This window comes from Mycobacterium sp. TKK-01-0059 (assembly GCF_000709305.1).
In the GTDB taxonomy this organism is placed as follows: Bacteria; Actinomycetota; Actinomycetes; order Mycobacteriales; family Mycobacteriaceae; genus Mycobacterium; species Mycobacterium intracellulare.
The window spans coordinates 57672-115342 of sequence record NZ_KL446995.1 but is presented as its reverse complement, the minus strand read 5'-3'; the positions used below and the strand labels follow the sequence as shown (position 1 = coordinate 115342).

The 57671-nt window shown below is 68.4% G+C and carries 52 protein-coding genes and 1 tRNA gene (2 of these 53 cut by a window edge); 27 read left to right on the top strand and 26 right to left on the bottom strand.

What is annotated here, in order from left to right:
* Nucleotides 1-732, top strand: partial view of a type III polyketide synthase gene (locus K883_RS22700; protein WP_008257608.1) — the 3' portion only. It extends 330 nt beyond the left edge of the window; only the last 732 of its 1062 coding nucleotides appear in the window; its start codon lies beyond the left edge, outside the window; the stop codon is at nucleotides 730-732.
* Nucleotides 733-788: 56 nt separating this feature from the next.
* The gene (locus tag K883_RS22695; protein ID WP_014385089.1) at nucleotides 789-2081 is read left to right on the top strand and encodes an HNH endonuclease signature motif containing protein; all 1293 of its coding nucleotides are present in this window, start codon (nucleotides 789-791) and stop codon (nucleotides 2079-2081) included.
* A gap of 104 nt (nucleotides 2082-2185) precedes the next feature.
* On the opposite strand, the gene K883_RS22690 is transcribed toward K883_RS22695, so the two are convergent.
* The 8 genes from K883_RS22690 to K883_RS22655 all read right to left on the bottom strand — a co-directional run bounded on the left by K883_RS22690 (nucleotide 2186) and on the right by K883_RS22655 (nucleotide 11717).
* The gene (locus K883_RS22690) at nucleotides 2186-4003 is read right to left on the bottom strand and encodes an ABC-F family ATP-binding cassette domain-containing protein (protein ID WP_036455967.1); all 1818 of its coding nucleotides are present in this window, start codon (nucleotides 4001-4003) and stop codon (nucleotides 2186-2188) included.
* Between the two features lie 23 nt (nucleotides 4004-4026).
* A complete protein-coding gene (locus tag K883_RS22685) occupies nucleotides 4027-4713 on the bottom strand; it encodes a PAS and ANTAR domain-containing protein (protein ID WP_008257606.1) in 687 nt (228 codons plus the stop codon).
* 91 nt (nucleotides 4714-4804) lie between these two features.
* Nucleotides 4805-5923, bottom strand: a complete 1119-nt coding sequence (locus K883_RS22680; protein ID WP_051070688.1) for an enolase C-terminal domain-like protein — start codon at nucleotides 5921-5923, stop codon at nucleotides 4805-4807.
* Nucleotides 5920-6936 (bottom strand): SDR family oxidoreductase, encoded by a 1017-nt coding sequence (locus K883_RS22675; protein WP_036428958.1) that lies wholly within the window; start codon nucleotides 6934-6936, stop codon nucleotides 5920-5922. The genes K883_RS22680 and K883_RS22675 overlap by 4 nt, the downstream gene beginning before the upstream one ends.
* Nucleotides 6937-6969: 33 nt before the next feature.
* On the bottom strand, nucleotides 6970-8760 hold the full coding sequence (locus K883_RS22670; protein ID WP_008257603.1) for a glycoside hydrolase family 15 protein: 1791 nt from the start codon (nucleotides 8758-8760) through the stop codon (nucleotides 6970-6972).
* Nucleotides 8753-10450, bottom strand: coding sequence for a GMC family oxidoreductase (locus K883_RS22665; RefSeq protein ID WP_036456148.1), 1698 nt, complete (start codon nucleotides 10448-10450; stop codon nucleotides 8753-8755). The genes K883_RS22670 and K883_RS22665 overlap by 8 nt, the downstream gene beginning before the upstream one ends.
* Complete coding sequence (locus K883_RS22660) at nucleotides 10450-11193, bottom strand: gluconate 2-dehydrogenase subunit 3 family protein (protein ID WP_014711871.1); 744 nt, start codon at nucleotides 11191-11193, stop codon at nucleotides 10450-10452. The genes K883_RS22665 and K883_RS22660 overlap by 1 nt, the downstream gene beginning before the upstream one ends.
* Nucleotides 11194-11210: 17 nt before the next feature.
* Nucleotides 11211-11717 (bottom strand): hypothetical protein, encoded by a 507-nt coding sequence (locus tag K883_RS22655; RefSeq protein ID WP_036455966.1) that lies wholly within the window; start codon nucleotides 11715-11717, stop codon nucleotides 11211-11213.
* A gap of 507 nt (nucleotides 11718-12224) precedes the next feature.
* Here K883_RS22655 and K883_RS22650 point away from each other — a divergent pair.
* Nucleotides 12225-15230, top strand: a complete 3006-nt coding sequence (locus K883_RS22650; protein WP_020822765.1) for an acyl-CoA synthetase — start codon at nucleotides 12225-12227, stop codon at nucleotides 15228-15230.
* Complete coding sequence (locus K883_RS22645) at nucleotides 15227-15442, top strand: Trm112 family protein (protein WP_008257597.1); 216 nt, start codon at nucleotides 15227-15229, stop codon at nucleotides 15440-15442. Before K883_RS22650 ends, K883_RS22645 begins: the two co-directional genes overlap by 4 nt.
* On the opposite strand, the gene K883_RS22640 is transcribed toward K883_RS22645, so the two are convergent.
* The 4 genes from K883_RS22640 to K883_RS22625 form a co-directional block, all read right to left on the bottom strand.
* The gene (locus tag K883_RS22640) at nucleotides 15408-16031 is read right to left on the bottom strand and encodes a TetR/AcrR family transcriptional regulator (protein WP_008257596.1); all 624 of its coding nucleotides are present in this window, start codon (nucleotides 16029-16031) and stop codon (nucleotides 15408-15410) included. The two genes, K883_RS22645 and K883_RS22640, sit on opposite strands and share 35 nt — an antisense overlap.
* Nucleotides 16031-16849 carry an ABC transporter permease gene (locus K883_RS22635; protein WP_081614492.1) on the bottom strand — a complete coding sequence of 273 codons (819 nt, stop codon included), beginning with the start codon at nucleotides 16847-16849 and terminating at the stop codon, nucleotides 16031-16033. The genes K883_RS22640 and K883_RS22635 overlap by 1 nt, the downstream gene beginning before the upstream one ends.
* Entirely contained in the window at nucleotides 16783-17547 is a 765-nt protein-coding gene (locus K883_RS22630; RefSeq protein ID WP_008257594.1) for an ABC transporter ATP-binding protein, read from the bottom strand. The genes K883_RS22635 and K883_RS22630 overlap by 67 nt, the downstream gene beginning before the upstream one ends.
* 75 nt (nucleotides 17548-17622) lie before the next feature.
* A complete protein-coding gene (locus K883_RS22625; RefSeq protein ID WP_008257593.1) occupies nucleotides 17623-18903 on the bottom strand; it encodes an ammonium transporter in 1281 nt (426 codons plus the stop codon).
* A gap of 96 nt (nucleotides 18904-18999) precedes the next feature.
* Between K883_RS22625 and K883_RS22620 the strand changes: the two genes are divergently transcribed.
* From K883_RS22620 to xerD, 14 genes are all read left to right on the top strand, one after another.
* The gene (locus K883_RS22620; RefSeq protein WP_036455965.1) at nucleotides 19000-19644 is read left to right on the top strand and encodes a DNA-3-methyladenine glycosylase; all 645 of its coding nucleotides are present in this window, start codon (nucleotides 19000-19002) and stop codon (nucleotides 19642-19644) included.
* A 93-nt stretch (nucleotides 19645-19737) separates the two neighbouring features.
* Complete coding sequence (gene tyrS / locus K883_RS22615; RefSeq protein WP_008257591.1) at nucleotides 19738-21009, top strand: tyrosine--tRNA ligase; 1272 nt, start codon at nucleotides 19738-19740, stop codon at nucleotides 21007-21009.
* 99 nt (nucleotides 21010-21108) lie between these two features.
* A complete protein-coding gene (locus tag K883_RS22610; RefSeq protein ID WP_036455964.1) occupies nucleotides 21109-21471 on the top strand; it encodes a DUF732 domain-containing protein in 363 nt (120 codons plus the stop codon).
* Nucleotides 21472-21499: 28 nt separating this feature from the next.
* Nucleotides 21500-22300, top strand: a complete 801-nt coding sequence (locus tag K883_RS22605) for a tetratricopeptide repeat protein (RefSeq protein WP_008257589.1) — start codon at nucleotides 21500-21502, stop codon at nucleotides 22298-22300.
* A gap of 18 nt (nucleotides 22301-22318) precedes the next feature.
* Nucleotides 22319-23326: an HAD-IIA family hydrolase gene (locus K883_RS22600; RefSeq protein WP_008257587.1), complete on the top strand. Its 1008-nt coding sequence runs from the start codon at nucleotides 22319-22321 to the stop codon at nucleotides 23324-23326.
* A 12-nt stretch (nucleotides 23327-23338) separates the two neighbouring features.
* On the top strand, nucleotides 23339-23524 hold the full coding sequence (locus tag K883_RS22595) for a hypothetical protein (protein WP_008257585.1): 186 nt from the start codon (nucleotides 23339-23341) through the stop codon (nucleotides 23522-23524).
* Between the two features lie 8 nt (nucleotides 23525-23532).
* Nucleotides 23533-24342 carry a TlyA family RNA methyltransferase gene (locus K883_RS22590; protein ID WP_008257578.1) on the top strand — a complete coding sequence of 270 codons (810 nt, stop codon included), beginning with the start codon at nucleotides 23533-23535 and terminating at the stop codon, nucleotides 24340-24342.
* Complete coding sequence (locus K883_RS22585) at nucleotides 24339-25265, top strand: NAD kinase (protein WP_014711859.1); 927 nt, start codon at nucleotides 24339-24341, stop codon at nucleotides 25263-25265. Before K883_RS22590 ends, K883_RS22585 begins: the two co-directional genes overlap by 4 nt.
* Nucleotides 25266-25290: 25 nt before the next feature.
* Nucleotides 25291-27057 (top strand): DNA repair protein RecN, encoded by a 1767-nt coding sequence (recN, locus tag K883_RS22580; RefSeq protein ID WP_036455960.1) that lies wholly within the window; start codon nucleotides 25291-25293, stop codon nucleotides 27055-27057.
* A 246-nt stretch (nucleotides 27058-27303) separates the two neighbouring features.
* Complete coding sequence (steA, locus tag K883_RS22575) at nucleotides 27304-28485, top strand: putative cytokinetic ring protein SteA (RefSeq protein WP_009955069.1); 1182 nt, start codon at nucleotides 27304-27306, stop codon at nucleotides 28483-28485.
* Entirely contained in the window at nucleotides 28486-29430 is a 945-nt protein-coding gene (locus K883_RS22570) for a copper transporter (protein ID WP_014385080.1), read from the top strand.
* A gap of 135 nt (nucleotides 29431-29565) precedes the next feature.
* A complete protein-coding gene (locus tag K883_RS22565; protein ID WP_008257563.1) occupies nucleotides 29566-31317 on the top strand; it encodes a CTP synthase in 1752 nt (583 codons plus the stop codon).
* Nucleotides 31310-31933, top strand: coding sequence for an NUDIX domain-containing protein (locus K883_RS22560; RefSeq protein WP_014711857.1), 624 nt, complete (start codon nucleotides 31310-31312; stop codon nucleotides 31931-31933). Before K883_RS22565 ends, K883_RS22560 begins: the two co-directional genes overlap by 8 nt.
* Nucleotides 31930-32871, top strand: a complete 942-nt coding sequence (gene xerD / locus K883_RS22555) for a site-specific tyrosine recombinase XerD (protein WP_014380299.1) — start codon at nucleotides 31930-31932, stop codon at nucleotides 32869-32871. Before K883_RS22560 ends, xerD begins: the two co-directional genes overlap by 4 nt.
* A 69-nt stretch (nucleotides 32872-32940) precedes the next feature.
* Here the strand turns inward: xerD and K883_RS22550 are convergent, their stop codons facing one another.
* Entirely contained in the window at nucleotides 32941-33690 is a 750-nt protein-coding gene (locus K883_RS22550; RefSeq protein ID WP_036455957.1) for an O-methyltransferase, read from the bottom strand.
* A 234-nt stretch (nucleotides 33691-33924) separates the two neighbouring features.
* Here K883_RS22550 and K883_RS22545 point away from each other — a divergent pair, with 234 nt between their 5' ends.
* From K883_RS22545 to K883_RS22515, 7 genes are all read left to right on the top strand, one after another.
* Nucleotides 33925-34788 (top strand): ParA family protein, encoded by an 864-nt coding sequence (locus tag K883_RS22545; RefSeq protein WP_008257550.1) that lies wholly within the window; start codon nucleotides 33925-33927, stop codon nucleotides 34786-34788.
* Nucleotides 34785-35603 carry a segregation/condensation protein A gene (locus tag K883_RS22540; protein ID WP_014942273.1) on the top strand — a complete coding sequence of 273 codons (819 nt, stop codon included), beginning with the start codon at nucleotides 34785-34787 and terminating at the stop codon, nucleotides 35601-35603. Before K883_RS22545 ends, K883_RS22540 begins: the two co-directional genes overlap by 4 nt.
* Before the next feature lie 275 nt (nucleotides 35604-35878).
* A complete protein-coding gene (gene scpB, locus K883_RS22535; protein WP_036456146.1) occupies nucleotides 35879-36559 on the top strand; it encodes an SMC-Scp complex subunit ScpB in 681 nt (226 codons plus the stop codon).
* Nucleotides 36559-37302, top strand: a complete 744-nt coding sequence (locus K883_RS22530; protein ID WP_020822750.1) for a pseudouridine synthase — start codon at nucleotides 36559-36561, stop codon at nucleotides 37300-37302. Before scpB ends, K883_RS22530 begins: the two co-directional genes overlap by 1 nt.
* A 56-nt stretch (nucleotides 37303-37358) precedes the next feature.
* Nucleotides 37359-38045, top strand: a complete 687-nt coding sequence (gene cmk, locus K883_RS22525; protein ID WP_036455955.1) for a (d)CMP kinase — start codon at nucleotides 37359-37361, stop codon at nucleotides 38043-38045.
* The gene (gene der, locus K883_RS22520) at nucleotides 38042-39442 is read left to right on the top strand and encodes a ribosome biogenesis GTPase Der (protein ID WP_036455953.1); all 1401 of its coding nucleotides are present in this window, start codon (nucleotides 38042-38044) and stop codon (nucleotides 39440-39442) included. The genes cmk and der overlap by 4 nt, the downstream gene beginning before the upstream one ends.
* A gap of 149 nt (nucleotides 39443-39591) precedes the next feature.
* Nucleotides 39592-39668, top strand: a tRNA-Pro gene (locus K883_RS22515).
* Nucleotides 39669-39705: 37 nt separating this feature from the next.
* Here K883_RS22515 and K883_RS22510 read toward each other — a convergent pair.
* The 11 genes from K883_RS22510 to K883_RS22465 all read right to left on the bottom strand — a co-directional run bounded on the left by K883_RS22510 (nucleotide 39706) and on the right by K883_RS22465 (nucleotide 53341).
* Nucleotides 39706-40911, bottom strand: a complete 1206-nt coding sequence (locus tag K883_RS22510) for a tyrosine-type recombinase/integrase (protein WP_033710438.1) — start codon at nucleotides 40909-40911, stop codon at nucleotides 39706-39708.
* Complete coding sequence (locus K883_RS27250; RefSeq protein WP_008257535.1) at nucleotides 40911-41120, bottom strand: helix-turn-helix transcriptional regulator; 210 nt, start codon at nucleotides 41118-41120, stop codon at nucleotides 40911-40913. The genes K883_RS22510 and K883_RS27250 overlap by 1 nt, the downstream gene beginning before the upstream one ends.
* Nucleotides 41121-41326: 206 nt before the next feature.
* A complete protein-coding gene (locus tag K883_RS22505) occupies nucleotides 41327-41761 on the bottom strand; it encodes a hypothetical protein (protein ID WP_014711852.1) in 435 nt (144 codons plus the stop codon).
* 1616 nt (nucleotides 41762-43377) lie between these two features.
* Nucleotides 43378-44229, bottom strand: coding sequence for an IS21-like element helper ATPase IstB (istB, locus tag K883_RS22500; RefSeq protein WP_014711849.1), 852 nt, complete (start codon nucleotides 44227-44229; stop codon nucleotides 43378-43380).
* Nucleotides 44226-45587, bottom strand: a complete 1362-nt coding sequence (locus K883_RS22495) for a Mu transposase domain-containing protein (RefSeq protein ID WP_014711848.1) — start codon at nucleotides 45585-45587, stop codon at nucleotides 44226-44228. The genes istB and K883_RS22495 overlap by 4 nt, the downstream gene beginning before the upstream one ends.
* 815 nt (nucleotides 45588-46402) lie before the next feature.
* Complete coding sequence (locus K883_RS22490; RefSeq protein ID WP_014711847.1) at nucleotides 46403-47653, bottom strand: MFS transporter; 1251 nt, start codon at nucleotides 47651-47653, stop codon at nucleotides 46403-46405.
* 48 nt (nucleotides 47654-47701) lie between these two features.
* Nucleotides 47702-49111, bottom strand: coding sequence for an MATE family efflux transporter (locus K883_RS22485; protein ID WP_104150645.1), 1410 nt, complete (start codon nucleotides 49109-49111; stop codon nucleotides 47702-47704).
* The gene (locus K883_RS22480) at nucleotides 49108-50391 is read right to left on the bottom strand and encodes an alanine racemase (protein WP_014711845.1); all 1284 of its coding nucleotides are present in this window, start codon (nucleotides 50389-50391) and stop codon (nucleotides 49108-49110) included. Before K883_RS22480 ends, K883_RS22485 begins: the two co-directional genes overlap by 4 nt.
* Nucleotides 50392-50471: 80 nt before the next feature.
* Nucleotides 50472-51494 (bottom strand): ornithine cyclodeaminase, encoded by a 1023-nt coding sequence (locus K883_RS22475; protein WP_020822743.1) that lies wholly within the window; start codon nucleotides 51492-51494, stop codon nucleotides 50472-50474.
* 81 nt (nucleotides 51495-51575) lie between these two features.
* Entirely contained in the window at nucleotides 51576-52673 is a 1098-nt protein-coding gene (locus tag K883_RS22470) for a PLP-dependent cysteine synthase family protein (protein WP_020822742.1), read from the bottom strand.
* 236 nt (nucleotides 52674-52909) lie between these two features.
* Entirely contained in the window at nucleotides 52910-53341 is a 432-nt protein-coding gene (locus tag K883_RS22465) for a putative copper homeostasis (lipo)protein LpqS (protein WP_231504777.1), read from the bottom strand.
* A 502-nt stretch (nucleotides 53342-53843) separates the two neighbouring features.
* Between K883_RS22465 and K883_RS22460 the strand changes: the two genes are divergently transcribed.
* Nucleotides 53844-54134, top strand: coding sequence for a copper-sensing transcriptional repressor RicR (locus K883_RS22460; RefSeq protein ID WP_008257501.1), 291 nt, complete (start codon nucleotides 53844-53846; stop codon nucleotides 54132-54134).
* Nucleotides 54135-54287: 153 nt separating this feature from the next.
* Here K883_RS22460 and K883_RS22455 read toward each other — a convergent pair whose 3' ends face one another.
* Nucleotides 54288-55649 (bottom strand): PPE family protein, SVP subgroup, encoded by a 1362-nt coding sequence (locus K883_RS22455; RefSeq protein ID WP_033712898.1) that lies wholly within the window; start codon nucleotides 55647-55649, stop codon nucleotides 54288-54290.
* Between the two features lie 621 nt (nucleotides 55650-56270).
* Here K883_RS22455 and K883_RS22450 point away from each other — a divergent pair.
* Entirely contained in the window at nucleotides 56271-56885 is a 615-nt protein-coding gene (locus tag K883_RS22450; RefSeq protein WP_033712897.1) for a DUF305 domain-containing protein, read from the top strand.
* A 20-nt stretch (nucleotides 56886-56905) separates the two neighbouring features.
* Here the strand turns inward: K883_RS22450 and K883_RS22445 are convergent, their stop codons facing one another.
* Nucleotides 56906-57671 carry the 3' end of a heavy metal translocating P-type ATPase gene (locus K883_RS22445; protein ID WP_231504893.1) on the bottom strand. Its footprint extends 1433 nt past the window's final position, so 766 of the gene's 2199 nt are visible here — the last part of the coding sequence; its start codon lies off the right edge, out of view — the gene reads right to left on this strand; the stop codon is at nucleotides 56906-56908.

Below are 57671 nucleotides of genomic sequence, written 5' to 3'. Positions count from 1 at the left end.
GTGCCGTCGCTCGACGCCCGGATCGTGGGGCGCCTCGGCCTGCGCCCGGACGTGCGCCGCGTGCCGCTGTTCGGGCTGGGCTGCGCCGGCGGGGCGGCGGGGGTCGGCAGGCTGCACGACTACCTGCGTGGCGCCCCCGACGGCGTCGCCGCCCTGGTGTCGGTCGAGCTGTGCTCGCTGACCTTCCCCGCGGTCGGCCCGACGGTGTCGGGGCTGGTCGGGACCGCGATGTTCGGCGATGGTGCCGCCGCGGTGGTCGCCGTCGGCGACCGTCGCGCCGAGCAGCTGAGCGCGGCCGGGCCCGACATCCTCGATTCGCGCAGCCGCCTGTACCCCGAATCGCTGCACATCATGGGCTGGAACGTCGGCTCGGCCGGCATTCAGCTGGTGATGTCGCCGGAACTGCCCGCCGTCATCGACCGGTACCTGGCCGACGACGTGAGCCGGTTCCTCGCCGCGCACCAGCTGACCAAGGACGACGTCGGCGCCTGGGTGACGCACCCCGGCGGCCCCAAAGTCATCAATACCATCGCCAAGTGCCTCGAGCTGCCGCCGGAGGCGCACGAGCTGACCTGGCGCTCGCTCGGCGAAATCGCGAACCTGTCGTCCGCGTCGGTGCTGCACATCCTGCGGGACACCATCGCCAAGCCACCGCCCGGCGGAAGCCCCGGGCTGATGATCGCGACGGGACCCGGCTTCGGGTCCGAACTGGTGCTGCTGCGCTGGCACTGAGCGGGTCGCTTCCGTAGGCGGCCGGTGTTGTCGGTGGTGGCTGTGATGATGACAGCATGTCGTCGATCGCGTCCGCTGAGGCCGTGGTGGTCACTGCGAGTGACCGCCTTGAGGTGCTGTTCGGGGAGTTGGCGGAGTTGGCGGGTCAGCGCAATGCGATTGATGGGCGCATTGTGGAGATCGTCGCCGAGATTGATCGTGACCAATTGTGTGGTGTGACCGGGGCGCGCTCGGTGCCGGCGTTGGTGGCCTGGAAGCTGGGCTGCTCGTCGGCCAACGCGCACACGATCGCCACCATCGCGGGCAGGCTCGAGGAGTTCCCGCGCTGCACCGCCGGCCTGCGGGAGGGTCGGCTGTCGGCCGATCAGGTCGGGGTGATCGCGGCGCGCGCCGGGCAGGGATCCGATGAGCATTACGCGCAGCTGGCCGCGGTCGCGACGGTCAATCAGCTGCGTACCGCGGTCAAGCTGGAACCGCGACCCGAACCTGAACCTCGGTCCGAGTCAGAGTCCGAGTCCGAGCTCGAACCTCGGCCCGAGATCGAGCCTGAGCGTTCGATCACTACGACCGCCACTGAGTGGGGCGCCTGTTATCGGATCACGCTGGGCCACTTGGATGCCGCGAAGTTCGACGCCGCTTTGGCGTCTCATCGTGAGGCGCTGATCGCCGAGTGGAAACACGACCACGCAAACGGCGCGGGCGTTTCCGATCAGCGGCCCCCGTTGCCCAGCACCGTCGATGCGTTCATGCGGCTGGTCGAGGCGGGTTGGGACGCCGAGGCCGCCCGTCGCCCGCATGGGCAGCACACCACCGTGGTAGCCCACCTCGACGTCGGGCAGCGCGTGGCAACCCTGCATCTGGGTCCGCTGCTCTCGGATGCCGAACGCCGCTTGTTGACCTGCGATGCCACCTGTGAGGTCTGGTTCGAACGCGACGGGCAGGTTATTGGGGCCGGGCGGGTGACGCGGGTGATCAATCGGCGGCTTCGCCGCGCGCTGGAATATCGCGACCGCACGTGCGCGGTGCCCGGCTGCGGGGCCACCCGGGGCCTGCACGCGCATCACCTGTGGCACTGGGAGGACGGTGGCCCCACGGAGTTGGCCAACCTGGTGCTGGTCTGCCCCTATCACCACCGGTTGCATCACCGGGGCGTTATCACCCTCACCGGACCCGCAGACGCCCTGACCGTGACCGACGACGCCGGCCGGGTACTGAGCCCGGGCTCACTGGCACACCCACCCACCCGACCCCCGCCCGCGGTGCCGCCGTGTCCGGGACCTACCGGGGAACGCGCCGACTGGTGGTGGTATGACCCCTTCCAACCCCAACCACCACCGACAAACAACTAGCCCGGCCAGTGCTAGCGATCAAACACGTTGGTGCATAACGAAATTCGTTCGCACCACCAGGTCGCACACCTACACCGCATCACGAAAGCTGTAGCCGCTCACCGCTATTCGAGCAATTCCGAAAGCTCCAGCCAACGGCTCTCGGTCGCGGCGACCTCGTCTTCGAGCGCGCGCAGCTCCTGCGTGAGCCGGGTGATGCCGACATGGTCGGACTGGTCGTGGGCGGCGAGTTCGTGGTGTTTGTCCTCGATCCGGTCCGCCAGCCGCGCGAGCTGGCGGTCGAGGGAGGCTACTTCTTTCTCGGCGGCGCGGCGCTGGGCGCCCGACATCGCGGGCCGCGACGCCTGCGACGGCTGCGACTCCTGCGCCGACCGCGAAGCCTGCGCCGGCCGCGCCTCTTCGGTGCCCGCCCCGTCCTGCCGCCGCTCGGCCAGCCGCAGGTACTCGTCGACGCCGCCGGGCAGGTGCCGCAACCGGCCGTCGAGCACCGCGTACTGCTGATCGGTGACCCGCTCCAGCAGATAGCGGTCGTGCGAGACGACGATCAGCGTTCCCGCCCAGGAGTCGAGCAGATCCTCCATTGCCGCCAGCGTGTCGGTGTCCACGTCGTTGGTCGGCTCGTCGAGCAGCAACACGTTGGGCTCGGACAGCAACGTGAGCATCAGCTGCAGCCGCCGACGCTCGCCGCCGGAGAGATCCGCCACGCGGGCGGACAGCTGGCCGCGTCCGAAGCCGAGCCGCTCGAGCAGCTGGGCCGGGGTCACCTCACGGCCGTCGACCTGGTAGGCGCCGGGCAGCCGGCCCAGCACGTCGGCGATCCGGTCGTCGTCGACCGCGCCCAGCGCGTCGCCCTGTTGGTCGAGGACCGCCAGCCGCACCGTCTTGCCGCGTTTGACGCGGCCGGCATCGGGCGCGATCGTGCCGTCGATCAACCCCAGCAGCGTGGACTTCCCGGCGCCGTTGGCCCCGACGATGCCGGTGCGCTCGCCCGGGGCGATCCGCCACTCGACGTCGCGCAGCACCGGCCGGCCGCCAAACGAGACCGACACGTCGAGCAGATCGATCACGTCCTTGCCGAGCCGGGCGCTCGCCAACTTGGCCAACTCGACGGTGTCACGCAGCGGCGGCACGTCGGCGATCAGCTGGTTGGCGGCCTCGATCCGGAACTTGGGCTTGGAGGTCCGCGCCGGGGCGCCGCGACGCAGCCACGCCAGCTCCTTGCGCATCAGGTTCTGCCGCTTGGCTTCGGCGACGGCGGCCATCCGGTCCCGCTCGACGCGCTGCAGCACGTAGGCCGCGTACCCACCGTCGAACGGCTCGACGATCCCGTCGTGCACCTCCCACGTCGTGGTGGCGACCTCGTCGAGGAACCAGCGGTCGTGGGTGACCAGCAGCAGCCCGCCGGTGTTGCGCGCCCAGCGCCCCTTCAGGTGGCCGGCCAGCCAGGTGATCCCCTCGATGTCCAGGTGGTTGGTGGGCTCGTCGAGCGCGATGACGTCCCATTCGCCCACCAGCAACCTGGCCAGCTGCACCCGCCGGCGCTGCCCGCCGGAGAGCGTGGCAACCGTTGCGTCCCAAGCGATGTCGGAGACCAGCCCGGCGACCACGTCGCGGACCCGCGGGTCGCCGGCCCACTGGTGTTCGGCGGCATCGCCGACCAGGGTCCACCCCACGCTGTGGTCGGGGTCCAGGGTGTCGGCCTGGCTCAGCGCGCCGACCCGCAGCCCGCTGCGCCGGGTGACCCGGCCGGAATCGGGCTGTTGCTGGCCGGTGAGCAGCCGCAGCAGGCTGGACTTGCCGTCGCCGTTGCGCCCGACGATGCCGATTCGCGCGCCGTCGTTGACCCCGAGCGTGATCGACCCGAACACCACCTGGGTCGGGTATTCGAGGTGTACGGCCTCGGCTCCGAGTAGGTGCGCCACCGGCCCGACCCTACTGGCGCGTGCTATTCCAGCGTCAGCAGCGCCTGGTCCACATGGCTTTGCGTTTCCGCTGACGCCTTGCTGGCCACGGCGTCCAGGAAGCGGCCGGCGACGTCGCGCACCTTGAGGTTTTCCTCCTGGGAACGCCACACCAGGATGTCGAACGCCCGCTCGGCGGAAATGCCGTAGGTGACCATCAGCACGCCCTTGGCCTGCTCGATGCGGGCCCGGGCGTCGGCGACCGCCGACAGCACATTGGTGATGTCGGTGTGCAGCGAGTCGGTGACGTCGACGTAGAAGCCGGACGTGCCGGCCAGCGCACCCGCGTCGTCGACCATCCGATCCCCGGCGACGACGACGCAGTGGGTGCGCCCGGCGGTGTCGATGATGCGGTGCCGGCTGCTGAACGGCTTCCCCTTCATCACCCGCTCCAGCACAGCCGCCACCCGTTCGCGGTCCTCGGGATGCTTGTGTTGCAGCAACAGTTCCGTGGTGGGCTGCACCTGTCCGGGCTTGTAGCCGTGCATGCGCGCCACCGCGTCCGACCATTCCCAGCGATGGCCGTCCAGAAAGAACCGGAACCGGCCCACGCGCTGCGGATCGCCGAGACCGAGCACCGAGTCGACCGCGGTGAGGTCGCTCTCCTCGACGACGTCACGCATGAGCGCCTCGCGGCGCTCCACGGTTTCGTCGTCCGAGTTCACTGTCATCGCGCCTTGCTCCATTCCCGTTTGTGAAAACCCTGGCGTATCGGTTCCCGTTTTTTGCCCCGTCCATGCCTGCCGGCAGCGGATGGGTCGCTCAGGCCACCCGGTACCGCTCGGCGTCGCTGTGCTTGAACTCCAGGCCGAACCCCGGCCGGTGCTGATCCGGCCGCAGGGCGCCGTCCTCGGGGGCGAGCGCGCCCTCGAAGAGCATGTGCTCGATGCGGTGGTGATCGTGGAAGTACTCCAGGTGCCGCAGATTCGGGATGGCGGTGGCGACGTGGGCGTGCAGGTTGGGGGCGCAGTGCCCGGAGACGTCCACGTTGCGGGCGGCGGCCACCGCGGCGGCGCGCACCCAGTCGGTGATGCCCCCGCAGCGGGTGACGTCGATCTGCAGGCAGTCGACCGCGCCGGCGGCCAGCATTCGGTGGAAATAGGCCAAGTCATAGCCGTATTCGCCGGCGGTGACGTCCGGGGTCACCTGGTCGCGCACCTCGCGGAGCCCGGCCAGGTCGTCCGAGGAGACGGGTTCTTCGAACCACGTGACGTCGTGATCGGCCATGGCGTGGGCCACCCGAATCGCCTGCTTGCGTTGGTAGGCCCCGTTGGCGTCGACGTACAGTTCGGTGTCGGGCCCGATCACCTTGCGCGCCAAGGCGATTCGATCAAGATCGCGACGCTCGTCGGAGCCCCATGACTCGCCGATCTTGATCTTGACGCGCGGGATCTGCCACTCGTCGACCCAGCGTTCGAGCTGGGCGCGGGTGGTGCGTTCGTCATACGTGGTGAAGCCGCCGCTGCCGTAGATCGGCACCTTGGGATGCGCCATGCCGAGCAGTCGGCACACCGGCAGCCCCAGCAGCTTGCCCTTGAGGTCCCACAGCGCGGTGTCGATCGCCGAGATCGCGCACGACACCAAACCCGGCCGCCCGTTGTTGCGCATCGCCTTGACCATCGACTCCCACCGGGCGGGGATGTCGACGGCGTTGTGCCCGGTGAGCGTGCCGGCCAGCGGCCCGGTGATCAGCTTGCCGGCCGCGCCGTCGCCGTAGGTGTAGCCGATTCCGCGCTCGCCGCCGGCCGACACCTCGGCCAGCACCAGCGTGGTCGACGACCAGGCCAGGGTCCCGTCGGCTTCCGGTGCGTCGGTGGGGATCTTGTAGACCTGCGCGGTGACCTCGTCGATGGGCGTGTCGAGCCGCGCGGCGGTCGTCATCGCGCCCACCGGCGGCCCGCGCGCGCCGTGAGCCACGCGCCCACACCCGCGGCGCCCAGCGCGCCGGTGCCGCTGACGACCGGGTGCTGCGACGCCCACAGCTGCGGGCTGTGGGTGTGCGACTCGTCGTCGAATTCGCCGCGGGCGCCGTGATCGCTGCCGGGTTGCTGGTCGAGCGGTTCCCAGAGGTTGTGGGGCCGGCCGGCGCTGACGTGCTCCTCGGTCTGCTGCGAGTCGTATCCGGTGCGACCGAGGTAGCGGTCCAGCAGCGGCGCGACGAACTTCTGCGCCAGCAGCGTCACCATGGTGGAATCGCCGACCCAATACTGTTTGCGCCCTGGGTGATCCGCGGCGTACAGCACGCCGCGGGCGGCGACCTCGGGCTGATAGATCGGCGGCACCGGTTGGGGGTGGCGGGGCAGCCGGGACAGCACCCAGGAGAACTGCGGGGTGTTGACCGCGGGCATCTGGACCACGGTGATCCGCACCTTCGAGCCCTCGTGGAACAGCTCGCAGCGCACCGACTCGGTGAACCCGTTGATGGCGTGTTTGGCCCCGCAGTAGGCCGATTGCAGCGGGATGGATCGTTGCCCGAGCGCGGAGCCGACCTGCACGATGGTGCCGCGGTCGCGGGGGCGCATCTTGGCCAGCGCGGCCATGGTGCCGTGCACGTAGCCGAGGTAGGACACTTCGGTCACGCGTTTGAACTCCTCGGGGCTGATCTCGGTGAACGGCGCGAACACCGAGGTGAACGCCACGTTGACCCAGACGTCGATGGGTCCGAACGTGGCTTCGGCCTCGTCGGCGGCGGCGACGACGGCCGCGTGGTCGGCGACGTCGGTGGGGATGGCAAGCGCTTTTCCGCCGCCGGCCTCGACGTCACGGGCCGCGCCTTCCAGCCCCGCGGCGCCGCGGGCGAGGAGGGCGACGTTCGCGCCGCGCTGCCCGAACTGCTGGGCGGTGGCGCGCCCGATGCCGGCGCTGGCTCCGGTGATCACCACTGTTTGAGTCATCGCAATCCCTTTCGCTCGCTGTCGGGCACCCGATCAGTCATGGTGGGCGGCGTCGTCGGTGAGGGTGGCGGTGCATTCCAGCATCAGCGCGTGCGCGAATGCCTGTGGGAGGTTGCCGCGGAGCTGGCGCTGCTGCACGTCGTATTCCTCGCAGAACAGGCCCGGCGGCCCGCAGGCGGTGCGGTTGCGCTCGAACCACCGCATCGCGCAATGGGCATGGCCCTGTTGGTGTTCGGCCAGCGCCATCATGAACCCGCAGAGCAGGAACGCTCCCTCGGCGTCGCCGAGGTCGCGTTCGTCGTGCCGGAAGCGGTAGACGAACCCGTCGTCGGCGAGTTCCCGGCGAACGGCGTCCAGCGTGGCGATGGTCCGCGGGTCGTCGGCGGGCACGGCCCCGCGCACCGGCGGCAGCAGCAGCGATGCGTCGACCCCCTTCTGCCCGGGGCTGCGTTGCCAATACCCGTGCGGGTGCAGGCTTTCCGATGCGGTCTCGGCGAGGATCGCGTCGGCCAGCGGAGCGCACGCAGCCACCTCGGGTCCGGCGCCGGCCAGTTTCGCGACGGCGCGTAACCCCCCCACGCAGGCCAGACGTGACTGCGTCCAGCGCTCGTTGTCGATCTCCCAGACGCCCGCATCCGGTTCGCGCCAACGCTTTTCGATGGCCTTGATCGCGGTCTGCGCCGCGCGCCAGCCGTCGGCATCGAGTCGGTCGGCGGCGCCCGCCTTGGCCAGCAGCTGGAGTGCCTCGCCGAAGGCATCCAGCTGGAATTGCTGATTGACCCAGTTGCCGATCTTGTCGGCGCCGCCGGGATAGCCGGGCAGGTCGAGCGTTTCCTCCCCGGGCACGGCGCCGCCGGTGATGGTGTAGGCGGGCTTGAGGTTCGGGCCGTCCTCGAGCAGCCGGGCGCTGATGAACTCCACCGCCCGGTCGAGCAGCTCGGTCGTGCCGACGGCGGCGGCGGCCATGCCCGCGTACACCTGGTCGCGGATCCAGGAATAGCGGTAGTCGTAATTCTGGTTGGAGTGCGCGCGTTCGGGCAGGCTCATGGTGGCGGCGGCGACCATGCCGCCGCCGCTGCTGGTCAGTCCCCGCAGCACGGCGTAGGAGCTGCGCCCGTCGCGGGGAGCGATGGTGCAGCTCAGCTCGGGCACACTGCGCTGCCAGGCCGCGGGGGTGGCCTCCCAGGCCAGGTCGGGGTCCGGGGGCTGGTCGGGCAGTGCGTGTTCCGACAGTTCGAGCACCAGGTCGTGGTGCTGGCCCTCCTCGAGTGTGATCTCACAGGTGAGCAACTCGCCCTTCTCCTGGGCGGCCCGGACGGGGCGCGCGTCGCAACCGGCCTGCCAGCGCCAGCGCAGCGGCCCCGAGCGGGCGCTCCACACCCGGTCATGAACGGTCGCCTTGCCGGGGCCGTGCCGGCCGAATCCCGCACTCGGCGCCAGCAGCACCCGCACCCGCGCCGTCCCGCGGCAGCCGGTGAGCCGCCGCAGCAGCACCGCCCGGTCCGGGTCGCCCGGAAAGGCCAGCGCGTCACGGCATTCCACGATGCCGTCGCGGGTGGTCCACCGGTTGCGCCAGATCAGGCTGCCCGGTTCGTAGTAGCCGCCCCAGACGTGCCGCACGTCGGTCGGGGTGACGGCGTAAACCCCGCCGCCGCCAATGAGATTGGAGAAGACGGCGTCGGAATCCCAGTGCGGCGCGCACATCCACGCCACGTCGCCCTGCGGTCCGATCAGCGCGCCCCGCTCGCCGTCTGCGAGCAGCGCGTACTCGCGCAGCACGCGGGGGGCGAAGGTGGTCGCGGTGTCGATCTTCAGGTCAGCCACGGGCTCCAGCCTTCGACCCCCGCCCCACGCCGGTATCGATCTTTCCGGTGGCCATTCGTTCGGCGAGCCGCGAGGCCAACGCCATGATCGTCAGCGCGGGATTGGCGGAACCCTGGGTGGGGCACACCGAGCCGTCGGCGAGAAACAGGTTCGGCATGCCCCAGACCCGGTGATCGGAGTCGACCACCGAATTCTGTGGCCCGGTGCCCATGCGGGCGCCGCCGATCAGGTGGGCGAAGCGCTCGATGGTCAGCACGTCCTGGGCGTCGGCGGCGTGCAGGATGTCGCCGATCACCTTGGTGGAGTAGGCCATGTTGGCCTTGTCGTTGTCGCAGAGCGTGTAGTCGAACCGGGCGACCGGGATGCCGTACGGGTCCTTCTCTTCGGCCAGCGTCACCCGATTGTCCGGCAGCGGCAACAACTCGTTGAGCACGCCGACGGTCGCCCAGTGGTTGTAGTCGCGCATGTACTCGCGCAGGGCGCGGCCCCAGTGCCCGTCCGCCATCACGTGTTCGGCCCAGCCGATGGGCATCGGCGACACCGTCTGGATGGAGAACCCGCGGGCGAACCCGCGAGAGAGGTCGGTCTCGTAGAACTGTTCGGAGCTCACCTCCGGGGGAGGCGCCTTGTACATCCGGACCTCCTCGGACCAGCGGCCCGCGGACTGGGTGGCGCCCTGCACCATCACGTAGCGCCCGACCTGATCGTCGTTGTTGCCCAACCCCTTCGGAAAGCGCTCGCTCACCGAGTTCAACAACAGGCGCGGTGTTTCGATCGAATACCCGGCTACGGCAACCACTTTGGCGCGCTGCAACCGTTCTTTGCCGCCCACCTCGTCGTAGTAGACCACACCCCGCGCCGCGCCCGTCTCGTCGAGTTCGACGCGCGAGGCCATGCAGTTGGCCCGGATCTCCACGTCGTGGGCCAGCGCGTCGGGAAGGTGCGTGACGTACGGGCTGGCCTTGGCGTTGACCTTGCAGCCCTGCAGGCAGTAGCCGCGGTAGATGCAGTGCGGGCGGTTGCCGAACGTGCCGTTGACGATGCCGACGGGCCCCACCCGCATCTCGATGCCGAGCTTGAGCGCGCCCCGCCAGATTTTGGCTGCCGCCCCCGAAATGGGATGCGGGGCAAAGGGATAGCGATGCGGGTCGCCCCACGGCCAGTTCTGGCCGGCCACCGGCAGCTCGAGCTCGACCTGCTCGTAGTGGGGTCGGATGTCCTCGTAGCGCAGGGGCCAGTCGGCGCCCACGCCGTCCCGTGAAAAGGTCTGAAAGTCGCTGGGGTGGAACCGCGGGGTGTAGCCGGCGTAGTGCACCATGGAGCCGCCCACCCCGCGCCCGGAGTTGTTCTTGCCCAGCTCAATTGGGTCGTCTCCGCCGATGATGCGCTTCTGGGTCCAGTACAGCGCGTGGGAGCCGGCCTCGTCGGACACCCAGTCCTCGTCGGGGTGCCAGAACGGGCCGGCCTCGAGGATCACGACCCGCCAGCCGGCGCGCGCCAGCCGCTGCGCCAGCACCGAACCACCGGCGCCGGCCCCGACGACCACCAGGTCGACCTCGTCGTCGTCGCGGTAGCGGCGCATGGTCTTTTCGCCGGGCAGGTCGCGCGAGTGCACGTCGAGCAGGAACCGCGAGTCGTTGTCCTTGGGTCCGACGGCCCCCTTGAGCAGGCCACGCCAGAAGTCGCCCATCACACCTCGCCGTTCTGCACGACCTGCACGGGGTCTTCGTCGGTGGCGCCGGGCATCTCGTACGGTTCACGCGCGGCGTCGGGCCCGGTGGCGCCGCCCAGGCGCATGAACCCGCGCGGGTAGGCGGGGCCGCCGAACCCGATCTCGTTCCAGGCCCACGGGTGGGAGTAGAAGCCGGACAGCGTCATTCGCATGCACACCGACCAGGCGCGCTTGACGTTCAGGTTCTCCCAGGCACCGCCCTCCAGCTCGCCCTGCGAGAACTGCCCGACGATCTGTTCGCGGGTTTCGGTCCCGGCGGCGGCGAAGGAGGATGCGCCGTATCTGGCGGCGGTCTCGTCGAGCCCGCGCAGCACCAAGCGCCACGTGTCGCGGTCGTCGGGCATGTCCGCGTACTGGTAGCCGTCGAGGCGCCCGTCGGCGAGCTTGGAGTCGACCGATTCGGCCGCCGGGACGCGCGGCTCGTCGTCCTGCGCGAGCACCGTGTCGCAGAACGCGCGCAGGCACGGCTCCTCTTCTGCGGTGAAGAACCGCAGGGGGCCGGGGGGTTCGAGCCGGGCCAGCACCACTTTCCTGGTGGCCTCGTCCCAGGTGCCGGCGGTTTCCAGCACGTCGAAATCGGGGTAGCGCCCGATCATCTGCGGCGTGGTGCCGCGGCGCTGCTTGGGCAGCCAGGACGGGTGCGGCGGCTTGCCGTCGGGGCGCAGGTTGGGCAGGTGGTCGGGGCGTGAGGTGTCAGCCATCTCAGTGATCCCGATGCCTAACCCCGGAACCGTTCGCGGCGCAGGATCGACGCCAACAGCCCCATCCCGCCGACCATGCACATCAATCCCGGCGCCGCGATCGGCGGGCCCATGGGCACGTTGTAGGACGCGTGCTTCCATCCGCCCGGCTTGCGGGCGACGCCGCGCGCGTGCAGGTATTCGCCCATCAGACCGTTGGCCGTGTAGATGCCGGCGGTGATCGGGAGCCACAGCTTGGCCCAGCGCCGCGAGAACACGCCCCCGACGCCGGCGACGACCACCGGCGGCGTCACCACGATCGGGCTCCACATCCACTTGTTGCCGAAGCTCGCCTTGTAGTGCTCGAAGTAGATTTCGGCCGTCGTGACGAGCGCCGCAACGGCGGTCAGCCCGGATAGCGAGCGTTCGAAACGACCGTGTGCGACGTCGTACAGCGCCCGCTCGGCCAGGTGCGAGACCTCGCCCAGTCCGTCACTTCCGGCGGTGTGGCCTTTGCGCCGTCCGCCGTTGCCGAGCAACAACATGTGAAGTCCCTTCTGCGCGTGCGTCGTGCCGGGTCACCGGCCCGGGCTGGTTTCCTGGGTGAGTCGTGGGGTGCGCAGCGGCACTGCGCTGGGGTGTGCCGTGACCGTGCCGGCCGAGTACGTCCATCGCGTCATGCGGTGACCTCTCCTTCGGGCTGGAAGGAACGCGGTCCGGCGGTCTCATAGCGCCCAGCTGTGGATTTCAACCGAAACGGTCACGACGCGTCGTGACCGAAGCGCATCGACTGCGTACCCCGTGCCCTGCCGCACAAACTGGCGCGCAGGTGATTCACAGCGAGCCACCAGGCAGGGCGCCGGGTGGCTAACGACCTACCGCCGCAGCGCACGCCGAGTCGTCGGCCGTAGCCGACGGCGAGCCACCGCCTTTCCAGCGGAGCCCGGGTCTGTTCGCATGGCGCCCGCCGCCGCCGGATCGGTGCAACCACCGCCCTTCTAGCTGCCCAGATGTGCCATGATGTCCAAGCTGTCAAGACTCAGGGAGCAGCAGTGGATGTCAATCTTTCGATGGTCACACGGCCGGTCGCGCGGCTGATCGCTACCGCGCAGAACGGGCTGGAAGTCTTGCGACTGGGGGGCTTGGAAACCGGCACGGTGCCGTCACCGTCCCAGATCGTCGAGAGCGTGCCGATGTACAAGCTCCGGCGGTACTTCCCGCCGGACAGTCGGCCCGGCCAATCGCCCGTCGGGCCGCCGGTGCTGATGGTGCATCCGATGATGATGTCCGCCGACATGTGGGACGTCACCCGCGACGAAGGCGCGGTGGGGATCCTGCACAGCCGGGGGCTCGATCCCTGGGTCATCGACTTCGGCGAACCCGACAAGGTCGAAGGCGGCATGCGCCGCACGCTGGCCGATCACATCGTCGCGCTCAGTCAGGCCATCGACACGGTCCGGGACACCACGGGCAGCGACATCCATCTGGTCGGCTATTCGCAGGGCGGCATGTGGTGTTACCAGGTCGCCGCCTACCGGCGTTCGAAGAGCCTGGCCAGCATCGTCACCTTCGGCTCCCCGGTCGACACCCTGGCCGCCTTGCCGATGGGCATCCCGGCAAACTTCGCCGCGCCCGCCGCCAACTTCATGGCCGACCACGTCTTCAGCCGGCTGGCCATCCCCAGCTGGATGGCGCGCACCGGCTTCCAGATGCTCGACCCCCTCAAGACCGCCAAGGCGCGGGTCGACTTCGTCCGCCAGCTGCACGACCGCGAGGCGCTGCTGCCGCGCGAGCAGCAGCGGCGCTTCCTCGAACGCGAAGGCTGGATCGCGTGGTCCGGTCCCGCGATTTCCGAGCTGCTCAAGCAGTTCATCGCCCACAACCGGATGATGACCGGCGGTTTCGCCGTCAACGGACAGATGGTCACCCTGACCGACATCACCTGCCCGGTGCTGGCCTTCGTCGGCGAGGTCGACGACATCGGCCAGCCCGCCTCGGTGCGCGGCATCCGGCGCGCGGCACCGGACGCCGACGTCTACGAATCCACCATCCGCACAGGGCATTTCGGACTGGTCGTCGGGTCCAAGGCGGCCCAACAAAGCTGGCCGACCGTCGCGGAATGGGTGCGATGGCTGTCCGCCGGCGGCGACAAGCCCACCAGCATCGCGCCGATGGCCGACCAGCCCGCCGAGCACACCGACAGCGGCGTGGCGCTGAGCTCCCGGCTCGCGCACGGCATCGGGGAGGCCTCCGAGGCGGCGCTGGGCATGGTCCGCGGGGCGGCCAACACCGTCGTCGCGGCCAACAAATCCGTGCGCACCCTGGCCGTCGAAACGGCCCGCACGCTGCCGCGACTGGTCCGGCTGGGGCAGATCAACGACCACACCAGGATCTCGCTGGGCCGCATCATCGAGGAGCAGGCGCACGACGCCCCGCAGGGCGAATTCCTGTTGTTCGACGGGCGGGTGCACACCTACGAGGCGGTGAACCGGCGCATCAACAACGTCGTCCGCGGCCTCATCGAGGTCGGGGTGCGGCAGGGCGACCGGGTCGGCGTGCTGATGGAGACCCGGCCCAGCGCGCTGGTGGCCATCGCCGCGCTGTCCCGCCTGGGCGCCATCGCGGTGGTGATGCGGCCCGACGCCGACCTGGCCGCCTCGGTGCGGCTCGGGGGAGTGACCGAGATCCTCACCGACCCCACCAACCTCGACGCGGTGCTGGAGTCGGACGGGCAACTGCTGCGGCAGGTGCTGGTGCTCGGCGGCGGCGAGACGCGGGACCTGCACCTGCCCGAGGACTCCGACGAGCAACCCCAGGTCATCGACATGGAACAGATCGACCCGGACGCCGTCGAGCTGCCCGGCTGGTATCGGCCCAACCCGGGACTGGCCCGGGACCTGGCGTTCATCGCGTTCAGCTCGGCCGGCGGCGAGCTGGTGGCCAAGCAAATCACCAACTACCGCTGGGCGGTCTCGGCGTTCGGTACGGCCTCGACGGCCGCCCTCGACCGCCGCGACACCGTGTACTGCCTGACACCGCTGCACCACGAGTCCGCGCTGCTGGTCAGCCTGGGCGGCGCGGTGGTCGGCGGCACCCGCATCGCGCTGTCGCGCGGACTGGACCGGACCCGATTCATCCAGGAGGTGCGCCAGTACGGCGTCACCGTGGTGTCCTACACCTGGGCCATGCTCGGCGAGATCCTCGACAACCCGGCCGATCCGCCCTTCGTCCTGCACGGCAACCACCCGGTGCGCCTGTTCATCGGCTCCGGCATGCCGACCGGGCTGTGGGAGCGTGTCGTCGAGGCGTTCGCGCCCGCTCACGTCGTCGAGTTCTTCGCCACCACCGACGGGCAGGCGGTGCTGGCCAACGTGTCCGGCGCCAAGGTCGGCAGCAAGGGCCGCCCGCTGCCGGGCGCCGGGCGCATCGAGTTGGGCGCCTACGACACCGAACACGACCTGATCCTGGAAAACGAGCGGGGCTTCGTGCAGATCGCCGAACCCAAACAGGTCGGGGTTCTGCTCGCCGCGTCCAACGGCCCGATCGATCCGAGCGCCTCCGTCAAGCGCGGGGTGTTCGCCGCCGGCGACACCTGGATCTCGACCGAGTACCTCTTCTACCGCGACGACGACGGCGACTACTGGCTGGCGGGCCGGCGCGGCTCGGTGGTGCGGACCCCGCGCGGGCTGGTCTACGCCGAGCCGGTCACCGACGCCCTGGGTTGCATCAACGGCGTCGACCTCGCGGTGACCTACAACGTGCCCGTGCGCGACCACGAGGTGGCGGTGTCGGCGGTGACGCTGTTGCCGGGCGCCTCCATCACGGCGGCCGACCTGACCGAGGCCTTCGCCAAGATCCCGATCGGGCTGGGGCCCGACATCGTCTGCGTGGTCCCGGAGATGACGCTGAGCGCGACCTACCGCCCGACCGTCAGCGCGCTGCGGGCCGCCGGGATTCCCAAGGCGGGACGGCACGTCTGGTACTTCGATGCGGAGACCGAGCACTACCGGCGGCTGACTCCCGGAGTGCGTGCCGAACTGAGCGGCGCGCGGTCATGATCGACGACGCGCTGCTGAACATCCTGGTGTGCCCGGCCGACCGCGGCCCGCTGGTGCTGATTGGCGACGAGTTGCTCTACAACCCCCGGCTGCGCCGCGCCTACCGGATCGAGGACGGCATCCCGGTGCTGCTCATCGACGAGGCCCGCGACGTCGACGACGACGAGCACGCCCGGCTCATGGCGCAATGCCCTCCGGCAGATCCCCAGTGAGGTAGCGCTGCAGGTTGGGGGCGATGGTTCGCGCGACCTGCTCGGCCGGCAGCGACGCGAACGGCTCCAGTTGCAGGATGTAGCGCGCCATCACCACACCCACCAGTTGCGACGCCACGAATTGGATGCGAATCATTCCGCTTCCCGGCGGATCGTCCACGCGGGCACCGACTTCGACGGCGATCACGTCCTGAATGAACGCGCGAAACAGGTTGATCTCCGACCCCGCCAGGATCGAGCGCAGCGTCGCGATGAACGCCGCGCCGATCTCGGAATCCCACAGCGGCAACAACATCGACGGAATCTGGTAGCCGAGCTCCTCGACGGGCACCTCGCGCAGCGGGCCGATGACGTCCATCGGATCGACCGGGACGTGGACGGCCGCGGCGAACAGCTGCTCCTTGGTGCCGAAGTAATGGTGCACCAACGCCGAATCCACCCCCGCCGACGCGGCCACCGCACGTATCGACGTGTTACGAATACCGTTGCGCGCGAACAATTCCCGGGCGCTGGTCAGAATCCGGTCGCGGGTATCGGAGTTCCCGGCCGGCCGGCCCCGCCGCCGGCGGCCGGTGTTGGTAGTCGTCACTAGGCCGTCCGTCGCCGCAGCGTCGCCGCCGCCAGGCACAGCGCCGCCAGGGCGAAGCCCAACACCACGATGATGTCGCGCACCGCGATGAAGGTCAGCTCCGGGTGCGCACCCACCTGTTGCAGGGCCTCGAGCGCGTAGCTGGCCGGCAGCACATTGCTGATCCATTGCAGCCAGTGTGGCATCACCGCCCGCGGCACGATGATGCCGGCCAGCAGCAGCTGCGGCACCATCACCAGCGGGATGAACTGCACGGCCTGAAACTCGGTGCGCGCGAACGCACTACACAACAGGCCCAGGCCGACTCCCAGCACGGCGTTGACGATCGCGATCACGAACACCCACAACGGGCTGCCCGCCGTGTCGAAGCCGAGCAGCCAGAACGACACGACGCACGCCAGAACGGCTTGCGCCGCAGCGGCCGTCGAGAAGGCGGTGCCGTAGGCGATCAGCAGGTCGAGCCGGCGCAGCGGAGTGGTAAGGATGCGCTCCAGCGTTCCCGAGGCCCGTTCGCGTTGCATGGTGATCGCCGTGATGATGAACATCACGAACAGCGGGAACAGGCCGAGCAGGATCAGGCAGGCGTTGTTGAACGGGGTCGGGCCGCCCGGGCGGTGCGGGGCGTTTTCGAACATGAAGTACATCAGGGTGATCACCAGGACCGGCACCAACAGGATCATCGCGACGCTGCGGTGATCGGCGGCAAGCTGGCGCAGGATCCGCGTCGTGGTCGCCGTATACCCGTTGAGCCCTAACCGGCTTCGCGCATGGTGCTGCGCTTGATGATGGACAGAAACGCGTCCTCCAGTGACGTGCATCCGGTGTCCTCTCGCAGTTGGGACGGGGTGGTGTGGGCGACCAGCCGGCCTTCGCGCATCAGCAGCAGGTCCCCGCAGTGGTCGGCCTCGTCCATGACGTGGCTGGAAACCAGCAATGTGGTCCCCGCGCGGGCCAATTCGGCGAATTGATCCCACAGGTCCGCGCGCAGCACCGGATCGAGTCCCACGGTGGGCTCGTCGAGCACCAGCAGATCGGGCTGGCAGACCAGCGCGCAGGCCAGCGACACCCGGGTGCGTTGCCCACCGGACAGGTTGCCGCACAAGGCCGTTCGGTGATCGGTGAGCCCGACCCGTTCGATGGCGGCGTCGGCGGCCCGGCCGTCGAACCCGTACAGCGTGGCGAAGTAGCGAACGTTGTCGACGATGCGCAGGTCGTTGTAGACGGTCGGGTCCTGCGGCAGGTAGCCGACGCGACGGCGCAGTTCGGCGCTGCCGGCAGGCTTGCCGAGCACGACGACGCGGCCCGAGGTCACGATCTGGGTGCCGACGATGCATCGGATCAGCGTGGTCTTGCCGCAGCCGGACGGGCCGAGCAGGCCGGTGATGCTGCCCGCCGCGATCCGCACGGAGAAGTCGTGCAGGGCCGGGCGTTTACCGCGGATCACGCGCAGGTGATCGATCTCTACCGCCGGCTCGGCCTGATCCGAGATTAATTCATCACGAGATGAACTCATCATGTGATGAATATTCGTCGCGCGCGGCCGCGCTGTCAAGGGGTCGCGGCATCCGGGCGTTCGCGGCCCCGGGCGGGCCTAGTTGAAGCGCTCGCCGATCGCCGGGCGTCGCTGCGGCAGGTGCCCGTGCACGCCTTCGGCGTAGGCGGTTTCGGCGTGCTGGGTGAGGTCGGCGCCGGTGGTTTCGTCTTCGGTACTGAGCCGGAAACCCACCACCCGGTCGATCACCTTGGCCAGTACGAACGACACGGTGAACGCGTAGAACGCGACGACCGCGATCGCCAGCGTCTGCTTGCCCAGCTGGCCGACGCCGCCGCCGTAGAACAGGCCGCGCGGGCCCGCCGTCATGACCGCCGTGGCGAGCAGCCCGATCAGGAACACACCGACCACGCCGCCGACGAAGTGCACGCCCACCACGTCGAGCGAATCGTCATAGTTGAAGCGCAACTTCGCGCCCACCGCGAACGAACACACGACACCCGCCGCCAGGCCGACGACCGTCGCGCCGAGGGTGTTGACGGTTCCGCACGACGGGGTGATGGCCACCAGGCCGGCGACCACACCCGACGCCGCACCGAACGTGGTGGGCCTGCCGTCGCGAATCTGTTCGACCGCAAGCCAACCCAGCATGCCCAGGCATCCCGCGACCAGGGTGTTGAGGAAGATGGCCGCGGCGGTTCCGTTGGCGGCCAGGGCGGAGCCGGCGTTGAACCCGAACCAGCCGAACCACAGCAGCCCGACACCGACGAACAGCAGCGGCAGGTTGTGCGGCCGCATGGCGTCCTTCTTGAAACCGATGCGCGGCCCGAGCACCAGCGCCAGCGCCAGCGCGGAGGAACCCGAGACGATCTCGACGACCAGCCCGCCCGCATAGTCGAGGACGCCCAGCCTGGCCAGCCAGCCGCCCGGCCCCCAGACCCAGTGGGCGACAATCGAATACACGGCGATCGTCCACACCGGGACGAACACCATCCAGGCGGCGAACTTCGCGCGGTCGGCGATCGCGCCGCTGACCAGCGCGGCGGTGATGATCGCGAACGTCAACTGGAACGTGGCATACAGCAATTCGGGCACCGCCGTGCCGTGCACCGTGTCGGGGGTGATGCCGAGCATCCCGAAATGCCTGAGGTTGCCGACGAGCCCGCCGGCCCCGTCCTCGGAGAACGCGACGGTGTAGCCGATCAGCAGCCACGCCACGGTCACCAGCGGGATGGAGATGAAGCTCATCATCATCATGTTGAGCACCCCGGTGGTGCGGACCATGCCGCCGTAGAAGATCGCCAGGCCGGGGGTCATCAGCAAGGCCAGCGCGGTGCTGGCCAGCAGCCACGCCGTGGCGGCCGGGTCTATCGCGTGCATGTCGGCCTCCTTCGGCTCCCGGACACCGGGATACTGCCATGTTCGGGCCGCCGGTAGGTTCGTTGGGTTACTGAAAAGAGGATTCAGGATCTTCAATTGGTCGAGGCTGGACGACGATCTCGCGCAAGCACGGCCGCGGCGCGGCTGTTGGTCGACCCGGTCGAGGCCGCGCGCCGGTTACTGGGCGCCACCCTCACCGCGCGGGGCGTCAGCGGGATAGTCGTCGAGGTCGAGGCCTACGGGGGAGTGCCCGACGGTCCGTGGCCGGACGCCGCGGCGCACTCCTACAAGGGCCTGCGCGCCCGCAATTTCGTGATGTTCGGGCCGCCGGGGCGGCTCTACACCTACCGCAGCCACGGCATCCATGTCTGCGCGAACGTCTCGTGCGGTCCCGACGGCACCGCGGCCGCGGTGTTGCTGCGGGCGGCCGCGATCGAGGACGGGACCGACGCCGCCCGGGCCCGCCGCGGCGAGCTGGTACACACCGCGGCGCTGGCGCGCGGGCCGGGGAACCTGTGCGCGGCCATGGGAATCACCATGGACGACAACGGAATTGACCTGTTCGACGGCAACAGCCCGGTGACGGTCGAGCTGCACGAACCGCTGAGCTCGATGTCCGGCCCGCGGGTCGGTGTCAGCCAGGCCGCCGACCGGCCCTGGCGGTTGTGGCTTCCCGGGCGCCCGGAGGTCTCGGCGTACCGCCGCAGCCCGCGCGCGCCGGCCCCGGGTGCCAGCGACTGACCCGCGGCGGACGTCGGGTCGCTGGGGGGTAACGCCCCGGATCCGCGCCACAAGTCGACGCCCGCCGTCGGCGCTCTGGAAGACTCGTACACCATGATCCTCGACGAGCTGGGCTGGCGCGGCCTGATCGCGCAGTCCACCGACCTCGACGCGCTGGCGGCCGACGCCCGGCGCGGGCCGATGACGGTGTACGCCGGCTTCGACCCCACCGCGCCGAGCCTGCACGCCGGCCATCTGGTGCCCCTGCTGGCACTGCGCCGCTTCCAGCGCGCCGGCCACCGCCCCATCGTGCTCGCCGGCGGCGCCACCGGGATGATCGGCGACCCCCGCGACGTCGGTGAGCGCACCCTCAACGAGGCCGACACCGTCGCCGAGTGGACCGAACGGATCGGCGGACAGCTGCGACGCTTCGTCGACTTCTCGGATTCTGGGGACTCACCGACCGGCGCCGTCGTCGTCAACAACCTGGACTGGACGCGCCCGCTGTCGGCGATCGAGTTCCTGCGCGACATCGGCAAGCACTTCTCGGTCAACGTCATGCTGGACCGCGACACCGTGCGGCGCCGCCTGGACGGCGACGGCATCTCCTACACCGAATTCAGCTACATGCTCCTTCAGGCCAACGACTACGTCGAACTGCACCGCCGCTACGGCTGTCGCCTGCAGATCGGCGGCTCCGACCAGTGGGGCAACATCATCGCCGGGGTCCGGCTGGTCCGCCAGCAGCTCGGCGCCTCGGTCCACGCGCTGACCGTGCCGCTGGTGACCGCCGCCGACGGCGCCAAGTTCGGCAAGTCCACCGGCGGCGGCAGCCTGTGGCTGGACCCCGCGCTGACCACCCCGTACGCCTGGTACCAGTACTTCTTCAACACCGCCGACGCCGACGTGATCCGCTACCTGCGCTGGTTCACCTTCCTGTCGGCCGACGAGCTGGGCGAGCTGGAGCAGGCCACGGCCGAGCGCCCCCAACAACGCGCCGCGCAGCGGCGGCTGGCACGCGAACTGACCGTGCTGGTGCACGGCGAGGCGGCCACCGAGGCCGTCGAGCACGCCAGCCGGGCGCTGTTCGGGCAGGGCGAGCTGGGCCGGCTGGACGAGGCCACGCTGTCCGCGGCGCTGCGCGAGACGTCGGTCGCCGAGCTCAAACCCGGTGGCCCCGACGGGATCGTCGACCTGCTGGTGGCCAGCGGGCTGTCCGAGAGCCGCAAGGCCGCGCGGCGCACCATCGGCGAGGGCGGTGTCTCGGTCAACAACGTCCGCATCGAAAGCGAGGAGTGGGCGCCGCAGCCGTCGGACTTCCTGCACGGCCGGTGGCTGGTGCTGCGCCGCGGCAAGCGCACCGTCGCCGGGGTCGAAAAGGTCTAGACCGCCCCGGCGCCGTAGCGCCTCCGCGAAACACGCGCGTGCACAGATCTTTACCCCACCGTGTCGTCGGCGTGACCCGAGGCGACCACTGTTGTCACGGTGATTTTCGCGACGCGTGTGCGATCGACCGTCCTGCGGAGCCTGGGGGTGATCACGGGCCTGGTGGCTCTGTCGGGGGCGATGTCGGCGCCGATCCGCGCGGACATGCTCAGCAATGCGTTCCTGTCGGCGCTGACGAACGCCGGGATCTCCTATAGCCAGCCGACCGGCACCACGGCGATGGGACAGTCGGTGTGCCCGATGCTGTTCGAGCCCGGCGGGTCCTTCGACGCGGTGACGTCCAAGATGGCCGAGGGCAACGGCATGTCGTACGAGACGGCCGGCAGGTTCACCATCGTGGCGATCGCGACCTACTGCCCGGCGCTGATCGCGCCGCTCCTGGGCAACCGGCTGCCGAGTTAGGTGTGGCGCTGCCCGTATTCTCGGCAGCGTGGTCGACGACAGGCAGAGGCACCGCGGCGAGCGGAGGGCGCGGCCGGCATCCGGCAACTGGTCCGGTCCGGGCCGTGCGCGGCCGGCTCAGCCGCAGAGCGGCGCGCGCCGCGACGCCCAGGCCGATCGCGCCCCGCAGGACGGGCCGCCGATCCCGCCCGGCGTGGAAGCCAAGCAGCTGGCACCCGACGTCCGCCGCGAACTGAGCACCCTGGACCGCGCCACCGCCGACGCCGTGGCCCGCCACCTCGTCGCCGCGGGCGAGCTGCTCGAGGAGGACCCGGAGGCGGCGCTGCGCCACGCCCGCGCGGCGCGGGCCCGATCCAGCCGGATCGCCACCATCCGGGAGGCGGTCGGCATCGCCGCCTACCACTGCGGCGACTGGTCGCAGGCGCTGGCGGAGTTTCGCGCCGCACGCCGCATGGGCAGCAAGTCCGCGTTGCTTGCGTTGATCGCCGATTGCGAACGCGGACTTGGCCGTCCGGAGCGCGCCATCGAGCTCGCGCGCGGACCGGAGGCCGCCGAGCTGTCGGGTGACGACGCCGACGAGCTGCGCATCGTCGCCGCCGGGGCGCGCGCGGACCTCGGCCAGCTGGAGCAGGCGCTGACCGTGTTGTCCACGCCGCAACTGGATCCCAGCCGCACTGGCTCCACGGCGGCGCGGCTGTTCTACGCCTACGCGGACACGCTGCTCGCGCTCGGCCGGACCGACGAGGCGCTGCAATGGTTCCTGCGTTCGGCGGCGGCCGACGTCGACGGTGTCACCGACGCCGAAGACCGGGTCAGTGAACTCGGCTGACGCGACGGAATTGACGACGTGAAAACCCTTGCGCAGGAATACGATTGCCTGCTGATCGACCTCGACGGCACGATGTTTCGCGGCCGCCGGCCCACCGAGGGCGCGGTGCAGGCGCTGGCCGAGGTGCGCAGCCGCGCGTACTTCGTCACCAACAACGCCTCCCGCAGCGCCGACGAGGTCGCCGCGCACCTGAGCGAGCTCGGCTTCACCGCCGTCGCCGACGACGTCGCCACCAGCGCGCAAAGCGCCGCCCGGTTGCTGGCCGACCAACTGCCACAAGGCTCGCCGGTGTTGATCGTGGGCACCGAGGCCCTGGCCGGCGAGATCACCGCCGTCGGGCTGCGCCCGGTGCGCAGCTACGACGACGACCCGGCCGCCGTCGTGCAGGGCCTGTCCCAGACCATCGGGTGGCCGGAGCTGGCCGAGGCGGCGCTGGCCATCCGGGCCGGCGCGCGGTGGGTGGCCTCCAACGTCGACCTCACCCTGCCCACCGAGCGCGGGCTGCTGCCCGGCAATGGATCGTTCGTGGCCGCGCTGCGGGCGGCCACCGGCGCCGAACCCCAGGTCGCGGGCAAGCCGGCGCCCGCCCTGCTGCGCGACGCGGCGGCCCGGGGCGACTTCCGCGCGCCCCTGGTGATCGGCGACCGCCTCGACACCGACATCGAGGGCGCCAACGCCGCCGAACTGCCCAGCCTGATGGTGCTCACCGGGGTCAACTCCGCGCGGGACGCGGTGTACGCCAAGCCCGCCCAGCGCCCCACCTACATCGGCCACGATCTGCGCTCGCTGCACACCGACGGCGAGCGGCTCGCGGTCGGCCCGCAGTCGGGCTGGCGGGTCGACGTCGCGGACGGGGCGGTCACGGTCCGCGGGGACGGGCCGGACGACGGGGACGGCCTGTCGATCGTGCGCGCGGTCGCCAGCGCGGTGTGGGGCGAGTCGGGGTCCGGCGCCGTGCGCATCGAGGCCGGCGACGACGAGGCGCGCGCCGCGCTGCAGCGCTGGTCTTTGGTGCGCACCGACTAACGTAGGAACGCGATGAGTATCGACCCCGATCAGATTCGCGCCGAGATCGACGCCCTGCTGGCCCGGCTGCCCCAACCCGGCGACCAGGAAGACCCCGAGAAGGCGCCCTCGCTCGACGAGCTCGAAGAGATCGCGCGCCGGCTCTCCGAGGCCCACGACGTCCTGCTGGCCGCGCTGGAGTCGGCGGAGAAGGGCTGAGTGCGCGCATGTCTCGACGCGCCCGCGTTGACGCCGAGCTGGTGCGGCGCGGCCTGGCCCGGTCGCGTCAGCAGGCCGCGGAGTTGATCGGCGCCGGCAAGGTGAGCATCGACGGGATGCCCGCCCGCAAGCCCGGCACCGCCGTCGCCGTCACCGCCGCCCTGACCGTGGCCACCGACGGCGAACGCGGCTGGGTCTCGCGCGGCGCGCACAAACTCATCGGCGCGCTGGACGCCTTCGGGATCTCCGTCGTGGGCCGCCGCTGCCTGGACGCCGGCGCGTCGACGGGCGGCTTCACCGAAGTCCTGCTCGATCGCGGGGCCGCCGAAGTGGTGGCCGTGGACGTGGGATACGGCCAGCTGGCGTGGTCGCTGCGTAGCGATTCGCGGGTCGTCGTCGTCGAGCGGACCAACGTTCGTGACCTGACGCCCGAGTCGATCGGCGGGCCGGCCGACCTCGTCGTGGCCGACCTGTCGTTCATCTCGCTGGCCACCGTGTTGCCCGCGCTGGCTGGCTGCGCCGCACCGAACGCGGATATCGTTCCCATGGTGAAGCCACAGTTTGAGGTGGGGAAGGGCCAGGTCGGCGCGGGCGGTGTGGTGCACGACCCCGGCCTGCGCGCCGACGCCGTGACGTCGGTCGCGCGCCGCGCCGCCGAGCTGGGTTGGCACACCGTCGGCGTCACCGCGAGCCCGCTGCCGGGGCCGTCGGGCAACGTCGAATATTTCCTTCGGCTGCGCGCCCAGGCCGATCGTCCGCTCGCCGGCGACGCCCTGGTGGCGGCGGTGCGGCACGCGGTGGAAAGCGGGCCGCAGTGACTCCAGCCGAACGCACCGTCCTGATGGTCGTCCACACCGGCCGCGAAGAAGCCACCGAGACGGCCCGCCGTGTACAGAAAACGCTGGGCGACAACGGAATCGGGCTTCGGGTGCTGTCAGCCGAGGCCGTCGACCGGGGACCGTTGCACCTGGCCCCCGACGACATGCGGGCGATGGGCGTCGAGATCGAGGTCGTCAACGCCGACCCCCGGGCCGCCGAAGGCTGCGAACTGGTGCTGGTGCTCGGCGGCGACGGGACGTTCCTGCGGGCCGCCGAGCTGGCGCGCAACGCCGACATCCCGGTGCTGGGCGTGAACCTCGGGCGGATCGGTTTTTTGGCCGAGGCAGAGGCCGAGGCCATCGACCGGGTGCTGGACCACGTTGTCGCACAGGACTACCGGGTGGAGAACCGCCTGACGCTCGACGTGGTCGTGCGCCAGGGCGGCCGGGTCTCCGCGCACGGCTGGGCCCTCAACGAGGTCAGCCTGGAAAAGGGCCCCCGGCTCGGCGTGCTGGGGGTGGTGGTCGAGATCGACGGGCGGCCGGTGTCCGCCTTCGGCTGCGACGGCGTCCTGGTGTCGACCCCGACGGGTTCCACCGCCTACGCGTTCTCCGCGGGCGGCCCGGTGCTCTGGCCCGACCTGGAGGCAATCCTGGTGGTACCCAACAACGCTCACGCGCTGTTCGGTCGCCCCATGGTCACCAGCCCGAACGCCACCATCGCGATCGAGGTGGAGGCGGACGGCCACGACGCCCTGGTGTTCTGCGACGGCCGCCGCGAGATGCTGATCCCGGCCGGCAGCCGCATCGAGGTGAAACGTTGTGACACGGCGGTGAAATGGGCCCGGCTGGACAGCGCCCCGTTCACGGACCGGTTGGTGCGCAAGTTCCGGCTGCCGGTGACCGGGTGGCGCGGAAACTGACGGCACAGCACGGGATCCTGACTGAATGCTGACTGAAATCCGGATCGAGTCGCTCGGGGCGATCAGCTCGGCGGTCGGCGAGTTCGACCGCGGCCTGAGCGTGCTGACGGGGGAGACCGGCACCGGAAAGACCATGGTGGTCACCGGCTTGCATCTGCTCGGCGGCGCCCGCGCCGACGCCACCCGGGTCCGGTCGGGGGCCGAGCGGGCGGTCGTCGAAGGGCGATTCAGCACAACGGATCTCGAGGAGGCCATGGTCGTGCGGCTCGACGAGATGCTCGACGCGTCGGGCGCCGAACGCGACGAGGACGGCAGCGTGATCGCGCTGCGCTCGGTCAGCCGTGACGGGCCGTCGCGGGCCTACCTCGGCGGCCGCAGCGTGCCCGCCAAATCGCTGGGCGACTTCACCGCCGGGCTGCTGACCCTGCACGGGCAGAACGACCAGCTGCGCCTCATCCGGCCCGAGGAGCAGTGCGCGGCGCTGGACCGCTTCGCCAAGGCCGGACCCGCGCTCGAGCGGTACTGCAAACTGCGCGACGCCTGGCTGTCGGCGCGGCGCGACCTGCTCGACCGCCGCAACCGCATGCGCGAGCTCGCACTGGAGGCCGACCGGCTGACGTTCGCCCTCAACGAGATCGACGCCGTCGACCCGCAACCCGGCGAGGACGACGCCCTGGTCGCCGAGATCGTGCGGCTCTCCGAACTGGACACCCTGCGCGAGGCCGCCGCCACCGCCCGCGCGGCGCTGTCCTCCGAGGAGACCGACGGCCTCAGTGCCACCGACGGCCTGGGAAAGGCAAGGGCCGCACTGGAATTCACCGGCGACGCCAAGCTGACGGCGCTGGCCGGCCAGATCGGCGAGGTGCTGACCGTGCTCGTCGACGCGGCCGGCGAACTGGGCGGCTTCCTCGAGGAGCTGCCGGTCGACGCCAGCGCGCTGGAATCCAAGCTGGCCCGGCAGGCCGAACTGCGCACCCTGACCCGCAAGTACGCCGCGGACATCGACGGCGTGATCGGGTGGGCCCAGGAGTCGCGGCAACGGCTGGCCCAGCTCGACGTCTCCGAGGAGGGCTTGGCGGCGCTGGCCGCCCGGGTCGACGAGCTCGGCCGCGAATTGGCCCAGGCCGCGGTCGATCTCAGCGCCACCCGGCGCAAGGCCGCCAAGCGGCTCGCCAAGGAGGTCACCGCCGAGCTGTCCGGGCTGGCGATGGCCGACGCCCAATTCACCATCGACGTGACCCTGGATGCCGCGCCGGACACCGCGTCGGACCCCGACGACTCGGCCGCGCTGCGGCTGCCGTCGGGCGAGCGCGTCCACGCCGGCGCCGACGGCGTCGACCAGGTCGAGTTCGGTTTCGCCGCGCACCGGGGCATGGACCAGCTGCCACTGGCCAAGAGCGCCTCCGGCGGCGAGCTGTCCCGGGTGATGCTCGCCCTGGAGGTGGTGCTGGCCACCTCCCGCAAAGAGGCCGCGGGCACCACCATGGTGTTCGACGAGGTCGACGCCGGGGTGGGCGGCCGCGCGGCGGTGCAGATCGGGCGCCGGCTGGCGCGGCTGGCGCGCACCCACCAGGTCATCGTGGTCACGCACCTGCCGCAGGTCGCGGCGTACGCCGACGTGCACCTGGTGGTGCACGCCGCGGGGCCGAAGGGGACCAGCGTGGTGCGGCGCCTCGGCGGCGACGAGCGGGTCGCCGAGCTGGCGCGGATGCTCGCCGGGCTGGGCGAATCCGACAGCGGCCGCGCGCACGCCCGCGAGCTGCTCGAGGCGGCGCAAAAGGACGAGATCTAGCCCCGTGTTGCGGCCTCCGCCGTCTCGGCCCCTGTCTCGGGCCCCTGTCTCGGGCCCCTGTCTCGGGCCCCTGTCTCCGCGAGCGTCGACTTGTGGCGGCCGACCCCGGCGTGTCGCCGCATCAATTCGACGTTCGAGACCAGTTCGGCACAGAGCTGTTACTAATGGGACTCTAGATAACTTCTGGGGCTAATGTTACGGCGCGCCTCCCCGCGTCGTCCGCGCATCACCGACAGAATCGCCCCCATGAAGATGTCAGGCCTGCTTTCCCGTAATCCCGCCCGGCCGGGCCTCGTCGGCACCGCCCGCGTTGACCGCAACATCGACCGATTGCTGCGCAGGGTCTGCCCCGGCGACATCGTCGTGCTCGACATCCTCGATCTGGATCGCATCACGGCGGACGCCCTGGTGGAGGCCGACATCGCCGCCGTCGTCAACGCCTCGCCGTCGGTGTCGGGCCGCTACCCCAACCTGGGGCCCGAGGTCCTGGTCAACAACGGGGTCACGCTGATCGACGAGGCCGGACCCGACGTCTTCAAGAAGGTCAAAGACGGCGCCAAGATCCGCCTGCACGAGGGCGGGGTGTACGCCGGCGACCGGCGGCTGGTCCGCGGCACCGAACGCACCGACCACGACATCGCCGATTTGATGCGGGAGGCCAAGAGCGGCCTGTCCGCCCATCTGGAGGCGTTCGCGGGCAACACCATCGAGTTCATCAAGAGCGAGAGCCCGCTGCTGATAGACGGCATCGGCATCCCCGACGTCGACGTCGACCTGCGCCGCCGGCACGTGGTGATCGTCGCCGACGAGCCCAGCGCCGAGGACGACCTCAAGTCGCTCAAGCCGTTCATCAAGGAGTATCAGCCGGCCCTGATCGGCGTCGGCAGCGGCGCGGACGTGTTGCGCAAGGCGGGGTATCGCCCGCAGGTGATCGTCGGCGACCCCGACCAGATCAGCACCGACGCCCTGAAGTGCGGGGCCCAGGTCGTGCTGCCCGCCGACGCCGACGGGCACGCGCCGGGGCTGGAACGCATCCAGGACCTGGGCGTCGGCGCGATGACGTTCCCGGCCGCAGGGTCGGCGATCGATTTGGCCCTGCTGCTGGCCGACCACCACGGCGCCGCGCTGCTGGTGACCGCCGGCCACACCGCCAACATCGAGACGTTCTTCGACCGCACCCGTGCGCACAGCAACCCGTCCACCTTCCTGACCCGGCTGCGGGTGGGGGAGAAGGTGGTGGACGCCAAGGCCGTGGCCACCCTGTACCGCAACCACATCTCGGCGGGGGCCATCGCGCTGCTGGCGCTGACGATGCTGATCGCCGTCATCGTCGCGCTGTGGGTGTCTCGCACCGACGGCGTGGTGCTGCACTGGGTCACCGACTACTGGAACCACTTCTGCTTGATGGTGCAGAAGTGGGTCACCTAGATGATCTCGCTGCGCCAACACGCCCTGTCGCTGGCCGCCGTGTTCCTGGCGCTGGCCGTGGGCGTCGTGCTGGGTTCCGGCTTCCTGTCGGACACGTTGCTGTCCAGCCTGCGTGACGAGAAGAAGGACCTCAACGCCCAGATCAGCGGGCTCAACGACCAGAAGAACGTGTTGAACGAAAAGCTCAGCGCGGCAAACAATTTCGACACCCAGCTGGCCGGCCGGATCGTGCACGACGCGCTGGCCGGCAAGTCGGTGGTAGTGTTCCGCACCCCGGACGCCAAGGACGACGACGTGGCCGCGGTGTCGAAGTTCATCGGTCAGGCCGGCGGGACGGTGACCGGGACGGTGTCGTTGACGCAGGAGTTCGTCGAGGCCAACTCGGCGGAGAAGCTGCAGACGGTGGTGAACTCGTCGGTGCTGCCCGCCGGACAGCAGCTGAGCACCAAGCTCGTCGACCAGGGTTCGCAGGCGGGTGACCTGATGGGCATCGCCCTGCTGGCCAACCCCAACCCCGCGGTGCCCCCGGTGGACGACACCCAGCGCAACACCGTGCTGGCGGCGCTGCGCGACACCGGCTTCATCACCTATCAGGCGAGCGATCACATGGGCGCGGCCAACGCCGCGCTCGTCGTCACCGGTGGCGCGCTACCGCAGGACGCCGGGAACCAGGGGGCGAGCGTGGCGCGGTTCTCCGCCGCGCTGGCCCCGCACGGCTCGGGCACGCTGCTCGCCGGGCGCGACGGTTCGGCGACCGGCGGCGCCGCCGTCGCGGTGGCCCGCGCCGACGCCGGCCTGAACTCCGCGATCAGCACGGTCGACGACGTGGACGCCGCGCCGGGACGCATCACCGCGGTGCTCGGCCTGCACGACCTGCTGGGCGGCGGTCACGCGGGCCAGTACGGCACCGGTCACGGGGCGACGTCGATCACGGTGCCTCAATAACCGCGGAGTAGCGGGCGTGTTCACCGCGGCTCGGCGTCGTGGATGTTAGGGTGGGTTTCCGTGGGTCGGCAGGCCCATCTAGTTGTTCGCTAGAAACATTTTTCAAGCCCTGCCCGTCTTCACGGAGGTCGCCTGTTGCGAAAGCACCCGCAAACCGCCACCAAGCACCTCTTCGTCAGCGGGGGCGTCGCATCCTCGTTGGGTAAGGGATTGACCGCCAGCAGCCTCGGTCAGCTCCTGACGGCGCGCGGGCTGTACGTGACGATGCAAAAGCTCGATCCGTACCTCAACGTCGACCCGGGCACCATGAACCCGTTCCAGCACGGCGAGGTCTTCGTCACCGAGGACGGCGCCGAGACCGACCTCGACGTCGGCCACTACGAGCGGTTCCTGGATCGCGATCTGTCCGGCTCGGCGAATGTCACTACGGGGCAGGTGTATTCGAGCGTCATCGCCAAGGAACGCCGCGGTGAGTACCTCGGCGACACCGTCCAGGTGATCCCGCACATCACCGACGAGATCAAGGGCCGCATCCTGGCGATGGCCCAGCCCGACGCGCAGGGCAACCGCCCCGATGTGGTCATCACCGAAATCGGCGGCACCGTCGGCGACATCGAGTCGCAGCCCTTTCTGGAGGCGGCCCGCCAGGTGCGCCACGACCTGGGCCGCGAGAACGTCTTCTTCCTACACGTCTCGCTGGTGCCCTACCTGGCCCCGTCGGGTGAACTCAAGACCAAGCCCACGCAGCACTCGGTGGCCGCGCTGCGCAGCATCGGTATCACCCCGGACGCGCTGATCCTGCGCTGCGACCGCGACGTTCCCGAGGCGCTGAAGAACAAGATCGCGCTGATGTGCGACGTCGACATCGACGGCGTCATCTCCACCCCGGACGCGCCGTCGATCTATGACATTCCGAAGGTGCTGCACCGCGAAGAACTCGACGCCTATGTGGTGCGCCGGCTCAACCTGCCGTTCCGCGATGTCGACTGGACCGAATGGGACGACCTGCTGCGCCGGGTGCATGAGCCGCATGAAACGGTGCGAATCGCCTTGGTGGGCAAGTACGTTGAACTCTCCGACGCCTACCTGTCGGTTACCGAGGCGCTGCGCGCCGGCGGTTTCAAGCACCACGCCAAGGTCGAGTTGCTCTGGGTGGCGTCCGACGATTGCGAGACCGGGCCCGGTGCCGCGGCGGCGCTGGCCGACGTGCAGGGTGTGCTGATTCCGGGCGGGTTCGGCATCCGCGGCATCGAGGGCAAGCTCGGCGCCATCCACTACGCGCGCGCCCGGGGCCTGCCGGTGCTGGGCCTGTGCCTCGGGCTGCAATGCATCGTGATCGAGGCCGCCCGCTCGGCCGGCCTGACCGAGGCCAACTCGGCCGAATTCGACCCGGACACACCGGATCCCGTCATCTCCACGATGGCCGACCAGGTCGACATCGTCGCCGGCGAGGCGGACCTCGGCGGCACCATGCGGCTGGGCGCCTATCCCGCCGTGCTGGAACCGGATTCGATTGTGGCCCAGGCGTATGGCGCGACGCAGGTGTCCGAACGCCACCGGCACCGCTACGAGGTCAACAACGCCTACCGCGACAAGATCGCGGAAAGCGGACTCAGGTTTTCCGGCACCTCGCCCGACGGCCACCTGGTCGAGTTCGTCGAGTACCCGCCGGACGTGCACCCCTTCATCGTCGGCACGCAGGCTCATCCGGAGCTCAAGAGCCGGCCCACCCGGCCGCACCCGTTGTTCGTCGCGTTCGTCGGGGCGGCCCTCGAATACAAGGCCGGCGAACGGTTGCCGGTGGAAATCCCCGAGCAGTCGTCCAACGGCATCCAGCATCGGGACAGCGCCGCGCGGCCCATACCTGAGCCCGCGTCCCGTGGCTGAACACGTCTTCTCCACGGCGTCCTCCGAAACGCTGTACACCGGAAAGATTTTCGCGCTGCGCAGCGACCGGGTGCGGATGCCGGGCGACACCACCGCGGTGCGCGAGGTCGTCGAGCACTACGGCGCCGTTGCCGTCGCGGCGCTGGACGCCGACAACAACATCCCGCTGGTCTACCAGTACCGGCACGCGTTCGGGCGGCGGCTCTGGGAGTTGCCCGCCGGCTTGCTCGACGTCGCGGGGGAGCCGCCGCAGCAGACGGCCGCCCGCGAACTCCACGAGGAGGTCGGCCTGCGGGCGGACACCTGGCGGGTGCTGGTCGACCTCAACTCCGCGCCGGGCTTCAGCGACGAATCGGTACGGATTTATCTGGCCACCGGGCTGACCGAGGTGGGCAGGCCCGAGGCGCATCACGAGGAAGCCGACATGACGATGAGCTGGGTTCCCGTCGCGGAGGCCGCCCGCCGGGTGCTGCGCGGCGACATCGTGAATTCGATTGCCATCGCGGGGATCTTGGCGGCCCACGCCGTCACCGAAGGGTTCGCGCAGCCGCGGCCGGTGGACAGTCCCTGGATCGACCGGCCGACGGCGTTCGCGGCCCGAAAGGCCGGGCCATGACGACGGTGGCGCTGGATTCCCAACTCCAGGGTTACCTCGACCACCTCACGATCGAGCGCGGCGTCGCGGCGAACACCCTGAGCTCGTATCGCCGCGATTTGCGCCGCTACACAAAACACTTGTCGGACCGTGGAATTCACGATCTGGCCAAGGTGGGCGAGGACGACGTCAGCGAGTTCCTGGTGGCGCTGCGCCGCGGCGACCCCGAGACCGGGGCGGCGGCGCTGTCGGCGGTGTCGGCGGCGCGGGCCCTGATTGCGGTGCGCGGTCTGCACCGGTTCGCCGCCGCCGAGGGGCTGGCCGAACTCGACGTGGCGCGCGCGGTCCGCCCGCCCACGCCCGGCCGCCGGCTGCCCAAGAGCCTGACCGTCGACCAGGTCCTGGCGCTGCTGGAGGGCGCGGGGGGCGACAGCCCGGCCGACGGCCCGCTGACCCTGCGCAACCGCGCGCTGCTGGAGCTGCTGTATTCGACCGGCGCGCGGATCTCCGAGGCCGTCGGCCTCGATGTGGACGACGTCGACACCCAGGCCCGCTCAGTATTGTTGCGCGGCAAGGGCGGCAAGCAGCGGCTGGTGCCGATCGGGCGCCCCGCCGTGGCCGCGCTGGACGCCTATCTGGTGCGCGGACGTTCGGATCTCGCGCGCCGGGGGCGCGGGACGCCGGCCATCTTCCTCAACGTGCGCGGCGGGCGGCTGTCGCGTCAGAGCGCGTGGCAGGTCCTGCAGGACGCGGCCGAGCGCGCCGGCATCACTTCGGGGGTGTCGCCGCACATGCTGCGGCACTCGTTCGCCACGCATCTGCTCGAGGGCGGCGCCGACGTGCGGGTCGTGCAGGAGCTGCTCGGGCACGCCTCGGTGACGACGACGCAGATCTACACCATGGTGACCGTGCACGCGCTGCGCGAAGTGTGGGCCGAGGCCCACCCGCGGGCGCGGTAGTTAGCGCGAGCAGACACAAAAGCACGCGACACGCCGAACGATAAGGTGCTTTTGCGTCTGCTCGCGCCACTAGCCCAGGTATTCGGACTCCAGCACCAGGTCGGACACCAACGACTGGTACTCGAGGTGGGTCTTGTGCTCGACGGTGTTCCACCGCGTGCCCTGATGCCGGTGCATGTACCCGCGGTACTTCGGTGCGCCCGGCACCCGCACATTGTCGGCGACCACGATCGAGCCGGGATGCAGCCAGCCCCGATCCAGGATGCTCTTCAGGTCATCGAGGTAGGCGTCCTTGTCGTGATCGAGGAACACGAAATCGAGTGTGCCAGCGGCAAACCCGTGTTCGGCCAGCGCATCCAGGGTGCGGCCACCGTCGCCGATGGTGCCGACCACACAGGTCACACGGTCGGCCACGCCGGCATGCGCCCAGATCTGGCGGGCGTTGGCGGCGTTGGCCTCGGCGAGTTCGACCGAGAACACCTTGGCCTTCGGCGCGGCCCGGGCGATGCGCAGCGCGCCGTAGCCGCAGTAGGTGCCCAATTCGAGCGCCAGCGCCGGATCGGCGCGCCGCACCGCGGCGTCGAGCAGCAGTCCCTTCTCGTCGCCGACGTTGATCAACATCGACTTCTCGTAGGCGAACTTGTCGATGGTCGTCAGCACGTCGTCGACGTCGCCGGCCCGGGCGTTGCGCAGCACGTATTCGACGGCGGCGGCTTCGCGCCCGTCGCCGATCTGGCCCGTGGTGGTGATGTTGCGATTCCCGACGGCCATCCGCCAGACCGACCACCGCAGCAGGGGTATCCGTCGCTTGAGATCCATAGGGGCCACGATAGGCCGACCGCCGGCGGTGCCCTCGCTGGCGACAGCTTTTCGCGGCCGGCATATCGCCCCCAAACTGGTGCTGCTGTGACTGGAGTGAATAGGCTGTCGGGATGTGCGTTTCACCACCGATTTCCGCTCATATTGGCTGGTTAATTGCCTGCGGGTCGCCGGGTTTCGGCGCGCGGACCCGTTAGACTTTCGGTCGATGTTCACCTCCCGAACACCCCCGCCATGACCGAGCAGCCGGACAACGGCGTCGAGCTCGGCCTGACCGGGCGGCCGCCACGGGCGATCCCGGAGCCACAGCCGCGCACCTCGCACGGCCCGGCCAAAGTCGTCGCCATGTGCAACCAGAAGGGGGGCGTCGGGAAAACCACGTCGACCATCAATCTGGGTGCCGCGCTCGCCGAGTACGGCCGCCGGGTGCTGCTGGTGGACATGGACCCGCAGGGCGCGCTGTCCGCCGGCCTGGGCGTCCCGCACTACGAGCTGGAAAAGACCATCCACAACGTGCTGGTGGAGCCGCGCGTGTCGATCGACGACGTGCTGCTGCAGACCCGGGTCAAGCACATGGATCTGGTGCCGTCCAACATCGACCTGTCGGCCGCCGAGATCCAGTTGGTCAACGAGGTGGGACGCGAGCAGACGCTGGGCCGGGCGCTGCACCCGGTGCTGGATCGCTACGACTACGTGCTGATCGACTGCCAGCCGTCGCTGGGTCTGCTCACCGTCAACGGCCTGGCCTGTTCGGACGGGGTGGTGATTCCCACCGAGTGCGAGTACTTCTCGCTGCGCGGTCTGGCGCTGCTCACCGACACCGTCGACAAGGTGCGCGACCGGCTGAACCCGAAGCTGGAGATCAGCGGGATCCTGTTGACCCGGTACGACCCGCGCACGGTCAACTCGCGCGAGGTGATGGCCCGGGTGGTGGAGCGGTTCGGCGACCTGGTGTTCGACACCGTCATCACCCGCACCGTCCGGTTCCCGGAGACCAGCGTGGCCGGCGAACCCATCACCACGTGGGCGCCGCGATCGACCGGGGCCATCGCCTATCGCGCGCTGGCCCGCGAGTTCATCGACCGATTCGGCGCGTGAACGCGACCGCAAATGGTGAGGCGCCCCAGCAGAACGGCTTTCAGGTCCGCCTGACCAATTTCGAGGGGCCGTTCGATCTGCTGCTGCAGCTGATCTTCGCCCATCGCCTGGACGTGACCGAGGTGGCGCTGCACCAGGTCACCGACGACTTCATCGCCTACACCCGCGAAATCGGTCCCCAGCTGGAGCTCGAGGAGACCACCGCGTTCCTGGTGGTGGCCGCCACCCTGCTCGACCTGAAGGCCGCCCGGCTGCTGCCCGCCGGGCAGGTCGACGACGACGAGGACCTGGCGCTGCTCGAGGTGCGCGACCTGTTGTTCGCCCGGTTGCTGCAGTACCGCGCGTTCAAGCACGTCGCCGAGATGTTCGCCGAGTTGGAGGCCACCGCGCTGCGCAGCTACCCGCGCGCCGTGTCGCTGGAGGACCGGTTTACCGAGCTGTTGCCCGAGGTGATGATCGGCGTGGACGCCGACCGCTTCGCCCAGATCGCGGCGATCGCGTTCAGCCCACGGCCCGTCCCGACGGTGTCGGTGGCGCACCTACACGAGGTGCAGGTCTCGGTTCCCGAGCAGGCCAAGAAGTTGCTGGCGATCCTTGAGGCGCGGGGCAGCGGGGCGTGGGCGACGTTTTCCGAGCTGGTCGCCGACTGTGAGGCGTCGATGGAGGTGGTCGGGCGGTTCCTGGCGCTGCTCGAACTGTATCGGTCGCGGGCGGTAGCATTCGACCAGTCAGAGCCGCTTGGCGTGCTCCAAATTTCGTGGACCGGGGAACGTCCGGTCAGTGAAGCCTTGGTAGAAGTGCGGGACGAATCATGATGGGCGCCGGTGACGACGCAGAGCGTAGCGATGCGGAGGAACGGCGCTTCGGCACCGCCGGTGACGACGCAGAGCGCAGCGATGCGGAGGAGCGGCGCTTCGGCACCGCCGGTGACGATGCAGAGCGTAGCGATGCGGAGGAACGGCGCTTCGACACCGCCGGTGACGACGCAGAGCGTAGCGATGCGGAGGAGCGGCATCTGAACGGTGCCGAGCCGGGCGACGACGTCCTGCCCGACGTCGATTCCGGCGCCGACCTGGAACCCGAAGTCGACCTGGATTCCGACCTCGACGTGGGCATCCCGGACATCGCCGAGGCCGCGCCGATGGAGTCCGAGGAACTCGGCTCAGTGCTCGAGGCGCTGCTGCTGGTGGTCGACACCCCGGTCACCGCGGAGGCGCTGGCATCCGCCACGCAACAGCCGGTGTACCGGATCGCCACCAAGCTGCAGGAGATGGCCGAGGAACTGGCCGCGCGCGACAGCGGCATCGACCTGCGGAAGAACAGCGAGGGCTGGCGGATGTATACCCGCGCCCGGTTCGCGCCGTACGTGGAAAAACTGCTGCTGGACGGCGCGCGGTCCAAGCTCACCCGGGCCGCGCTGGAGACGCTGGCCGTGGTCGCCTACCGCCAGCCCGTGACGCGTGCGCGGGTGAGCGCGGTGCGCGGCGTCAACGTCGACGCCGTGATGCGCACGCTGCTGGCGCGCGGCCTGATCACCGAAGCCGGGGTGGACGACGACAGCGGCGCGACGACGTTCGCGACCACCGAGCTGTTCTTGGAGCGCCTGGGGCTGACGTCGCTGGCCGACCTGCCGGACATCGCGCCGCTGCTGCCCGACGTGGACACGATCGAGGACCTCAGCGAATCCCTGGACAGCGAGCCACGTTTCATCAAACTTTCCGGCGGCCAGGCGGCAGACCCGGCGCTGACCTTCGACGTGGACCAGGATTGATGGTCGAAGCTGAGGGGATCCGGCTGCAAAAGGTGTTATCCCAGGCCGGAATTGCGTCGCGGCGGGCCGCCGAGAAGTTGATCATCGAGGGCCGCGTCGAGGTCGACGGTCAGGTGGTGACCGAGTTGGGCACCCGCGTCGACCCAGAAGCCTCGGTGATCCGCGTGGACGGGGCCCGGATCGTCCTCGACGATTCGCAGGTGTATCTGGCGCTGAACAAGCCGCGCGGAGTGCATTCGACCATGTCGGACGACCGCGGGCGGCCGTGTATCGGTGATTTGATCGAACGGCGAGTTCGCGGGAACAAGAACCTGTTTCACGTCGGGCGATTGGACGCGGACACCGAAGGGTTGATCCTGCTGACCAACGACGGTGAACTCGCGCACCGGTTGATGCATCCCTCCCACGAGGTGCCCAAGACGTATCTGGCGACGGTGACCGGGTCGGTGCCCCGCGGTGTCGGCAAGACGCTGCGCGCCGGGATCGAGTTGGACGACGGTCCCGCGCGGGTCGACGAGTTCGCGGTGGTGGACGCGATTCCGGGTAAGACGCTGGTGCGGGTCACGTTGCACGAGGGCCGCAATCGCATCGTGCGCCGGCTGCTGGCCGCGGCCGGGTTCCCGGTGGAAGCGTTGGTGCGCACCGACATTGGGCCGGTGTCGCTCGGCAAGCAGCGCCCGGGCAGCTTCCGGGCGCTGGGCCGCGACGAGATCGGGCAGCTCTACAAGGCGGTGGGCCTGTGAGCGGAACGAGCGGAACGAGCGCAGCGAGTGACGGGAGCGCAGCGAACCATCAGGCTGTGAGCGAAACGAACGCAGCGAGCGTCGTCGTCGCCATTGACGGGCCGGCGGGCACCGGAAAGTCGTCGGTGTCAAAGGGATTGGCGCGCGCTTTAGGGGCCCGCTACCTCGACACCGGGGCGATGTACCGGATGGTGACGCTGGCCGTGTTGCGTGCGGGCGTCGATCCGGGCGACGTCGACGCGGTCGGCCGGGTCGGGTCGACGGCGCAGCTGTCGGTGGACGGCGATCGGTGTTTGCTTGCCGGAGAGGACGTTTCCACCGAGATCCGGGGGGATGCCGTCACCGGCGCCGTCTCGGCGGTGTCGGCGGTGCCCGCGGTGCGCGCCCGGCTGGTCCAGTTGCAGCGCGAGATGGCCGCTGGTCCGGGCGATGTCGTCGTCGAGGGCCGCGACATCGGCACCGTCGTCCTGCCCGACGCGCCGGTGAAGATCTTTTTGACCGCGTCGGCCGAAACGCGGGCGCGTCGGCGCAACGACCAGAACGTGGCGGCCGGGTTGGCCGACGACTACGACGCCGCGCTCGCCGACGTCCGCCGTCGTGACCATCTGGATTCCACGCGGGCGGTGTCGCCGCTGCGGGCCGCCCCCGACGCGGTGGTCGTCGACACCAGCGAGATGACCGAGGCGCAGGTGATCACCCATCTGCGGGACTTGGTCGACCAGCGAAGCGGGGCGGTGCGGTGACCCAGGACGGTACATGGAGTGACGAAAGCGACTGGGAATCCGTCGAATTCGGCATCGACGAACAGGAGGAGGCCGGCCCGGCGTCCGTGGTGGCGGTGGTGGGCCGGCCCAACGTCGGCAAGTCCACGCTGGTGAACCGGATCCTGGGCCGTCGCGAAGCGGTGGTTCAGGACATCCCGGGCGTCACCCGCGACCGGGTGTCCTACGACGCGTTGTGGACCGGCCGCCGGTTCGTCGTGCAGGACACCGGGGGATGGGAGCCCGACGCCAAGGGGCTGCAGCAGCTGGTGGCCGAGCAGGCCTCGGTGGCCATGCGCACCGCGGACGCGGTGATCCTGGTGGTCGACGCCGTCGTCGGCGCCACCTCGGCCGACGAAGCCGCCGCCCGGATCCTCCTGCGGTCGGGAAAGCCAGTGTTCCTGGCCGCCAACAAGGTTGACAGCGACAAGGCCGAAGCGGACGCGGCGATGTTGTGGTCGCTGGGGCTCGGTGAGCCGCACGCGATCAGCGCCATGCACGGCCGCGGGGTGGCCGATCTGCTCGACGAGGTGCTGGCCGCGCTGCCCGCGGTGTCGGAGGTGGGCCCCAAACCCGGTGGCCCGCGGCGCGTGGCGCTGGTCGGTAAACCCAACGTGGGCAAGAGCTCGCTGCTGAACAAGCTGGCCGGTGATCAGCGCTCGGTGGTGCACGATGTCGCGGGGACGACGGTGGACCCGGTGGACTCCCTCATCGAGCTGGGCGACAGGGTGTGGCGATTTGTCGACACGGCGGGTTTGCGGCGCAAGGTCGGTCAGGCCAGCGGCCACGAGTTCTATGCCTCGGTGCGCACGCACTCGGCCATCGACGCGGCCGAGGTGGTGATCGTGCTGATCGATGCGTCGGACCCGCTGACCGAACAGGACCAGCGGGTGCTGTCGATGGTCATCGAAGCCGGCCGGGCCCTGGTGCTGGCGTTCAACAAGTGGGACCTGGTCGACGAGGACCGGCGCGAGCTGCTGGAGCGCGAGATCGACCGCGAACTCGTGCAGCTGCGGTGGGCGCCGCGCGTCAACATCTCCGCCAAGACCGGCCGCGCCGTGCAAAAGCTGGTGCCGGCCATGGAGACCTCGCTGGCATCGTGGGATGCGCGGATCGCCACCGGCCCGCTGAACTCCTGGCTGAAAGAGGTGGTGGCGGCCACCCCGCCACCGGTGCGCGGCGGCAAGCAGCCGCGGATCCTGTTCGCCACCCAGGCCACCGCCCGACCCCCGACGTTCGTGCTGTTTACCACCGGTTTTCTCGAGGCGGGCTATCGGCGTTTCCTGGAGCGCCGGCTGCGCGAGACCTTCGGCTTCGAGGGGTCGCCAATCCGGATCAACGTGCGGGTGCGCGAAAAGCGGGGCGCCCGCCGACGCTGAGCGTTGGGCGTTGGGAAGGTGGCGCCTCTCCCGGACCGAGTGGTGACTCTCACGACGAGGCGCTGGTCGCCCAGACGCTGGGCGCCTGGCGAATTGGCGGAGCGCTTGCGGTAGGCTTTCGACCTGCTGCCGGTGGAACCACCGGCGCGCGGGCTGTGGCGCAGTTTGGTAGCGCACTTGACTGGGGGTCAAGTGGTCGCAGGTTCAAATCCTGTCAGCCCGACCAGAGGAAATGTGTCCTGATCTGCGGTGACGCGATTAGGTCAGGATGAGATGACGCGGAGTTGGGGACCACTTGGGGACCACAAGTGCCGCTCAAGCAGGTCGCCCGCATTGATGACGGATTGCCGATCGGGGTGCAGATAGCGCTGGGTCGTTGTCAGCGCTCCGTGACCGGCGATCTTGCGGAGGATGTGTAGCGGGACACCGGCATCGGCCATCCACGTCAGTCCCGTATGCCGTAAACCATGGCGCGTGAGCTTTTCGTAGCCGAGCTGGGTGACCACGGCATCCCAAGAGGTGGCGTCGCGCAGCGTGGCTGTGGTGATCCTTCCGCCCCTGGGGCCGATGAAGAGTCGCGCATCGGGGTTGCTTGCGACGACGTCCATCCGTCGCTGGACGAGTTCGCGGACAGCCGGGATCAACGGGACTTCGCGCGCACGTTTGCCCTTAGTGTTCTTGTCCACCAAGCCACCCGGCGATGGGGTGGTCTGACGGCGCACCGTCCATATCCACTCGTGGGTGTTGATGTCGCGCACCAGGCATCCGGCCACTTCGCCGATGCGGGCGGCGGTGCACGCCTCGAAGATGACTGCGTCACCCCAACCCCGATAACGGCCCGCCGACCGGGCGACGAGTGCATCGGCGAGGGTGGTGAGGGCAGTCCAGTTCGGGAGCGCAAGTGCCCGTGGATCGTCGAGTTCGTCCTCGGCGAGCTTGTATTGGCGCTGCCAACCGGAGACTCGAGCCGGATTGCGGTCGATGATGCCGTCTCGCAGCGCTTGTTCCATGATGCGGACGAGCACGGCGAGGCTGTTCTTGACAGTTGATCGACTGCATTCGTCCGCGATCCACGCGTGCACAGCTCGATCCACTGCACCGTTGGTGACCATCGCAATGGGCAGGTGCCCAAGCGTCGGGACAACGCGTTTGCGCCAGCCGGCCAGGTAGGGATCGGTGGTCTTGGACTCAAGCCCACGCAGCGCCAATTCCATGTTCGTGGTGCCGTATTCCGCCAGCGACGTCGTGGCCGTCTTCGGGTCGACCCCGTGCGCCGCGGCGCGTTCCATCCGGGCGGCCCAGTCGACCGCGGCTTCACGCGTTGCAAACGAAGCTGATTTCGAAGCGCGGCTCTTGGTGATCGGGTCGATCCACCGGACCCGAGCGCGGAAGGGAGCAGCTCGGCTGGGGCGCTCCTCGATGTCAACTGATAACGAAACACCAAGTGGAAGTGTCAGTTCTTCGGCCATCACGCGACCTCGCCGGGGTCAACGTGCCGACTGGACAACCATGCCTCGACATCGTTGGAGTTATACATGTACACCCGGTCCGAAACGCGTACGAAGGCCGGGCCTTTGGGCGGATGCGACGTACGCCAGCGTCGAATGGTGGATGCGTCGACGTGGAGCAGCTCGGCAAGTTCGGCTGAGCTGTACCAGTGCCCGTCTAGCAAGGCCATCGTGCTGCGTTCCCTTCCCGCATCGGCCGGCGCGAGCTTTCGGGCGCCAGTGTCGTGCGGTACCTCGTTTCTAAAGGCTAGAGCTGGCGGTGGCGTTACGCGACGGTCGGCCGGGACGAGAATTGGCGCATCTTCCCGCGCTCACCGGTTCGGTCGGCAGTCGTGCGCCGCTGCTCCACTCCGGCTCGGTGTGTGTGGCCGCCGGCTTAGTAGCGACCTTTGCGGGCCGCGCGTTCTGCTGCGCGGCGCTGCTGGCGGCTGAGCATGACGTCGTGCTGGCCAGCTTGGTGCAGTGGGTAAGCGGCGCTCGCCACGACAGACTCCAATTCCGCCACGCGGATTCGCAATCGCCGCAACTCCTCAGACTCACGGCGCAGGCGGGCCAGTTCCTGGTCGCGCTGATCGGCAGCGTCGACGTCATGGCGGAGACGCCTGCGGAGCGTCTCGATCTCGTCGCGGGCCTGCCGGTACGACGGATCCTCCGACAGGACCCGGTGGAGATCTACCGAGGCCGCGAACTGCTCCATCGCGGACCGCAACTCGTCGCCGATGTCGCCCGACGCGTACCGGTGCACAAGGGATTGCAGGAGAATTTTGCATTGGTAGTCCGAGCTAAGAAACAGGCGCGCCAAGGTCTCCATGGAGGGCAGCGGTAGGCGCGCATCAGGGTCGGGACGATGCGCGCGAGGCACCTCGACGACACGCACCGCCGCGCCGGAATCAAGGGCTGCGATGCGCTCCGCGGATGCTCGCCGCCGGCAACGCGCGGAGCACCACACAGGGCGTCGACCCGGCCCCTTATCGGGTACTTCGAAAGACGTACCGCAGCGCGGGCACACCCGTTCCGAAACCGTTCTTGCCTCCAAGACCACTGCGTCAACGCCCCCTACCACGCTGCTCCGGAAAACATCTGGACGAAATGTTATCAATACGAGACCTAAGTGCAAAAGGTGTGATGTTCGGCGCATGGTGAAAATTAGCAGCGCTAACTTTCAGGTAAGTGCACCCGGCCGCACGGGTCATTTGCAGTGCAAAGAGGGTTAGCCGGTTGACGCGCCAGGCAGCGCGGTTGGACGTGAACCGAAATGATCGGGGCGCGGATGACTGAGCCATGGCGCGGTGGCGGTCTCCCTGCGCGCGGCGCTTCTGCGAACCGATGGTCCTCCGTCGTGCGACCTCGAAAACCGCGCGTCGGGTTATCCCGCCACGCTCGAGGGGCGGAGCGGCTCTGGCACGGACACGACACAGGGCACGCGGAGACGAATGGCCTTCTCGCCCTTCGTTTCGGTAGTCGACGAGGTCTACACCGAGAACGTCAATTGCGGGAAGCGCACGTCGAAATGAGTCTGGTCCGCAGTGAGCCAGTCGTCGCTGACGATTCCGTGCACGACTGACAGCGGCACAGGGTCCATCGCAACTAAGGCTCGCGCTAACGCTTGCTCCATCAGCGGCAGACTACCGAGTGGCCTGAGGGTCGAACGCGGGTACCGCGTGTGCCAACACGCGGTCCGCGACACGTGGAAGTCTCAACTCGCGCCCGCCCGGTTTCTTGGCCGGTGAAACGCGAGGTCGGGTGTCACGATGGCCGAGTGGCAGGCGAGCGGCGCGCAGTGGCGGCTGTTCCGAGTTGACGCGCCACCCTGGCGGTGGTCCCGAACAATGGTGGCGGCATGTTGGCGCGAGATGGCGACGGCTGGCTGGCCAGCGGTCGTGATTGGCTCGCGGAGCGGCGCAGAATGCGGAGCGGCTTGAATATCGCCCGGCATGCTGACTAACTGGGGAAGTCGTCGGCCGGCGCAGCGGGGTCCCGAGTGCCTTGCCGACCGTGGGCGATGCGGTGACTCACGGCGGAGACCGGAATTGCCGGGGCGCGCCCCCGGATGTTGAAGTCGTCGGTGAATGTCGTTTCCGGTTCTGAAAACGCTGCCGGATCAATGGCTCACTGAATCTCGCGCACGTACGTTTCGGCTTGGTTGGCACTCCACCGGTTGCGGGTGTAGTCCCAGATCTGCTCCAGGGCGGACTGGGTAGCAGGGGACACCAGGCGCTTATTTCATTGGCTTGACGCGATGTCCTGGGCTCATTTCACTGGCTCGGCGCGATGTCCTGGCAACCAGGCAGACATACCGTCTTGCACTCCGCGGTCTGTCTCTTCCCCTAGGGCTGGGCTGCCCGGAGGAGCAGTGTCTCGACAGTGACGGCGCTCATCGAAAATCCCCGGCTGTGCTCGCCGAAAATCCTCACCTGTGAGCAGCGGTCAGTGTAGTTGTTGGCGGGTGCCGGTGGTGGTTCGGCGCAGGGTTTCCGCGGCGGCGTGGTGGTCGCGGAGGCGGTAGGACTCGCCGTCGAGGTTGATGACCACGGAGCGGTGCAGCAGGCGGTCGAGCATGGCGGCGGCCACGGTGGTGTCGCCGAGGATGTCACCCCATGCACCCACCCCGCGGTTGGTGGTGATCACGATGCTGGTCTTCAAATAGCGTTGGGAGACAACCTGAAACAATGCCGAAGCGGCTTCGGCGGGCAACGGAAGGTAGCCGAGTTCATCGATCACCAGAAGGGTCGGGCCGGCGAAGAAGCGCATGGTGGTGGCCCAGCGTCCCTCGATCGCGGCACGGTGACACCGTGCGGCCAGATCAGCGGCGGTGGTGAAGTACGTCCGGTATCCGGCATGGGCTGCGGCCCTTGCCAACCCGACGGACAGGTGCGTCTTGCCGGTCCCGGGCGGGCCGATGAGCAGGATGTTGGTCGCCGATTCCAGGTAGCGGCAGGTGCCCAGCTCGTCGATCAGCTTGCGGTCGATCCCGGCGGCGGCATCGACATCGAAATCGGCCAGGGTGGCCGGGGTGGGTATGCAGGCGAACCGCAGCCGCCCGGCCAACCGTCGGGCAGTGCTGGCCTCGACCTCCACGGCCAGCAGCCGCTCCAAGGCAACGGTCAGCGACAGCCCCTCAGCGGTGGCCTGGTCGAGCACCGCCGGTAGGGCTTCGGCGGCCGCGGCCAGTTTGAGCTCGGCCAGATGCGAACGCAACTGCTGATAGCGGCTCGCCGCCGCCGACGGCGATTCCTCGGTCGTGGTGGTGGGCTTTCCGGTGCGCGGGGTGGGGGTCATTGGATGGTCCTGTTCTGGGCGGCCCGCTCGTAGGCGGAAAGATCGATGACGGTGGAATCGGTTGACGGAGTCGACGTTTCAATTGCGGTGGTGGATGGCTGCTTGAGTGCAAGCAGTTGCGCGGCAGCGGCTTTGGCAGCCGGTCCGGGTGGGATGCCTTCCTTGCGGCGGTGCGGGCGCCCGGTGGTCGCGGTGGCCATTGCCACGGCGTCCAGGGCGATGACATGGCCGCTGTCACGCACCATCACTCCGAGCCCGTCGGCGGCCAGTCGGTGTCGGGCGATCACGATCCCGCTCATGGTGGCGATGTCGCAGAACTGCCCGCCGACGGGATGAGACACCACCACGTTGGCGGCGGCCAACTCCGGGGGCACCGAGTAGCGGTTACCGCGGTAGGACACCATCGCTTGGCGCGAGGCGGTGCGTGCCTCGGCCACGATCACCGGATACGCCTGCGCCGCCACCGGTTGTAGTGGCTCCGTTTCGGCCACCACGGCGACCGAGGAGCGGCCATCAGCGGTGGCCCGCAGCCGGGTATCGCCGCGGACCCGGGCGAAGCGATCCAGGCTCGCTTGCGCCGCCTCGACGGTCACCTCGTCGGCCAGGGTGCGCCACCAGCGTTGCGCAGCGGTGTGATTGACCTTTTCCACCACGCCCTTGCGGTTGCCGCGCCGGGGCGGGCAGATCGCCACCGACACGCCATAGTGCTTGGCCACCCCGGTGAAGGAGGCGGTCACCCGGCCGCTACCGGGGTCGCAGACCGTGGCCATCCGGTCGAAGCGCCACACCCGGGTACAACCTCCCAGGCCGCGGGTCACGCGGTCCAGGCCGGCGACCAGATGCGGCTGGTCCTCGCTCGGCGCCAAATAACCGCGCCACTTGCCCGAGTGCGACAGCGAGCCGACCAGCAGGTGCGCAGTCTTGCCCCAGCCCCACGATTGCGGTGGGTCGGGCAATTCCAGCCAATCCCATTGGGTTTCATCACCCGGTGCATGTGGGATAACCGCGTTTGGGCGCTGCGTGGCGGTCCGGCACGCCTCACACACCGGCCGCAGATCGCGGGTTCGGATGTTGCGGGTCAGGCTCTGATACGACAGGGCGAACCCAAGGTTCTCGAGTTCGTCGTAGAGGGTGCGGGCCCACAGGTGCGGGTCCTCGGTCAGCCGCGCGGTGACGTAGTCGACGAACGGCTCGAACGGATCCGGGTCGGGCCGGGCCCGCACCCCGGGCTTGCCGTCGCCGGCCAGGTACTTGCGGACCGTCTTACGGTCAAAGCCGGTGTGGCGGGCGATCGCCGAGATCGTCCAACCACGTTTGCGTAGGGCATGTACTTCCACATCGTCCTCCCATGTGAGCATGAGAAAGCGGGCCTCCTTCGATGAAGCAACTGGCGTCAGACACCAGAAGCTTCGAAGGAGGCCCGCCCTTCTCGGCGGAGCCACACGGGTGGGGAATTTCGATGAGCATCAGTGGGGAATTTCAGTGAGCGCGGTCAACAGCTACAGCTGAGTGTGCCGAACGGATTCGGGTCAGCACTGGTCGGTGGGGCTTGTCCGACGGAGGCGACAGCGATTGCAGCGCTAACCAGTATCCTGATGATCACCTGGGTTACCCCTCATCTACCGGTGATTTGTCATCGCATCTGCGACTCGATGCGACCCGCAGGCCGTCGAGCTATACGCAGGCCATCATCTGTAGCCAGCGGATACAGTGGCATCGGATAGACGTCTCTCGGTGTGATCTACACCACCCCCGTAGGGTACCTCCGGTCAATCCACGGCTTCACGCGCCAGGTATAAAGGCGCGCCGTCATTAGGTCTGCGCGCGGGCCGTGTGACCCGCCACGGGCCGCCCCTGGTGTTCCCGATAGGCCCCAGTCAGTTCCGATCTCGTGCCGGATTGGCACTGCGAGGTGGTGAGCCATGATCAGTGCCCGTCGTTCGCCTTCGCCGGCCCGCCAATGCATATCGTCTAAGCCGGAAAGCTTCCGCTGTGGGTGCCCCGGGAGGTCGGGTAGCCATCACCGCCGCTTTCGTCGGGGTGCCAACGCACCGACTTGAGCTGGTGTGGCCTCGCTGGAGGTAAGGATCGCGTGGGGGACATGATCGCTTACGCATCGCCCTGACTGTATGTAGGCGCCGAACCGTGCTGCGGCCCACCAACAGCCGGCCGCTCAGGTGGGCAAAACGTCAGAGTGGGCGGGCTGCAGGCGGTGGGTCCGGTCCAGGCGGTGTAAGGCCACAGCGGCGACGATTCCGACGAGAACCATTCCTGCCCATGCCAGTTCGCCCAGGCCCATTTGTCGTGCGGAACCCATGACCGCGCCCGTGGCCAAATTACCGACGAGGATTCCGGCCCCGATGATGGTGTTGTACAAGCCGTAATGGGTGGCGACCAGTCGGCCGCCCAGCGAGACCACAATGTCCATCTCGAACGGGAAGACGGCGGCCGAGCCGATGGCCAGCAGGCCCGCAGACATCAGAAGCGCCGCGATCGCCGGAAGAGCACCGAAGCGTTCGCGGTCTGGGACGACGATCAACGGCAGGAACGACGCTGCCATTATGGTCAGGCCCACGGCCAAACTGCGTCTGGTTCCCCACCTCTCGGCGAACCAGCGGGTGATGCGTAATTGTCCACCAACCGCGGTGAGCCCTGAAACGGCGAAAAGTGCTGCGACTAGTAATGAATGAGATCCTGGCGCCAGCATCGACGCCTGCAACGGCAGTGCGAGATTGATCTGAAACGAGAGCACATAGGAACCGGTCATCGCCGCGGCGAACAACAGGAAAGAGCGGTTAGCGACGACGACCCGCCAATCTTGCAGTATCGAGGTCTTCTCCGGCGCTGGGTCGGCGCGGCAGCGAGGCAACGCCAGTAGTTGCACGACTGTGAGCACGGCGAAGACGACTGCCGCGCCGGCCGCGGCGACCCGAAAGTCCATGGCCATCAGGGCAAGTCCAACAATTGGGCCAAGCAAGATGCCGGCGTGATTGAAAATGTTGAACATCGCGAACGCCTCGACACGGCGGACGCCGACGTCGGCGGCCAGATACGCGCGGATCGCTGGGTTGAACAATGCACCGGCGAAACCGGTGGCTGCGGCGGCGATCGACACGACGGGCAAGGACTGGCCCGTCACCAGTAGTGCGAACCCACCGGTGCGCAGTAGACATCCGGCCACGATCAGCCACTTGTAGCCCAGCCGATCGGCAAGGGTGCCTCCCACGATGAACATGCCGAGCTCAGAGAAATCCCTGGTACCCAGGACCAGCCCGACAGCCCACGCCGCCAGCGCGAGCGGGCCGGCCAGGTAGCCGGCCAGATAGGGCATCAGCATGTAGAAACCGACGTTGATGCCGAACTGATTGATCAGCAGAATCCGGCTGGCCGTGTCGAACCCGCGAAACCGCGCCACAAAACCCACTGACCGCACCCTATACGTCAACTCCCGCTATCAAAACGCAGACGCCGGTCAGACTGCTTGAGGCAGATCCTTGCGGAACCGTCGCAGCAGCAGCGCCGCCGTCGCGGCGAAGCCGGTGCTGAGCCCGATCCACACTCCGGCCCCATGCAATTGCGCCGGGAATGTCAGGAGCAACATAGCGGGCAGGCCAACCAACCAGTACCCGATCGTGGTTGCTCGCAAGCCGGCTTTGGTGTTGCCGATGCCCCGCAGGAGTCCCACGGCGATGTTTTGGGTGAAGTCCACGATTTGCTGGATTATCGCGAAGAAGAGGAAGAATTTGGCGATCACAATAGTGGCCGAATCGGCGGGGTCTAAAAATGGCCGTAAAACCCAGTAGGGGGCTACCACGTAGAGCAGTCCGAGTGTCACCGTGCTAATTACCCCCAGGAGAAGCGCGACGACCGCTATCTGCTCGGCCTGCCCTTTATCACCTTTGCCGGTCGCACGGCTGATGAGGATGGATGATCCGTGTGATAAGCCGATGCTGATTTGGAAGGCGATGCGGGTCAGCTGAGTCACCACATTGTGCGCAGCCAACACGATGGGGCCGAAGGTTCCCATCACCACGGCGGCCAGCGACGTGATCCCCGCCTCCGAGCCGTACGTCAATGAAATAGGGACTCCCAACCGCAGGATGTGGCGGGCCATTTCAGCGTCGGCATTCCAGCCGTCGATCGACAGCAGCGGGGCGAGGTGATTGTCACGGCGCAGGATGAAATAGAAGGCCGCAACGGTGAGTACCTGCACCAGCGTCGTTGCCAGTCCGATGCCTGCCAAGCCCAGCCGGGGGAGGCCCAGCAGTCCGTAGATGAACACCAAGTCCAGCGCCGCGTTCAGTGCGATGGAGGCGATGCTGACCGCCAACAGGGGACCGGGGCGGCGCATACCAACGGAGAACTGCCGCAACACATTCAGCCACACCATCGGGACAAGCCCTGGAGCTAAGGCAATCATCATGGGTCGCGCGAGGGCCAGCACGTCTTTGTCCACCCCGAAGACGGGCAATACATAGCCCAAGGCGATCAGTGCGGCGCCGAGAAGGACAGCCGTCATGGTGGCCACCAAGAAGGCGGATCGGTTGATCTGGCGGATCTCCGTGTGCGCCTTGGTGTCTGGGCGGTCGCTTCCGGAACGTGCCTCCCCTTGAGCGGCTGCAGTGGCGACCAGATTTCCCACCGCGGTGACTACACCGACGCACATGGTGCGCATCAGGTTGTACAGGATCGCGGCAAGCCCACCGGCGGCGATGGCTTGCACTCCGATGAGGCCCATCATGGCCAAATCGGTGGTGGTCAACGCAACTTGGGCGAATTGCACACCCGCGATGGGTGCGGCCAAAGCGGTGAGCTGCCGGCCGGTGCGCATCAGGGGAGCAAGCCGCACCCGGCGGTTTTCACCCACGGGCGCCCGGCTCACCAGCGATCGCCATTCTGGTCGGGGCGCCAGCGAAACCGGCCCTCGTCGTCGCAAGTCACCTCGAGTTTCGGCGGCAAGGGGAGTCCATGGAACTCGGATTCGTTCTTGTCCATCTGGTAGCCAGCGGTGTTGGGGTAGATCAGCAGGTCACCATAACGCGGCTGCCGCGGTAGCTCCACTTTTCGCCAGGTCAGCATGTCATAGTCCAGGCAGCTAGCCCCGCCGACGCAGCATCGGACCGGGCCTGTCGACTGCAGCTCGTCCGAGCTTTCTTGCGGCCACAGCGTCGGATCCGGGAGGAACTCGCTGGATTTCCACTGCTCCGACAAGCTCATGCTCAGCCCGAGAACGGTGATGATCCCGTAGTCGCCGCGCCGCTTGAATCCCTGCACGGGAAAAACGGTGAATCCTGCCCCGTTGAGCAACGCGCGGCCGGGCTCGAGCAGGAGCTTGGTTCCCGTCGTGGCGAATCGGTCGCCGACGGTGCCTTGGCCGCCGGCGTCCTCGCTGGAGAGGATTGCGGCCAACATGTCGGCCCCGGTCGGCTCCTGATGATAGGGGTAGAAGTGGGTGAACGTTTTGCCGGCGTGAAAGTCGCTTTCGGTGCTGTCGCGCAAGAACCGATCCCACGTCTCGGCGTCGAGGTAGCTCACTGCGAATCCGCCGCCGATAGAAATGGACGTTGCCGCCAGCCCTTGCGCACGTGCCTCAACGACACGATCAACCAGCTGGGCCGCCAGCTGCGCACGTGGCGCGACCTCGTATCCGTTGAGGTGAAACGAGAATCCTTCCATTGACACACGCGACCGCTGCTGGGCGCATTGTTGTAGCGCGGCATCCAATTCGGTGGGGTTTAGACCAAATCTGCTGTGCGGGTTCACCTCTGGAAGCACCCGCAACATGATCCGGACGCTCTCGCCGCGATGGGCCAGCGCGATAACCCTGTCGAGCTCGTCGAGGGCGTCCACTGCGATCAAGCAACCGTGGCGGGCGGCTAGCCAGAGCAGATGTTCGCTTTTGGCGGGCCCGGTGACCACGATGTCTGAACCGCGCACACCGCAACTAAGCGCATGAACCAATTCCGGGGCGCTGGCTGCATCGACACCTGCGCCGACCTGCGCGCAGACGCGCAACCAGCACCCCGCCTTGTTGGCTTTCTTGGCGAAAAATACTTGCCCTTCCACGCCCGCCGAGTCGAGCACATCGCTAAACGCCTTCAGGTTTCGGGCGAACTGCGGCGCGAACAGCACGTGAAACGGGCCTCCGAGCGCATGAGCCATATCGGCTATCAACGAACGATCAGATATGACTTCCCGGAACCATTCCGGCTCTACCGCCGGCAGCGACAACGGCGTCTGTGCTAGCTCCACAGTTTGATTTCCTGTCCGCGTCCACGAGCGATCGCTTGGGCGGCCAGTTCGTGCGCCACAGGGATGTCGGTGATGGCCATGCCGCTGTTGAAAACGAAGACCCGGTCATCGTTGTCTCGCCTGCCCGGTGCTTGTCCGGCGAGGATGTCGGGCAGCTCGGTGTCCAAGCGTAACGAGCCGTTCTCGTCGGCGAAGCGGGTGCCCGTGACCGCCAGTTGGCCCGCGCTCGTCGCCACGGCGTAGTCGGCGTCGCGCAGCGAGGACGAGTGCACGCCGGTCCCGTTGACCGAGACGAACAGCGCCCCAGGCTTAAGCCAGCTGGTGCGGAACTTGACCTCGGTGGCCGGCCCAGCCGAGGTGGCAACTAGAACGTCGGCTTCGCTGGCGGCTTTCTCGGGGTCGGTGACGATTTCGATGTCTCGGTCGGGGTATTGCTCGCGGACATGCGCGCGCACGGCGGCGATGCCATCGGGATGGGTGCCGAACAGCAGGAGCCGATCCAAGTCCGGCAGAGCAGTCAGCAGGTACGGGAAGGTGTATCGGCCTTGGGCGCCCGAACCGGTCACCAGCGCGGTGCGGGCCCCGGGCGGTGCGCATGCGCCCGCGATCAGCGCGGTGTTGGCGGCAGTTCGTAGCGCGGTCACTCGGAAGCAGTCCATCAATGCTATTGGCAAACCCGCTTTATCGTCGTAGAGCGTGATGGTGATGTATTCTTTTTTCCCGTCGTCGTTTTGCATATAATAGTCTTTAAACGCCGTGATTTGTGAACCGCCGTCATAGCCGGGCATCGCATAGGCGGCCGAATCCCGGTACGGCGAGCGCATCATGATTTTTGCCGGCGCCCGGGAAGAACCTTCGGCCACTCGCAGATAAGCGCCCTTGACCAGTTCCATTACCTCAGTGGGACTGATCGCAATGTCGGCGATATCGCTGCGTGTTAGCACGCGCAATCCCACGTCCTCGCGGTCCAGAATCTGCTGTACCGGTCGGCTGCCTGTTGCTGCAGAAACCATTACTGTATTCCGTCCTCTCGTATTTTGATCCAGCCGCAGTGATGAATGGGAAGTCTGCTGCGCACAATACTTGCAGCGCGTCTATGCAGGAATTTTCACGTCGACTGAGCCATTTCCTCCCTGCATCCCCGCAGCCGCCTTTCGGATCGGTATTGCCCCGCGCAGCAGTGTGGGGTTGGTGATGGTGGTGGTGCGGGTCCAGGAGGTGATGACGTGTTGGTTGGGGTCGGTGAGGGTGGTGGGTTGGGGGGTGGTTTGCCAGTCCAGGAGCTGGTGTTGGTGGCAGTAGTGGTCGTTGTAGATGGTGTCGAAGTAGCGTTGGGGTCCGTCGGGGAAGACGGCGGCGATGCGGGTGTCTTTGGGATAGGTGCGTGCGGCCCAGCCGGCGACCAGGGCGACGGCGCCGACGCTCCAGCCGCCGCTGGCGAAGTTGCTGGCCGCCAAAGTGCGTGCGGCCCAGACGGCTTCGTGGGGGGCGACCCAGTGGACTTCGTTGAAGGCGTGGTAGTCGATGTTGGCGGGATGGATGCTGGAGCCCAGGCCGCGCATGAGCCGGGTGGTGGCGGGTTGGCCGAAGATGGTCGAGCCGATGGTGTCGACTCCGATCAGTTTCATGTCGGGGTTGAATTGGCGCAGTACCCGCGCCACGCCGGCGGAGTGTCCGCCGGTGCCTACCGAGCAGACCAGCACGTCGACGTTGCCGAGTTGATCGAGCAGCTCCAACGCCAACGACCGGTAGCCGGTGATGTTGTCGGGGTTGCTGTATTGGTCGGGGCACCAGGAGCCGGGGTGGTCGGCCAGAACTTGGGCGACGCGGTCTTTGCGGGCTTGTTGCCAGCCGCCGATGGGGTGGGGTTCGGTGACCAGGTCGACCTGGGCGCCGTAGGCGGCCAGCATGTGGCGCACGATGGGTTCCATGCCGGTGTCGGTGACTACGGTGACCGGGTGCCCGTAGGCTTGGCCGGCCAGCGCTAGGCCTAATCCGAGGCTGCCGCTGGTGGATTCGACGATGCGCGCTCCGGGAGCTAATTCGCCGCGGGCGCGGGCGGCTTCGACCATGTGCAGGGCCGGGCGGTCTTTCATGCTGCCGCCGGGGTTGAACCCTTCTAGCTTGGCCCAAAACCCGCGATCGGGTGGGGTCAACGGCGCCTCAATGCGCAGCACCGGTGTGTTACCCACCAGGGCGGCGGGTCGCCGGGAAGTGGCGGGGGCGGGTGGTGCGCAGTCGCGCGGCTCAACAACCTTCAGGGCCGCGATGGGGTGAACGCAAGTGTTGTCGAAGGGAAGAATTTCAGCCATGGAATTCGTCGCTTTCACACGGGAGCCGCGAATACCGGTGCGCGGCACATGGTGACAGGGGTCAGCGGTCGCCGGCCGCTGCCACTAAAGGGCAGAAACGACCTGGCGCTGACCAGTCAGCGACGAGACAAGCAGAACCGGGTCAAGACGTCTTGACCGGTAACAGACAAAGCCGGGGTATGGGGCGGGCCGCGCCCGGCGGGCACCCCAAACCGGGCCAGCCCACCGGTCAGCGCCACGGCGGCCACCGCACCCAACGCGATTAACGCAGCCGCCACCGCGCCCGAGCGCGGCAGCACCGCCGTGGTGAACTGCTCATGATGTCCGCCCGCAGAACCCTTGCTCACATGCGGATGATCGACATCAACGGTGAACTCACCACCCAGCGAAGCCACCAACGCGTGGGCCGGATGGGCTAGCGAAGACTGCGAATGCCCCATGATGCTGTGGGCGCCGATCAGGACCCCCCACATCGCCAACCACGCCGCAGCCCCCACCGCCACCACATACCGCAGCCGTGGCGTTCCGCTAGCGCTGGCCAATCTCATAACACCCCGACCGTAGCACCGCTGGTCGTGGCCATCCGCGCTCCAAAATGAGTCGACACCCGGCCGAGATCAGTCCGTGATCGATACCCCATCAGCCGCCCGTGGGGGTCGGCCAAACGTCCGAACGTAGGTAGGGGAAAGTCCACAACACCGACGATACGGTGTGTACCCCATACCCGCAAAGGGTAATGCGGCTTCCAGCTTCGTGTGTCGATACACGCAGTGTCGAGAGGGTCAGTCTTGCCATACGGCTGACGGCCCGTTGCCTGACGTGCGGGCCTACACGAGCCTGAACTCGGCCACCGGTCTGGTTGGGCCCTCTAATGGGTGATTACCCGTTGGGCGCGATACGGCACGGTACGTGCCATAATGAGGCCCATCAGCACTCGGATTTCCGCGATCCTGGCACCGCTTCCACGACACCGACGCCATTGCGATGGCTGACCCTCTTCGCCACGCAGTAGGCGCAGGTCCCCCGATGACCAAGACGCTGGGAGGATAGATGACAACCCCACTCGGATATTCGGCGCAGAAGGACAATTACGCCAAGCGACTGCGCCGCATCGAGGGCCAAGTCCGCGGCATCGCGAAGATGATCGAGGACGACAAGTATTGCATCGACGTCCTCACCCAGATCAGCGCCGCCAGCAGCGCCTTACGGTCAGTCGCGCTGAATCTGCTCGACGAGCACCTTGACCACTGCCTGACCCGCGCCGCCGCGGAGGGCGGCGACCAGGCCCACGCGAAATTGGCCGAAGCCTCCGCCGCAATCGCACGACTTGTTCGCTCTTGAACGCTGCACGCATGCATACAACCGCTGCCAGGTGGAGCTCACACGACGCAGCAATCCGCGAGCGCCGTCGCACCCGCATGACGCAAGCACACGTCGCTCAACCCTTCGCGAGGCATTAAGCGCCGGGTAACGAACACATGGCATGGGCCTGGATCATGTTGGCAGCAGGCGCATTCTCTGTTCGTCGAATTCTTGCTGCGTGAGGATTCCGGCGGCACGCAGCGACGCCAGCTCGCGGAGCTCGGCAGCGATGTTGATCGCTCCGACCGGCGAAACCTGCGGGGCGTTTGTCTTGTCCTTCTTGTTCGGGTCGCGCGGGGATTTCGCCGTCTCGGCCCGGCTTCGCTCCCGACCCAACGCGCTCGTGCCGGCCATCGCGCGCCCGGCCATGCTCGCCACCGCCATCTCGCCGAACAGGCTCCCGGTGCCGCTGGGGGCGGCCGCGGCAGCGGCTTCGGCGGCGGCGCCGGCGCTGGTCGCCGGCAACGCCAAGGCGGCCGGTCGTATCGCCGGGGCGGCGGCTGTCCACCCGGGCGGTACCGACAGGCCGCCGACGGTGTTGGCCTCACCGAGCCCCGCTGACGCCAGAGTTCCAAACCCGCCCGCCGGGTTCGTGATGACCGGGAATGGCGATGGCGGCACCGCGCCCGCCCCCGGCCAGGACTGCACACCGGCCCAGCCGCTGACGATGTCATCGGTGTGGAAACCGGTTAGCGCGCCGGCAATGTTGAAGGGAAGAGTCGTCGTACCGAAGGGTGTTACCGTGCCGAGTCCAGCGACGCTGGCGGGCCCGTTGAGAAAGACCGTGATCAGATCGCTCTCCACGCCCAGCACGTCCGTCACCGACGGGTCGACGGCAGTTGGTCCCACTGCAGCTCTGCTCAGCATGTTGGGTACCGCCGAGAGCGATTGCTGTCCAACGGCATTGCGTGCGCTCCCGGCGGCGGTGCCGGTGGCCTGTGCCACGGCTCCGGATTGATCGGCACCGGAGGTGGTGGTCTGATCCGGCTCGACAAACGGCGTCAGCCTGGTCGCCGACGCCGTAGAACCCGCGTAGCCGAACATCGCCGCGGTGTCACGCGCCCACATCTCGGCATACTCGGTCTCGGTCGTGGCGATCGCCGGCGTGTTCTGCCCGAGGAAGTTGGTCGCGACGAGGGACGCCAGCAGGGTGCGGTTCGCCGTGATGACCGGGGGTGGCACCGTCTCGGCAAAGGCCGTCTCGTAGGCGAAGGCCGCGGCCCGGGCCTTGGTGGCGGTTTCTTCGGCCTGGGCGCCGGTGGTCCGCATCCACTCCAGATAGGGGGCGATCGCCGCGGTCATGGCCGCAGCCGACGGGCCGACCCACGGGCCGGAGGTCAGGGCGGTGATCTCCGCCTGGTAGGAGTCCGCCGTCGACTGCAGCGCGGCGGCCAATTCGTCCCAGGCCATGGCGGCGGCCAGCATTGGTCCCGAGCCCGGACCGGCGTACATCCGCGCGGAGTTAACCTCCGGCGGTAGTACTGCGAAGTCCACGTTCTCCTCCGATCGCTTTCATGGCCGCGAGGGCATCGACGGCTCCGGTGCGCGTCGTATGGGGGTAGCCAGCCGAGCAGCAAACAAATCGCGATCCTTCGGGCAGTGCCGGTACCACGAAGGAAGGCGACCTAATGAGACGGTCCCGACTGCTGAGGGGACGGCCTCACACGTTTGCAAGCGCTCCCACGTCAACGAACAGAGCGAAATACAGATTAACTTGCACATGACGCAAGAACTCACAAAGGGTTTGGCGCCTGGTCCGAGAAATCGCGTTCAGCCGCCGTCAGTCGCCGCACAGCCATGATGGGTTGTGAGGTGTTGATGCCCCTGCACTGCCCTTGGCGGTACAGCCGGATTCATTCGCTGAACGAGAATGCCGTCCGCCGCCGCGATTCGGTGTATGCCGGTCAACTGGTTCTATCGGGATGCTGTAGCAATACGACCGTTCCTCAGGAGCATCGTCGACCGGATACGGTCTTTATCGAATTTCGTCGAAGCGCCTGATTGAGCCAAAGCGGCTGCGGGCAGACTTGTAGCTGTCGTGCAGCGGTCGACAAGTCAGCGCATCGCCAGAGCGCCGGGGGGCGGCCGCGAAAACGGAGGAAAGGGCTTGTTGTGATGAGAATCAGGACTCTGGCGGCGGCTGTCGCGGCGTTGGCGGCGCTGGTCGGCGTCGGCGCATGTAGTAACTCCGGCAATGACCAGGCTGGCCCCACAAAGGGCGCACCGACTTCAGCGTCGGCCCCCGACGGCCATAAGCAGGCTGATGTCGTGTTCGCGCAGCACATGATTCCGCATCATCAGCAGGCCATTGAGATGAGCGACATCGTGTTGGGTAAGCAAGGGATCGATTCCCGTGTCGTGGATCTGGCGAATCAGATCAAGGCAGCTCAAGGGCCCGAGATTGAACAGATGCAGACTTGGTTGGGCCAGTGGGGGACGCCGAGCCAGACGATGATGCCCAGCCAGAGCATGATGCCCACTCAGAGCACCATGCCGGGTATGAGCGGGATGTCCGACGAGGACATTGCCGCGCTAAAGAACGCCCAAGGCGTGGAGGCCAGCAAGCTGTTCTTGACGCAGATGATCCAACATCATCGGGGCGCGATCGCCATGGCCCAGGACGAGGTCAATTCCGGCGGATATCCTGCGGCGACGGCGATGGCCCGCTCGATCGTCGCCAGCCAGCAGCAGGAAATCGACACCATGCAGAAGCTCCTGGCCTCGCTGTAACTGTCAAGACGCTCGAGGGATCACCGGATACCCGGCTGAAACCGACGGAGCCGCAAGCTATTACTGACGACGAACCCCGACGAGAGCGCCATCGCGGCGCCGGCCAGCATCGGGTTGAGCAGCCCGGCGGCGGCGAGCGGCAGCGCGGCGACGTTGTAGGCGAAGGCCCAGAACAGGTTTCCCTTGATCGTGGCCAGCGTCTTGCGCGACAGCCGGATTGCGTCGGGAACCGCGCGCAAGTCGCCGCGGACCAGAGTCAGGTCACTGGCCTCGATGGCGACATCGGTGCCGGTACCCATCGCCAGTCCGAGGTCGGCCTGGGCCAGCGCGGCAGCGTCGTTGACGCCGTCGCCGACCATGGCCACCACCTTGCCGTCAGCCTGCAGCCGCTTGATGGTATCGACCTTGTCCTGGGGCAGCACCTCCGCGATCACGCGGTCGATGCCGACCTGACGGGCGACTGTGTCAGCGGCGGCCTGGTTGTCGCCGGTGAGCATGATCGGTGTCAATCCAAGCGCGCGTAATTGGCTGATGGCCTCGGCCGACGTCGATTTGACCGCGTCGGCAACCACGAGCACGCCACGTGGCCTGCCATCCCAGCCAACTGCGACGGCGGTTTTACCTTGCGACGCGGCCGCCCGCATGGACTCAGCGAGCTTCTCCGGCAGGTGCTGCGACCAGTCCGCCAGCAGTCGTTCGCGGCCTACCATCACCGCGTGGCCGTCGACCACACCTTGGACACCGAGCCCCTCGAGGTTGGTGAATTCCTCGACGGCCGGAATCTCG

Excerpts from the sequence above, each read along its gene's own strand:
- K883_RS22630 (WP_008257594.1), bottom strand. The coding sequence starts at position 17,547 with ATGATGAGTTCATCTCGTGATGAATTAATCTCGGATCAGGCCGAGCCG.
- K883_RS22625 (WP_008257593.1), bottom strand. The coding sequence starts at position 18,903 with ATGCACGCGATAGACCCGGCCGCCACGGCGTGGCTGCTGGCCAGCACC.
- K883_RS22465 (WP_231504777.1), bottom strand. The coding sequence starts at position 53,341 with ATGAGATTGGCCAGCGCTAGCGGAACGCCACGGCTGCGGTATGTGGTG.
- steA (WP_009955069.1), top strand. The coding sequence starts at position 27,304 with ATGAAGATGTCAGGCCTGCTTTCCCGTAATCCCGCCCGGCCGGGCCTC.
- xerD (WP_014380299.1), top strand. The coding sequence starts at position 31,930 with ATGACGACGGTGGCGCTGGATTCCCAACTCCAGGGTTACCTCGACCAC.
- K883_RS22480 (WP_014711845.1), bottom strand. The coding sequence starts at position 50,391 with ATGGCTCATGCGCTCGGAGGCCCGTTTCACGTGCTGTTCGCGCCGCAG.
- K883_RS22570 (WP_014385080.1), top strand. The coding sequence starts at position 28,486 with ATGATCTCGCTGCGCCAACACGCCCTGTCGCTGGCCGCCGTGTTCCTG.
- recN (WP_036455960.1), top strand. The coding sequence starts at position 25,291 with ATGCTGACTGAAATCCGGATCGAGTCGCTCGGGGCGATCAGCTCGGCG.
- istB (WP_014711849.1), bottom strand. The coding sequence starts at position 44,229 with ATGACCCCCACCCCGCGCACCGGAAAGCCCACCACCACGACCGAGGAA.
- K883_RS27250 (WP_008257535.1), bottom strand. The coding sequence starts at position 41,120 with ATGGCCTTGCTAGACGGGCACTGGTACAGCTCAGCCGAACTTGCCGAG.
- K883_RS22695 (WP_014385089.1), top strand. The coding sequence starts at position 789 with ATGTCGTCGATCGCGTCCGCTGAGGCCGTGGTGGTCACTGCGAGTGAC.
- tyrS (WP_008257591.1), top strand. The coding sequence starts at position 19,738 with ATGATCCTCGACGAGCTGGGCTGGCGCGGCCTGATCGCGCAGTCCACC.
- K883_RS22685 (WP_008257606.1), bottom strand. The coding sequence starts at position 4,713 with ATGACAGTGAACTCGGACGACGAAACCGTGGAGCGCCGCGAGGCGCTC.
- K883_RS22645 (WP_008257597.1), top strand. The coding sequence starts at position 15,227 with ATGATCGACGACGCGCTGCTGAACATCCTGGTGTGCCCGGCCGACCGC.
- K883_RS22595 (WP_008257585.1), top strand. The coding sequence starts at position 23,339 with ATGAGTATCGACCCCGATCAGATTCGCGCCGAGATCGACGCCCTGCTG.
- K883_RS22680 (WP_051070688.1), bottom strand. The coding sequence starts at position 5,923 with ATGACGACCGCCGCGCGGCTCGACACGCCCATCGACGAGGTCACCGCG.
- K883_RS22665 (WP_036456148.1), bottom strand. The coding sequence starts at position 10,450 with ATGGGCGACTTCTGGCGTGGCCTGCTCAAGGGGGCCGTCGGACCCAAG.
- K883_RS22510 (WP_033710438.1), bottom strand. The coding sequence starts at position 40,911 with ATGGCCGAAGAACTGACACTTCCACTTGGTGTTTCGTTATCAGTTGAC.
- K883_RS22545 (WP_008257550.1), top strand. The coding sequence starts at position 33,925 with ATGACCGAGCAGCCGGACAACGGCGTCGAGCTCGGCCTGACCGGGCGG.
- K883_RS22530 (WP_020822750.1), top strand. The coding sequence starts at position 36,559 with ATGGTCGAAGCTGAGGGGATCCGGCTGCAAAAGGTGTTATCCCAGGCC.
- K883_RS22635 (WP_081614492.1), bottom strand. The coding sequence starts at position 16,849 with ATGCACGTCACTGGAGGACGCGTTTCTGTCCATCATCAAGCGCAGCAC.
- K883_RS22475 (WP_020822743.1), bottom strand. The coding sequence starts at position 51,494 with ATGGTTTCTGCAGCAACAGGCAGCCGACCGGTACAGCAGATTCTGGAC.
- K883_RS22460 (WP_008257501.1), top strand. The coding sequence starts at position 53,844 with ATGACAACCCCACTCGGATATTCGGCGCAGAAGGACAATTACGCCAAG.
- K883_RS22550 (WP_036455957.1), bottom strand. The coding sequence starts at position 33,690 with ATGGATCTCAAGCGACGGATACCCCTGCTGCGGTGGTCGGTCTGGCGG.
- K883_RS22675 (WP_036428958.1), bottom strand. The coding sequence starts at position 6,936 with ATGACTCAAACAGTGGTGATCACCGGAGCCAGCGCCGGCATCGGGCGC.
- K883_RS22505 (WP_014711852.1), bottom strand. The coding sequence starts at position 41,761 with ATGGAGACCTTGGCGCGCCTGTTTCTTAGCTCGGACTACCAATGCAAA.
- K883_RS22450 (WP_033712897.1), top strand. The coding sequence starts at position 56,271 with ATGAGAATCAGGACTCTGGCGGCGGCTGTCGCGGCGTTGGCGGCGCTG.
- K883_RS22495 (WP_014711848.1), bottom strand. The coding sequence starts at position 45,587 with ATGCTCACATGGGAGGACGATGTGGAAGTACATGCCCTACGCAAACGT.
- K883_RS22655 (WP_036455966.1), bottom strand. The coding sequence starts at position 11,717 with ATGTTGTTGCTCGGCAACGGCGGACGGCGCAAAGGCCACACCGCCGGA.
- K883_RS22590 (WP_008257578.1), top strand. The coding sequence starts at position 23,533 with ATGTCTCGACGCGCCCGCGTTGACGCCGAGCTGGTGCGGCGCGGCCTG.
- K883_RS22660 (WP_014711871.1), bottom strand. The coding sequence starts at position 11,193 with ATGGCTGACACCTCACGCCCCGACCACCTGCCCAACCTGCGCCCCGAC.